This window comes from Endozoicomonas sp. 8E, from assembly GCF_032883915.1.
GTDB lineage: Bacteria > Pseudomonadota > Gammaproteobacteria > Pseudomonadales > Endozoicomonadaceae > Endozoicomonas_A.
In genome coordinates, this window is the sequence record NZ_CP120717.1 from 2,297,060 (window position 1) to 2,354,730 (window position 57,671).

A 57,671-nucleotide genomic window follows, 5' to 3' on the forward strand; every position below is an offset into this window, starting at 1 on the left:
GACGCGGCTTTACCCATTGGCATGGCCAGCCCGCCCACTTCAGAGATTTGTTCAATGCCACTGTGGTAGGCATATTGCCCGGTTCGGTCAAGATCAACACCTAAGCATTCCAGCCAGTGCTGGAAAGGTGTCAGCATCCTGTGCAGATAATCCCCCCTGTTGGTCAGGTCCAGCAGATAGAGGAACGACATGTTTGAGAGGGACAGGGCGCTAGCCTGCGAGAGGGTCTGAGTCGCCAGTAGCGGTTTGTAGCTGGAGTAATACCAGGTCACAGCCTGTACCAGGAAGGCGGAAGGTTTGACCCAGTAATCCGACAGCTGCCGTTCAACCGCTGCGGCGTGAGCCTGCATCAATGTGTCGTGGATAGCCTGGATCAGGTCTGATTCAGACAGACCGGCAGCATGGGCGTAAGGTGTCAGGGTTTCCTGAATATTGGCCAGAAATACTGCCGTTCTGCGGCCGTTGTCAAAGGCAATATCGTCAAGAACATAATTGGTGATGACCGCAGCTGCATACTCTTTCATGCCGACAACAGACTCTTTCATGCCCGCCGGGCCATTGGCAGACAGGGCCACAGGGTTAAAGGCCATCTGCATGAATTCCTCAGCACCTCTGTCGGACAGCATCTGGACAATGCTATTGAAGTGAGGCAAATTGACGCGGTGTTTGTAGCCAAGGAAATGTTCAAATTCATCCGCTGTCTGATAACCATCGACACCTCTGACGGCTTTCATGTAGTTCTCAAGTTCAACCTTGCTGATCAGACCTTCACGCAGCAGAGTGATGATCTTGTTTGCACTGGCATAACTGGCAGCCAGGTATTCCGGGAAGCTGTTCAGGTCTCCCGGTTCATAGTCGACGTAGTGAATGGCTGTTTTGGCCATGCCGTGGATTTCGTCGTCGTATTGTTTAGCTCCGCTTTGCAGCTCATCCCTGGCCCTGCTTACCAGTTGTCGGATTATTTTCAGGACATTCGAAGGCTGATTTTCTAAAGGCTCGAAAAGGGGGACCGGGAAAGTCTTCTTCAAACTCTTGAAAATTTTCACAATCCGATTGGCCTGATCAAACGTCAGAGCGTCTCCGGCCAATGCCCGCAGGTGAACCGGTGCCAACTCTTCGTCAAAATCGAAAGTCGTCAAGTCGGGTATGACTTCACCACTTTCCAGGGCTAATTCTGCCAGACTCATGGCGGCTTCCAGGGCTTGTTTCTTGAGTGAGTGCTGCTGTGTGAATGTGTGGATAGCGTCCAGAACTTCTGCCTGCTCCGGCGTGTACTGGAAGGGGCCGTCATCATTTTCGACGGCTTTCCCGGCTGCCCTGAGGGCATCCTTCATTCTCTCAATGTCTGCTTTCCTGACTTCAATCTCAGCTTTCAGACGGGCCTGTTCCCGGGTCTTGCTGCCAGTACTCTCATCGCCGTCTGGTTGTAACATTGCCTCCAGTTTTTGCTGAGCAATCTCCAGCTCACTTTCAGCTTCTTCTATTGTCCGGCTGGCTTTGGCTACCTCACGATCAAGAACGAATCGGGGTTTAGGTCCCAGGTGAGCCATGTGCTTGTCAAGCTCATCTTCTATGGCCGCGATACGCTCATTAACGGTAGGCTGACCGGCACTGTCAACTTCATCATTCAGCTCTCGGAGTTTTAGTCCAATCAGACTTTGCTGGTAAATGAGATCGGCATCTTCTTCATAACCCTCGATGTTGAGTGGACGAGCAATTTCATTGTTCATATCTTTTCTGAAACCATTGTCGTCATAGAAGCCTTCTACTTTTTTCCTTAATTCCAGAATTTTTTCTCTCAGGGCATTCTTCTGGTCATCCAGGCTGGTATCTTTTTTTAATTCCAGTTTCAGATCATCGGCCAGTTTAGCAACGAAATGCTTGCCTCTTTCTTTAGCAGCAGTGTTTTCCCTGATGTCGATGTTCAGCTTGTTCTCTACAGCTCTTAGTATCTCTTTTTGATTTTCTATGGCTCGCTCATCCACTTCTTCGACATAAAAGGCGAGAATCCCATCAATTCCCCCCCGTTTTACTCCTCTTATTTCGAACATAGCTACTTTCCAGGGGTAATAATCTGTACCTTCCAGCGCTTTTTCGTTTATGTCATCGTCCGTAAGCCCGGCACGAAGCCTATCAACTCTTTCTGTGTTGTCATCACCTTCATTGGTTTTTCTGTTGAGTGCTTCTTCTAACTCTTCCAGTATCTCCAGAGCCTCTTTCTCTGCCTCCGTAAGCCTTGCACGAAGCCTGACAACTCTTTCTGTGTTGTCATCACCTTCATTGGCTTTTATGTTGACTATTTCTTCTAACCCTTCCAGTGTTTCCAGGGCCTCTTTCTCTGCCGCCTGCCTGGCCTTTGTGATAGATGTCTGAATTGCCTTGGAAATGGCGTCACGACGGTAATAGACATCGGCCTTGCTATTGAGGTCATCCATCGCCAGGGCTTTTTCCACGGCAGCCAGTTTCTCAAGGACTAACGGCATGGCTTTGGGGTGGCCTGGTGTTCTGATGTCTTCCAGTTCCTGTTTCAAAGTTGCATAGCGAGCTTTTATTTCGGCTTCGTTTTCAGCACTTGTTCCGGTGCCCGGTTGCTGAAGGTGTTGCTGAATGGTCTGGTGGCGGGCTTTCAGATCAGCTTCGTTGACCGGGAGGAGCTGATTTTTAATCAAAGCCGCTCCGCAGATGCCATCCACTTTCTTTAAGAGGCGTCCGGCTTGCTCACCTGTTGGTTGGCTGTCATCCCAGTCATCTATGCCAAGTTGTGTTGCTATTTTAGAGTGCTGAGCCTTTATGACTTTTGAACTGGCATCATAAACTTGTTGTTCCAGCAGAGGGCATTGCCTGACCTCCTGCATAAGTGTCTTTACCAGAGTTTTCTGATCTTGCAGCTTAGCAAGAGTCCATGCATGTTTAGCCTTAACTTTCTGATAGATTTGTTGCAATTCCAGTTTTTTCTCATCACTGGCATCGGCTCTACCCGATTCAATCTCTAACTTGTGTTTGAACACGACGAGCTCGGCTTCCTCACTATATAGCTCATCCAGTTTGCTGAACACCTCAGCCATCTGCCTGGCCCTTTCACCCAGAACTTTGGACACAAACTGTTCGTCGTCGTATAAATCATCGGTCTTTAATTTGGCGATAACGGGTATATGATCGACAATATTCTGAACAAAATGCTGGTTAGTCAGAAGATCTCTGAGTGCGGGTTTGAAGCCGAAATGTTTTTCAAGTTGATTGTGCATCCAGATGGGTGTAATGAACGACGAAGCGACTCTGAGGTCTTCCAGTGTGACTTCAAACTCCCTTATGCTATGTATTTTATCTGGAGTGGCACTGACCAATGCCTGATCGAGAGATTCATAGAATGCAAGCGCACCCATCGCCCGTTTATCTTTGTTTGAAAGTGTCGTCGGTTGATCCTGGTTGACTCCCTGCCGCGCAACAAATTCCTCCAGCACTGTCATCTGCCTGCTTCGAATGACGTACTGGTAGGCTCTGACCTTATGGGTTTTAACTTTTGTTAATACTGCAGGGGAGGGTTGGGGACCCTCAGCTTCCTGCCATAGGTCATAGAGCTTTTCTACAAAAGCGACATCATCCGGATTCAGCCTCTGACTATGGAAAACAATCACCTCCCCCGGAGCTTCTGCTACTTCCAGCTTCGGATAACCCGCAGGCACAGGATAAACCTTTGAGCCATCCTTGACGTGTACAACGTAGCCAACGGGTTTGCTGTGTGCCAGCAGTTCATTAAGAGCTTGCTGTTGTAAGGCTTCTCCCAGGACATGAACCTGGATATAGGCAGAAGTCGCTGCTGCCAGGAGAGCATCATCATTGACAAAGAGTGACTGGCCCAGGCGCTCCGGTTCAGGTGGCCGATCACCCGCTGAGACAAGGCGCATGAAGGTACGCCCACCCACTTCAACCTTGTCTACTTCAATGCCAGCCAAGGTAACATAGTGATCACTTTTGCCCAGGTTTCCCGCTCTCTTCCCGGCACCTTCAAGCAGATCGAACAGTTGTGTGGGTCTGGCAATTTTCGTTAACGGTTCCAATGATTCCATGCCAGTCAATTGAGAACGGACAGCCGCAACTGAATCCGGATCGGTCATACCGCTTCTGACTTCAATGACCAGTTCTTTTTCTTCAAGATTATGGGTAAACCTGAAGATTTCCTCATCACCCAGCTTCAGGACTTTGATGTATTTCTGAGCAACGTCATTTTCGCCTGTTTCAAACAGATCAACACTGGAAACACCCCCACAGAAATGAGAAGCAACACCTATAAAACTTTTAGCCGGCATGGCATAGGCCGCACTGACATCAGTGTAATAACAGTAGGTGGTGGTAAAAGATCCGGGTATTGGCTGCTGGTCATCAGCTAACGTTGGCCGAACAATGATCTCACTCTGGGTAAACTCCACATGTTCATTGGTAATATCGACAGATTTTGTCTGCAGCCTGCGCTCGGCCAGTGCCTGGATACTAATGATGGAAGAGCTGATTGCAACGGCCACTGCAAGGCTTAATGCATTGGGACAAAATTTGCTCATTTTACTACCTCAGAGCTAAGAATTTTTATAATGGTGAGCTGTGATTGCCATTGCAGGCGAAGAGGCGACTTTTAATCGCTCGTGGCCATCAGAGGGCCATGGTTGCAGGTAGAAATATTTCTCTTAATGATCATGAACTTTCTGAACATCGCCCTTTTGCCACCCATAGAAGGCACCCAGAGTGTAGGAGTAAGTGACGCTTTCTGCATGGGAGAACGACCATTTAGGTACATTTTCCCTGAAGTATTTCTCCCAGCCATTGTCAAACAGTTTCATGGTGCGATCACGGCGTTCACGGAACTGCAGGTAACTTTCGTGCTGTGTCCAGCCAGGGATTGTGTTGCTGATTTCAACACGGCTGGCATAGGCTTCATCGGTTTCACTGAAGCGTTGAGGCATGGCAACAGCCGTACGTTTCACATAGTCATAGTTCGTTTCACCGACGCCCCGCCAGCGATTAATTTTGTCAAGACTACGTCCAAGAGGTCCACCCAGCCATTGAGTGAGCATCCTGTTGTCGTTCATAAAAAAGTCGAAAGTGAGACTCGACGCCAGTGCGAATCCGAAGGTTTGAGCGTAGGTGAATCCGGATATAAGACCGTGAGCGTATGCTCCAACAGTAGCTACCGGACCCAGCACGAGTCCGGCGGTGGCAGAAGCCAGTGTTTTCACTTTTTGTGGTGTCGCCCTGTGCAGCAGCGGTACCTGAATCCCTTGTCCGGAACCCATGGACTTCACTGTTTCGGGCACCAGCCGGAAAATGCTGCGATATCTCTGTGGGTTGGTGTTGTGCTGTCTGGCAAACAGCATAGAGCCGGTTTTCAGCAGAATGACTGAGGACGCGGCTTTACCCAATGGCATGGCCAGTCCGCCCACTTCCGAGATTTGTTCAATGCCACTGTGGTAGTCATATTGCCCGGTTCGGTCAAGATCAACACGGTAGCGTTCGAGCCAGTGCTGGAAAGGTGTGAGCATTCTGTGCAGATAATCCCCCCTGTTGGTCAGGTCCAGCAGATAGAGGTACGACATGTTCGAGAGGGACAGGGCGTTAGCCTGTGAGAGGGTGTGAGTCGCCAATAGCGGTTTGTAGCTCGCGAAGTACCAGGTGACAGCCTGTACCAGGAAGGCTGAAGGTTTGACCCAGTATTCCTTTAGCTGCCACTCAACCGCTGCGGCATGAGCCTGCATCAAGGTGTTATGGATAGCCTTGATCAGTTCTGTTTCAGATATTCCGGCAGCATTAGCATAAAGTGTCAGGGTATCCTGAACATTAATCAGGAAGGCTGCCGTCCTGCGACCGTTTTCAAAGGCAATATCGTCAAGAACATAGTTGGCGATGACTGCGGCTGCGTACTCCTTCATGCCGACAACCGACTCTTTCATACCCGCCGGACACGCTGCAGTCCCGATCACTGGAGCAAAGACAGTCTGCATGAATGCCTCGGCACTCTCATCGGACAGCATCTGGACAACCTTCCTGAACTCAGGCAACTTGACGCCATGTTTATAACCAAGAAAGTGCTCAAATTCAGCCACTGTCTGATAACCGTCGACACCTCTGACAGCCTTCATATAGTTTTCAAGTTCAGCCTTGCTGATCAGTCCTTCACGAAGCAAAGCCATGATCTTGTTAGCACTGGCAGAACGGGCAGCGAAGTATTCCGAGAAGCCTTTCAGGTCCTCCGGTTCATGCTCGACAAAGTGAATGGCTCTTTTTCCCATACCACGAATTTCGTCGTCGTATTGTTGAGCTCCTTTGCCGATCTCACTTCTGGCTCTGTACACCAGCTTCTGGATTTCTGTCAGGGCACTCTGAGGCCAATCTACTTTCGTCCTCAGGCTCTTGAAGACTGCCACAATCCGATTGGCCTGATTAAACGTCAGACTGTCTCCGGCCAGTGCCTGCAATCGAATCGGCGCAAATTCATCGGCAAAATCGAAAGTTTTAATGGAGCGTATAACCTTACCGCTTTTTGCTGCTGATTCTGCCAGAGCTATTGCGGCTTCCAGAGCTTGTTGCATGAAAGGGTGCTGCTGTATTAAGGCTTCCATAGCGGCCCGAACTTCTGCCTGTTCCGGCGTGTACTGGAAGGGACCGCCGTCATTTTCGACGGCTTTCTCTGCAGCCCTGAGGACTTCCTTCATTCTCTCAATGTCTGCTTTTCTGGTTTCAATCTCACCTTTCAGACGGGTCGATTCCTGAATCAGTTGCCGGATCCTGCCGCCAGTACCATCATTCCCGCCCAGTTCTACCTGTTTGTTTCTCAGGGCATTAACTCGTCGTTCATAGGTGTCAGAAGAGTCTGGTTTAAGATCCAGGGCTTCTTCAGTGGCCTCAAGGAGCGCCTTGTAATGCGTCAGGTCATCGATGTTTTCATAGTCGATAATCTCCCGTTCTTTATGATCCTGATTCGCTCGTGCAGCAGCCCCTTCAGGCATTGCATCGATTTCATCCATACCTTGCCTGTCGTGCTCACACAGGAATTCTGAGATCTGGATGTATTTTTTTCTGGCTAACGGCAGTTCACCCAATGCGTCATCGACTTCATTCCGACCATGGGTAGCCAGCTTGCGATAAACAGTCTCCAGCTCAGCCATAGCGTCTTCTATCTTACGTTTGGCAGTGGCTACCTCACGATCAAGAACGTATCGGGGTTTGGGACCCATTTGAGCCATTTGCCAGTCAAGCTCAATCTCAATGGCTGCAATGCGCTCATTAACGTCAGACAGACCTGCATTCATAACTGCTTCATCCAGCTGTCGGAGTTTTTTTTCAATCAGACTGTTTTGGTCGTCGATAATGGCATCTTCTTCATAATCCTCAATGTTGAGTTGATAAGCCATGTCATTGTTTCTGGCTCTTCTGATACCTTCGTCGTCGCAGGTCTGATATAGCTCTTCTATTAATGCCTCAATTTTTTCTCTTAGTGCATCACTCTGATCAGAAAGGTTGTCATCCTCTGCAAATGCTACATTCAGATCTCGGGCCAGTTTAGCAGTGAAACTCTTGCCTCTCTCTCTGGCAGCAAGGTTTCCACGAGGATGGATGCGCAGCTCTTTCTCTACAGCTTGAAGCAGACTTGTCTGTTGTTCTTTGACTTGTTTATCCAGGTACGAATCTTCGACTTTATAGTTAAGAATCGCACGAAGCTTCCTGATGTTGAGATCCCTCTTGTTCAGAGCTGTGCTTTCTTCATGCCACAGGGCCTGATCTATCTGATCCAGCAAGTGTTCAGGAGAATCTTCGCTGTCAAGTATTGCATGAACCCGTGCAAATCTTGCTATTTGGCCGTCCTCTTCATGGCTTTCGAGGTTGAGTGTTTTTTCTACGGCTTCCAGCAGGTCGGCCCGTTGTTTTTTGGCTGACTTATTCGGGTCAGGGTTTTCGGCTTTATAGTGAAGGTTCGCATGAAGCCTGATGAGTTTGAGGTCCTTCATGTGCATAGTTCTGCTCTCACGGGACAAGAGGATGGTATCTATCTCATACATTATCCTGTCCAGCATCCTGTTTGAGAGGTCACCGTTGTTAAGTACTTCAAAAACCCGGGTGAGTCTTGTTTTACTGTAGCCCTCTTCATTGGCTTTGATGTTGAGTTCTTTTTCAACCACTTCCAGCATGTCCCGGGCCTCTTTTTCTGCCCGCTGTCTGGCGTCTTTGATATATTTCTGGATGTCTTCAGAAATATACTGACGATGAAGATACACATCGTCGTTTTGATCAAAATCAGGCCTTTTCAGAGCTTTGTTTACGGCACTCAGTGTCTCAATTACTTCAGACCTGATCTTGGGATAGTCTGGTGTTCTGATGTCATCCAGTTCTTTTTCCAGAGCAACTTTTCTGGCCCTGATTCGAGAATCTACTAAATCGATTTGAGCATACGCTGCCTGAAGGCTGTGAATCCATTGTTCTTTTTGATCATTCAATGCCTTAAATTTCTGAAGCAGATACTTTTGCGGAGCATCAATATCATCATTGCTATCAAAATTCTCAATGTTTAAACATGAGGCAATGTTTGCAAATCGGGCTTTGCTTGCAACTTCTTTTTCAGTCACTTCGTCAAGCTGTCCTGTTACGGCCTTCGCCTGATTGGTGTCATGAATTTTTATATTGATGAGTCTGGCTTGTGCTGGTGGCTGGCTAGCATCCCGTTCATCAATACCAGACTGTTCTGCCAGTTTAGTGTTGCGAATGTCTGTTGCTTTTGGCCTGGCATCAGGGACTTGTCGTTCCAGCGATGGAATTCTGTCGACTTCCTGCTGAAGCATCAGATTCTGATTTTTCAGATCTTCCAGCTCGATAAGAGCCTGTGTCAGCTCATCTTCAACATGCTGTCTGATTTGCTTTGTTATCGGCCCTTCCTCATGACTATCAACGGCTTTTGCCATCACGCGAAGTAATTTTTCGTTTAGCTCGGCGAGTTGTGCCTCTTTTGCCTGTTGCTCTGCCTGTAAGTAGTAAATTTCAAGCCGCTGTCTGACCAACATGTCGTTGGTAACTTTCGAGGTAAACTGTTCGTCTTCACCGGGAATAGCGATCCGCGCCAGGTTTATTTTGCTGATAGTGGGGATCACTTTCTGAATATTCTGAACAAAGTGCGGATTACTCAGAAGATTTCTGAGTATGGGGTTGAAGCCGAAGTTTTTTACGAGTTGATCATACACCCAGAATGGCGTGATGACCGACGAAACGACTCTGACGTGTCCTAACGTTAATTCAAATTCATCGGCTTTATCCGGACTGACACTGATCAATGCCTGATGGAGAGATTCATAGTATGCAAGCGTCTCCAGTTGAATCTGCATCTGTGCTTCGTTAAATTCAGCGTCGGAATGTGCAGCCAAGGCCTCAAGCAGTTCCATCTGCCTGTTTCGAATGACATACTGGTAGCTTTTGACCTTGTCTTTTTTTACCTGTGTTAATACATCAGTGGCGGCATTACAATCAACTTTATACCATTGCTTGTAGAGTCCTTTCACAACTGCGATCTCGGTCGGATTCTCCTTCTGACCACGGAAAACAATCCTCTCCCCCGAAGCTTCAGTCACTTCCAGTTTTGGATAACCGGCAGGCACGGGGTAAACCTGCCTGTCATCCTCAACGTGTACGATATAGCCGACGGGTTTATGGTACGATAACAGTTTGTTGAGAGCTTTATGTTGTAAATTTTCCCCCAGAATATGAACCTGAGCATAAGCAGAAGTGGCTGCTGCCAAAAGCGCCTCATCATTGACAAAGAGCGATTGCCCCAGACGCTGGAGTTCAGGGGGCTGATCGCCCGAAACAATAAGACGCATGAAGGTGCGCCCGTTCACTGCAATTTTTTTTACTTCAATGGTGGCAAGGGAAACATAGTTATCGCTTGCGCCAAGGTTACCAGCTCTACCATGTGCAGCTCTCAGCACTTCGACCAATTGTTCGGGACTGGCGACTTTCATTAAGGGTTCTAGTGGTTGGATGGTGCCTGATTGAGAACGAACTGCCGCAATTGAATCCTGGTCGGTCATTCCGCCTCTGACTTCAATGACCAGTTCCTTTTCTTTAAGGTTATGGGTGAACCTGAAGATCCCTTCATCACCCACCTTCAGGATTTTGGTGTATTTCTGAGCAACGTCATTTTCGTCGGTTTCAAACAGATCAACACTGGAAACACCACCCTCAATGCCGGAAAGAACGTCCGTGAAGCCTTCAGAAGGAACTTCATAGCCCGCTCTGGCTTGAGTCTGATCGGGGTAAGTGGTTGTAAAGGATTTAGGTATTAGTTGCTGGTCTTGACCTAAAGTTGGCCGAACCATAACCTCACTCTGAGTAAACTCCTCATGACCGATGCTTGAAACATCGACAGATTTTGTCTGCAGCCTGCGATCGGCCAGCGCCTGTGTAGCAATGATGGAAGAGCTGATTGCAACGGCCACTGCCAGGCTAAATGCATTTAGGGGAGCAGTTGTCATGCCACTACCTCAGAGCTGAGTGTTTTTATTGCCGTGAAAAGAAGTTGCTTCACCAGGCGGGAAAGCAACTTTTAAAATCGCCCATGGCTGTTAATCACTCATGGCTGTTAATCGCTCATGGCTATTCCGGCAAGCTGAAATGTTCACCAGTATCATGGTGGTCTGCTGAGGTTGCAGGTGGAAAGCTTGATTGAGAGGCGTTTCTCTTATCATGACCGTGAACTTTTTGATCACCGCCCTTTTGCCATTCGTAAAGGGCTCCAAGAGTGTAGAAGTGAGGAATACTTTCTGCGTGGGAGAATGACCATTTAGGCACATTTTCCCTGAAGTATTTCTCCCAGCCATTCTCAAACAGCTTCATGGTGCGCTCACGGCGTTCACGGAACTGCAGATAATTTTCGTGTCGAGTCCAGCCATACATCGTGTTGTTTGCTTTAACACGACTAGCGTATTCTGCATCGGTTTCACTGAAGCCCTGGGGCGAAGCAATAGCAGTACGTTGCAAATACTCATCGTCCGTTTCACCCAGGCCGCGCCAGCGATTAATTTTGTCAAGACTACGTCCAAGAGGTCCACCCAGCCATTGAGTGAGCATCTTGTTGTCGTTCATAAAGAAGTCGAAAGTGAGACTCGACGCCAGAGCCAAGCCGAAGGTTTGAGCATAGGTAAACTCGGATATAAGACCGTGAGCGTACGTTCCAACAGTAGCTACCGGACCCAACACCAGGCCGGCGGTGGCAGAAGCCAGAGTTTTCACTTTTTGTGGCGTCGCCCTGTGCAGCAGCGGTACCTGAATCCCTTGCCCGGACCCCATGGACTTCACTATTTCGGGCACCACGCGGGAAATGCTGCGATACCTGTGTGGGTTGGCGTTGTGCTGTCTGGCAAACAGCGCAGAGCCGGTTTTCAACAGAATGACTGAGGACGCGGCTTTACCCAATGGCATCGCCAGTCCGCCCACTTCCGAGATTTGTTCAATGCCACTGTGGTAGGCATATTGCCCGGTTCGGTCAAGATCAACACGGAAGCGTTCCAGCCAGTGACGGAAAGGTGTGAGCATTCTGTGCAGATAATCCCCTCTGTTGGTCAGGTCCAGCAGATAGAGGTACGACATGTTCGAGAGGGACTGAGCGGTGGCCTGCGAGACGGTGTGAGTCGCCAGCAGCGGTTTGTAGCTGGAGAAGTACCAGGTGGCAGCCTGTACCAGAAAGGCTGAAGGTTTGACCCAGTATTCCTTTAGCTGCCACTCAACCGCTGCGGCATGAGCCTGCATCAGGGTGTCATGGATAGCCTTGATCAGGTCTGATTCAGACAGGCCGACAGCACTGGCATAAGGTGTCAGGGTGTCCTGAATATTAGTCAGGAAGGCTGCCGTCCTGCGGCCGTTTTCAAAGGCAATATCGTCAAGCACATAGTTGGCGATGACTGCGGCTGCATACTCCTTCATGCCGGCGACCGACTCTTTCATACCCGCCGGGCCTGATGCCGTTACGGTCACAGGAGCAAAGACACTGTGCATGAATGCCTCAGCACTCTCATCGGACAGCATCTGGACAGCCTTCCTGAACTCAGGCACCCTGACGCCGTGTTTGTAACCAAGGAAGTGCTCAAATTCAGCCACTGTCTGATAACCGTCGACACCTCTGACGGCTTTCATGTAGTTTTCAAGTTCAACCTTGCTGATCAGGCCATCACGGAGCAAAGCCATGATTTTGTTAGCACTGGCAGAATGGCTGGCGAAGTATTCCGGTAAGCTTTTCAGGTGCCATGGCTGATGCTCGGAAATGCCTGCCGTCCCGGTCACTGAAGCAAAGATATTCTTGATGAACGCCTCAGCCTCCTCATTGCTCAGCATCCGGACAACACGCCTGAATTCAAACACCCCTACGCCCAGTTTATAACCAAGGAAGTACTCAAATTTATCCGATATCTGATAACCTTTGACACCTCTGAGGGCCTTTATGTAGTTTTCAAGTTCAACATTTTTGATCAGGCCTTCACGCAGCATAGCTCTGATCTTTTCAGCACCGGCAAAACCGGTAGCGCAGAATTTCGAGAAGCTTTTCTGGTTCTCGGATACATGCTCGACAAAGAGAACGCCCGCTGAGCTTATGCCATGAATTTCGTCGTCGTATTGCTGAGATGCGGTTTTTATCTCATTCCTGGCCCTTTGCACCAGAATCTGAACTTTTTCAATGGCTTTCCGAAATTGATACTCCGCAGGCTTGAAGGGACGTTTCCGGAAGATCGTCTCCAGGCTCTTGAAAACTTCCACAATATGACTGGCCTGTTTAAACGTCAGTTGGTCTCCGGCCAATGCCTGCAAGCGAATCGGTGCAAATTCATCGTTAAAATCAAAAGTCTTGAGGCAGGGTATTGTGTTACCGCTTTCTACTGCTGATTCTGCCAGACCCATCGCTGCTTCCAGGGCTTGTTTTTTGAGGAGGTGCCGATCAGTGAATGTGTGTATAGCTTTCAGAACTTTTGCCTGTTTCGGTGTGTACTGGAAGGGTTCGCCAGAATTTTTGACGGCTTCTTCGGCAGCCTTCAGGACTTTTTCCGTTCTCTCAACCTCTGCTCTGGAGGCTGCAAGTTTTGCTATCCAGTCTGCATTTTCAGCTGCTTTTCGGGCTTCTTCCTGAATCAGTTGCCCGATTTTTCCGCCAGTGCCATCATTACCGCCCAGTTGTAACTGTTTGTCTCTCAGGGCATTAAGCCGTTGCCGTCGGGTGTCAGAAGTGCCTGGTTTAAGACCCAGGGATTTTTCAGTGGTTTCAAGAAGCGCGTCATGATCCTCCAGATCTTGTTTTGCATTTGATAGCGTTTCACTTTTATCATTCAGGTCTGAATTCAGCGGATCCATGTCGATCTTGTTTGAGGTTGCAGACTTCTCATTGATATCTCCTGATTCGAACAGCTCCTGTTCTTTACGAGCCAGATTCTCTCGTGCAATAACCTCTGCAGTCATCGCATTGGCTAAATCCGTAGCTTTCTTGTCGTGCTCACGCAGGAATTCCGTGACCTGACTGTACTTTTTACGGGTAAAAGGCAGTTGACCCCATGCTTTATCGTCTTCACCCGTTGCGTCCCGACCAAGCAATGGATAGGTTTGAATAGAATAAGTTGCTTCCCCCGAATCGGGGTAGCTTGATATCCAGACGTTCAGATTTGTTTTGGCTTTCAGTTCATTAATGATTTCAGCTCGTGCTTCTACACTGTATTTCAGCAGATTACGTGTGATGTCCGTCATTCGCTCTTGATCGGTTTGCTTGTCACCTGCAGACAGACCCAGGCAAATCTGAGATTGTTTCAATGCCAGATTGAGGGTCGTTCCTTCATCTGGATACCGCTGGTGAGAAAGGCTACGCACTTGTTTTTGAAAAATAGCTTCGTGCTCACTATTAGCTTCTTTTAGTGCTCGCCTGGCTGTGGCTACCTCACGATCAAGAACGTATCGGGGTTTGGGTCCCAGGCGAGCCATTTGCCTGTCAAGCTCATTCTCAATGGCTGAGACATGCTCATCAACGTCGGCCTCACCTGCTTTGAAAACTTCTTCATCCAGCTGTTGGAGTTTTTCCTGAATTAGAATGTTCTGGTCTTCTATACTGGCGTCATCTTTATAGTCCTCAATGTTGAGTTGATGAGCAATTTCATTGTTTCTGCCTCTTCTGACATCTTCGTTGCCATAGGCTTCCTCTAGTTCTTCCATTAATGCCAAAATTTTGTTGCCAATATCATACTTGTTGTCAGACAGGTGGGCGCCGTTTTTAAATTGCAACCCCAGATCATTGGCCAGTTTGGCAAGAAAAGCTTTGCCTCTCTCTTTAGCTGCATCGTTTACAATGGAGTAGATCTGCAGTTTATCCTCTATAGCTTTAAGCAGCTTTGCATGTTGTCTTATGGCTCGCCCAGCCGAATCTTCAACATAAACGGTAAGACGCCCCTCAAGCCTCCAGCGTTTTATGGCCCTGTCGCTTTCCGGTGTTATGTCTTCTTTCCAGAGGGTTTCTTCTATCGTATCGAATTTGGCTTCTGAGACGTCATTGCTGTCAAGTTTTGTGCGAACCCTTTCGAGTCTGGTTGCTTTATCATCACCTTCATTGAAATTGATATTGAGTATTTCTTCTATGGTTTTCAGAATAACCAGCGCTTCTTGCTCTGCCTGAAGTCTGGTGATGTATGTCTGCATTGCCACAGAAATGGCGTCACGACGGTAATACAGATCGTCCTCGCTATCGAGGTCATCCATGTTCAGGGCTTTTTCCACAGCAGTCAGTTTCTCGAGTACTTCAGGCAAGACTTTGGGGTGGCCTGGTGTTCTGATGTCTTTCAGTTCATTTTCCAGCTTTGAAAGATCGAAGAGTTTGTTATGTAGCATTGATTCCAGGTTGGTTGGGTCTTCCTGCATAGTCTCTTCCAGATCTATACCAAGAGTCTCAGCCAGAACGGCTTTTGTTGCCTTGATGAAAGCCTGCTGTATATCGAGCTGATCACCCATTGTCTTAATTTGTTGACGTTGAAGTGCTTGTTGAGCATGCATTGCCGAAAGTTTTTCAAGCAGGCATTTTTCTTGATCGTGAACATCTGCATTGATATCAAAATCCAGAATGTTCAAATGTAAGGCAATGTTTGCATAGCGGGCTTTCATGTATGCTGTTTTTTTGGCCTCTGAGCTGGTGCTTTGTGGCGATTCCTCCAGAGCTTGTTTTTGAAACTCTGCTGTTGCGGCGACCAGTCCGTAAATTTCATTAATTCTTTTGGTGATGAGTCTGGCTTGCTCTTCCAGAGGCTGGGCCTCATCCCAGTTATCAATACCAAGCTCTGCTGCTGTTTGAGTGTTGCGAGCTTTTGTGGCATCTGTTCTGGCATCATGAACTTGTTTTTTTAGCAATGGAATTTGATCAACTTCCCGTTGCAGCGTCTCTATCTGGTTTATCAGAGCATCTATCTTGCCATGAACCTCCGCAAGCTGATCCTCAACATACTGATTTAGTTCCTCCATTCTCAATTCACTTTGTTTTATCAGCACGGCCTCTATTGTCCTGAGCTTCTCCAGCTCGCTTTCCATCTCCAGCAGCTGCCCGATAAAGTCGCCAATGACTTTGGGTTCAAAGCCTTCGTCATGGCCAGAAGAGTCACTAAAAGGTTCAAAATAAGGAGCCTTATACCAACTTTTGGGAAAGAGTGAAGTTTCATGAATATCCTGAACAAAGTGCTGGTTAGTCAGAAGATTTCTAAGTACAGGTCTGAAGCCGAAGTGTCTTAACAGTTGAATATGCACCCAGGTTGGCGAGATGTACGTCGAAGTGAATTCAACGTGTTTTAATGCGAATTCAACTTCCTCTGCTCCATCTGAAGTAGCACTGGTCAATGCATGCAGAAGATTTTCTGAGTATGCAAGCTCGAACACCATATCATCGTACTCTTCACCGAAGTTGAGTCCGGCATCGTGCCTTGCAGCTAAATCCTCCAGCATTATCATCTGAACGTTTCGAATGGTGTGCTGGTAGCTTTTGACCTTGTCTTTTTTAACAGTTGTCTTGTCATCTTCACCGGCTCTCCTCCACCAGTCCATATAGAGGCCTCCCACAAGAGCCATATCGCTGGGGTTCTGTTTCTGACCATGGAAAACAACAACATCCCCCGGAGTCTCAGTCACTTCCAGTCTTGGATAACCAGCAGGTACAGGATAAACTTGTGTCTCATCCTCGACGTGTACAACATAGCCGATAGGTTTATGGTGTGACAGCAGATCTTCCAGGGCATCCTGTTGTATCTCTTTCCTGAGAACATGCACCTGGGTATAGGCAGAGGTGGCCGCTGCCAAAAGCACCTCATCATCGACAAAAAGCGATTGACCCAGACGCTGCAGCTCAGGAGGTCGGTCGCCTGCGGCGATAAGGCGCATGAAGGTGCGCCCGTCCACCTCCATCTTGTCTACTTCAAGGGTGGCAAGGACAACATAGTTATCGGCTTCGCCAGGGTTTCCTGCTCTTTCATTCGCACCCTTCAGTATCCCCACCAGATGATCGGGGCTGGCCATTCCGGTAAAAGGTTCCAATGCCCAGGCGACCCCTGATTGAGCGCGAACAGCACGAATTGAATCCTGATGGGTCATACTGTCGCTGACTTCGATGAGCAGTTTCTCTTCTGCAAGGTTATGGGTAAACCTGAAGACCCCCTTATTATCCACCTTCAGGACTTTGGTGTACTTCTGAGCAACGTCATTCTCGCCGGTCTCAAACTGATCAACAATGGCAACGCCACCCTCGATGCCAGAAAAAACGTCTGTGAAGCCTTCAGAAGGAATGTCATAGCCTGCTCTGACTTGAGTCTGATCTGGGTAGGTGGTGGTAAAGGATTTGGGTATTGGCTGCGAGTCATCATCCAATGTTGGCTTAACGATGACCTCGCTCTGGGTAAACTCCACCTGTTCACCGCCCGAAATATCAACAGATTTTGTCTGCAGCCTGCGATTGGCCAGTGCGTCTGTAGCAATGATGAAAGAGCTGATTGCAGCGGCCACGGCAAGGCTTAATGCATTGGGGCGGATGTTTCTCATTCTATTACCTCGAAGCTGAGTATTTTTATTACCGTAAAAAGTGATTGCTACGCCAAACGAAATGGCAACTTCCAATCGCTTATGGCTGTCAATCACTTATTCGAGTGGCTTCAAGGCTCTTTTATTTTAACGGAGAAATGTCTGTGGGCTGAGAAGGTAAGCTTACACGTCTCCATAACCGGTGTTTTGTCACTGGTGTGACAATGATGGTAGTTGTTTGTTGCGTAATTAATTCACCGGCGCTTTCTTATTATTGCCCTGTTGCTACTCGTAGAAGGCTCCAAGAGTGTAGAAGTAAGGAATACTTTCTGCATGGGAGAATGACCATTTGGGCAAATTTTCCCTGAAGTATTTCTCCCAGCCATTCTCAAACAGTTTCATGGTGCGATCCCGGCGTTCGCGGAACTGCAGGTAATTTTCGTGTCGCGTCCAGCCATACAGAGTGTTGTTTGCTTTAACACGGTTTGCATAGTCTGTATCGGTTTCATCGAAGCTTTGCGGCCTGGCAATAGCCGTACGTTTCAGATACTCATCGTCCGTTTCTCCCAAGCCTGTCCAGCGATTAATCTTGTCAAGACTACGTCCAAGAGGTCCACCCAGCCATTGAGTGAGCATCTTGTTGTCGTTCATAAAGAAGTCGAAAGTGAGGCTTGACGCCAGCGCGAATCCGAAGGTTTGGGCATAGGTAAATCCTGATAAAAGACCATGAGCGTATGTTCCGACAGTGGCTACCGGACCCAATACGAGACCGGCTGTGGCCGAGGCCAGTATTTTCACTTTTTGTGGTGTCACCCTGTGCAGCAGCGGTATCTGAACTCCCTGTCCGGAACCCATGGATTTCATTATTTCCGGCACCATACGGGAAATACTGCGATACCTCTGCGGGTTGGCGTTGTACTGTCTGGTAAACAGCGCAGAGCCGGTTTTCAACAGAATGACTGAGGACGCAGCTTTGCCCAATGGCATGGCCAGCCCGCCCACTTCAGAGATTTGTTCAATTCCACTGTGACAGGCATATTGGCTGGCACGGTCAAGATCAATACCATAACGTTCCAGCCAGTGCTGGAAAGGTGTCAGCATCCGGTGCAGGTAATCAGCCCTGTTGGTCAGATCCAGAAGATAGAGGAACGACATGTTTGAGAGAGACAGTTCGGCAGCCTGCAGGGTGGTGTGGGTCGCCAGCAGGGGTTTGTAGCTGGAGTAGTACCAGGTTACAGCCTGTAACAGGAAGGCTGAGGGTTTGATCCAGTAATCCAGCAGCTGTCGTTCAACCGCTGCGGCATGGGCCTGTATCAATGTGCCATGGATAATCTTGATGAAGTCTGATTCAGAGAGTCCGGCAACATTGGCATAAGGTGTCAGGGTATCCTGAACATGGGTCAGGAATGTTGCCGTCCTGCGGCCATTGTCAAAAGCAATATCATCAAGAACATAGTTGGCGATGACCGCAGCTGCGTACTCTTTCATGCCGGTAACAGACGCTTTCATACCTGCCTGCCTGTTTCTCAAGGCATTAATCCGTTGTTTATTGGTGTCAGAAACGTCTGATTTAAGTCCCACAGACTCTTCAGCAGCTGCTTTTTCAGGGTCTGTAATGGTTATCTGAAGGTGTCGTTGGACTAGAGCTTCCTGCTGTTCGAGGTGTTTCAGAATAGCCTTATGACGAGCCTCCGGGGCAGCTTCTTCGTCAGAGGTCAGGCCGAGCTCACTTTCCATGTTGTCCAGTCTCTGCGGAGCCTCCCCGTCGTCCAGTTCCATCTTATGCCTTATATGCTGTTGGACAGACTGGAAGCGGGCGACAAGATCATTCTCATTGTCCGCAGTAATACCGAACAGGTCTTCAAGGCCTTCCAGTTTTGCAGTGATAATTTCATAGTCAGGCTGTTCTGTTGCAGCAAGGGTTGTGGCCGACGCCCGCTTGATTTCCTGAATTTTCTTGCTGATGAGTCTGACTTGTTCTCTGGGCAGAAGGTTAGCCCAGTTATCAATACCAAGCTCTTCTGCCGTTACGCGAAGTAATTCTCTGTTCAGATTCTTGAGTTTGGTCTTTTTTGCCCGTTGCTGCTCCAGGTTGTTGTGTAACTCAAGCAGCTGTCTGGCCATGTCAATCATGACTTTGGAAGTAAACTCTTCGTCTTTTCCGGAATCGATTTGTGCTTCGTTGATATCGCCGATGACGGGTATCACTTTGCGAATATTCTGAAAAAACTGTGGGTTCTTCAGAAGATTTCCAAGTACGGGTTTGAAGTCAAAGTGTTTTGCGAGCTGCTTATACATTCGGGTTGGTGTGATGACTAATGAAGCGACTCTGATGTGTTCCAGTGTGAACTCAAATTCACTTCTTCCATATGGCTCATCCGGAGCAGCCAGTGCCAATGCCTGCTGCAGGGATTCGTAGTAGGCAAGCGAACGCGCCGCCAGTTTATCTTCGTGTGCAAGCATCGTCGGTTGAACTTTGTTAACGCCAGCATCGTGCCGCGCAACAAACTCCTCCAGCAGCGCCATCTGCCTGCTTCGAATGACGAACTCGTAGCTTTTGATCTTACTGCTTTGAAGCTCTGTGATCACTGCAGGGGCGGGGTTATTCCCCCCAGCTTGCACCCAGAGTTTATAGAGGTTTTCTACAAAAGCGACATCATGGGGATTCGTCATCTGACCATGAAAAACAATCTCCTCCCCCGGAGCTTCTGTTATTTCCAACTTTGGATAACCCGCAGGCACAGGATAAACCTGCGTGTCATCCTCGACATGCACAACATAGCCGACGGGTTTGTTGAGTGCCAATAGTTCGTTAAGCGCCTGCTGTTGTAAATCCTCTCCCAGGATATGAACCTGGATGTAGGCAGAGGCAGCCGCCGCCAGAAGAGCCTCATCATTAACAAAGAGTGATTGACCCAGACGGTGCAGCTCAGGGGGCTGGTCGCCGGAAGCGATAAGGCGCATGAAAGTGCGTCCATCCACTGCAACTTTTTCGACTTCAATGGTGGCAAGGGCAAGATAGTGATCACTTGAGCCGAGGATTCCTGCTCTGGTACTGACAGCTTCCAACATATCAGCCAGTTGCAGGGGGGTGGCGATTTTCGTTAAGGGTTCAAGTGATGGATTGAGATCTAAAAGTTCACGAATAAATTCAATTGAATCCTGCCTGGTCATTCCGCCTCTGACTTCAATGACCAGCTCCTCTTCTGCAAGGTTATGGGTGAACCTGAAGATCCCCTCACCATCTACCTTAAGGACTTTGGTATATTTCTGAGCAACGTCATTCTCGCCTGTTTCATACTGATCAACACTGGAAACGCCATCATTACCGATACCATAAAGAGCTTCTGTAAAACTTATACCAATAGTGGGAAGAGAATAGTCGTCATTTTCTGAAGGCGCATAAGGGTAGGTGGTGGTAAAAGATTTGGGTATCGGTTGCTGGTCATCACCCAGCGTTGGCTGAACCATGACCTCACTACGGGTATACTGAGAACCTCCATTGTCCAAAAGCCAGGCAGATTTTGTCTGCAGTTTGCGAGCGGCCAGTGCCTCTGTATTAATGATGCAAGAGCTGATTGCAACGGCCACTGCAAGGCTTAATACATTCTGACGGGTACTGCTCATTCTACCACCTTGGAGCTGAGTATTTTTATCAGCGGATCTTTCCTACTTGGCCCACTTCTCATCCGTTTCAAGCCGATCACCTGAGGCGGCAGTTCGAAAGCTTGATTGACGGGCATTTCTCTTCTCAGGAACAGGCACTTTTTTATTATTGCCCTGTTGCCACTTGTAGAAGGCTCCAAAAGTGTAGAAGTAAGGAATACTTTGTGCATGGGAGAATGACCATTTGGGTAAATTTTGCCTGAAGTATTTCTCCCAGCCATTCCCAAACAGTTTCATGGTGCGATCCCGGCGTTCGCGCAAATGCAGAAAATTTTCCTGTCGTGTCCAGCCATAAAGGGTGTTGTTTGCTTTAACGCGGTTGGCATAGGCTTTATCGGTTTCATCGAAGCGTTGAGGTGTGGCTATAGACGTACGTTTCGCATATTCATCTGTCGTTTCACCCACACCTGTCCAGCGATTAATCTTGTCAAGACTGCGGCCCAGAGGACCACCCAGCCATTGAGTGAGCATCTTGTTGTCATTCATAAAGAAGTCGAAAGTGAGACTCGACGCCAGAGCGAATCCGAAGGTTTGGGCATAGGTAAACCCTGATATAAGGCCATGGGCGTATGCCCCGACAGTGGCTACCGGGCCCAGTACCAGGCCGGTTGTGGCCGAGGCCAGGGTTTTTACTTTTTGAGGTGTCATCCTGTGCAGCAGCGGTATCTGAACTCCCTGGCCGGAACCCATGGATTTCACTATTTCCGGGACCAGACGGGAAGCGCTGCGATACATCTGCGGGTTGGCGTTATACTGTCTGGCAAAGAGCATGGAGCCGGTTTTCAGCAGAATGACTGAAGACGCGGCCTTGCCCAATGGCATGGCCAGCCCGCCCACTTCAGAGATTTGTTCGATTCTGCTGTGGCAGGCATATTGCCCGGTTCGGTCAGGATCAACACCTAAGCGTTCCAGCCAGTGCTGGAAAGGTGTCAGCACCCGGTGCAGGTAATCACCCCTGTTGGTCAGATCCAGAAAATAGAGGAACGACATGTTTAACAGGGACAGCGCGGTAGCCTGCCCGGCGGTATGGGTCGTCAGCAGGGGCTTGTAGCTGGAGAAGTACCAGGTGACAGCCTGTACCAGAAAGGCTGAAGGTTTGATCCAGTAATCCAGTAGCTGTCGTTCAACCGCAGCGGCATGGGCCTGCATTAATGTGCCATGAACAGCCTCAATCAGTTCTGATTCAGAGAGTCCGGCAGCATGGGCATAAGGTGTCAGGGCACCCTGAACATGGGTCAGGAATGCGGCTGTCCTGCGGCCATTGTCAAAGGCAATATCATCAAGAAGGTAGTTGGCGATGACCGCAGCTGCGTAGTCTTTCATGCCGGTAACAGACTCTTTTATACCTGCCGGGCCTGAGGCGGTAACGGGCACAGGAGTAAAGGCACTCTGCATGAATTCATCAGCACCCTTATCGGACAGCATCTGGACAACCTTCCTGAACTCAGGCAACTTGACGCCGTGTTTGTAGCCAAGGAAGTGTTCAAACTCAGCCACTGTCTGATAACCGTTGACACTTCTGACGGCTTTTATATAGTTCTCAAGTTCAACCTTGCTGATCAGGCCTTCACGCAGCAGACTTATGATCTTGTTACCACTGGCAGAATGGGTAGCGAAGTATTCCGGGAAGCTTTTCAGGTACCCCGATTGATGCCTGATGAAGTGAACGGCTGCTTTGCCCATGCTGCGAATTTCGTCGTCGTATTCCAGAGCCCCTTTTTGCATTTCATGCCTGGCCCTGCGAACAAGCCTGTAGACTTCTTTCAGGTCATTCCCGGGCAGATCTCCAACAGGCTGCAAAGAAGATTCCGGGAAGGCCTCCTTCAGGCTCTTGAAAACTTCCACAATCCCACTGGCCTGTTTAAACGTCAGTTTGTCTCCAACCAGTGCCTGCATGTGAATCGGTGCAAATTCATCGTCAAAATCGAAAGTCGGAAGGTGTGGTATTTTCTTACCGCTTTCTACTCCTAACTGTGCCAGACCCATTGTCGTTTCCAGAGCTTGCTTTTTGAGAGCGTGCTGTTCTGCGAAAGTGTCCATAGCGGTCCGAACTTTTACCTGTCCCGGTGAATACTGGAAGGGACCTCCGTCATTTTCGACGGCCTGCTCTGCAGTCTTCAGGACTTCTTTCAATCTCTCAATGTCTGCTTTTCTGATTTCAATTTCATCTTCCAGATGGGCCTGTTCCTGAACCAGATGCCGGATCTTGCCGACAGTACCATCATCCCCGCCCGTGACTTGAGTGGACTTTTTCCCGGTTAAAAGCTGTTCATCCTCAACTTCATGGGATTCGCTCCGACCATCGGCATTTGCGTAGTCTTGATTGCTACGAAGTGTATTCAGTCTGCGATGAAAAACTTCCAGCTCACTTTCAGCTTCTGCTAATAACCACCTGGCTCTGGCTGCATCACGGTCAAGCAGGTATCGTGGTTTAGTTCCCAGGCGAGCGATTTGCCTGTCAAGCTCATTATCAATGGCTGCAATACGCTCATTAACGTCAGGCTGACCCGCTTTGAAAACTTCTTCATCCAGCTGTTGGAGTTTTGCAGCAACCGATCTCTTGATTTCAAGAATTTTCTCTCTGATGGCACTGGCTTGTTTATCCAGGGGCCGGGTATCGTCCCGGTTATCAATACCAGGCTCTGCTGTCACTTGAGTGTTGATATTTGCTCTTTTTTCTGCTTCGGCATCACGAACGTTTTTGTTCATCGTTGGAGGTTGTTGTTGACTGATCTGAGTCAATTGCAGAAAAAGTTGCTCCAGAATGATCTTTTGACGGGCTTCGGGGTCATCATTGCTATTCGTAACCAAACCGAGTTGACCTTCAACGAAAGCCAGTTGATTCAGGAATATCTCACTGGACTGATCTGCCTGCTGCTGCAGATGATTCAGAATGGACTGAGAGCGGCCACCCAGATTGTTTTCATTGTCCGGAACAATGCCGAGCTGGCCTTCAATCGCTGCCAGTGTTGCTTTCATATCCTGTTCCCGGGGCAGTCCTGATGCAACATAGGCTGTGGCTGTCGATTGGCCGGTTTCATGAATTTTGTTTTCCAGAAGTCCGGCTTGTTCTTCTGGTGTCAGAGTATCGTCCCAGCCATCAATACCAAGCTTTGCTGCCGAATGGGCGCTGCGAACTTTTGCCAGATCTGCCAGGGCATCACTGACTTGTTTTTGCAGCTCAGGGATTCGTTTGAAATCATGCCGAAGCTGATCAATTATGTTTTTCGTCGTCACGAACTCTTGACGAAGCTCTTTAGACACATGCTCAAATGTCTGTTCGGATTGCTTCAGTTTCAGTTTATCCTTATCACTGGCAATGGCCATTGCCGTCAGCCTGTCTTCTAATTTTTTGACCGCCAGGGTGAGTTCGGTGCTACTTGCCTTCAGCTTTTCCTGCGTAGTTACTATCTCAAGCAACTGTCCGCCAAGGTTGACCACGACTTTAGAGGAAAAGGAAGAAAACTTTGTGTCTTTGGCATCAACAAAGAGATTCATCACTCTGTTGGCAAAAGATATAAAGTTGTGCAAATTCTGAAAAAAATTATAGTTAGTCAGAAGATTTTTAAGTACGGGTTTGAAGCTGAAGTTTTTTATGAGTTGCAACTGCATCCAGATTGGCGTGATGACCGATGTAGCGATTCTGATGTATGCTGTTGTGAACTCAAATTCATCGGTTCCATCCGGAGCAGCAGCGGTTAGAGCCTGCTGAAAAGCTTCATAGTAGGCAAGTCTGGACAGTTTATCTTCGTTAAGTTTGGCATCGTGCTGTGCAGTCAAATCAGCAGCAAACTCTTCCAGCAGCGCCATTTGCCTGCTTCTAATGACGTGCATGTAGCTTCTGATGCTGGCTTTTTTAACCTCGGCAGTGAGTTCTAGAAACTGATAATCTTCCCAGTGGGGAAGCTGGCTTTCCACAAAAGCGATATCGGTCGGATTCTGTTTCTGACCACGGAAAACAACCACCTCCTCCGAAGCCTGATCCACTTCCAGCCTTGGATAACCAGCAGGCACAGGATAAGCCTCTGTGTGATCCTCGGGGTGTACAACATAGCCGACGGGTTTATGGTACGACAACAGTTTGTCGAGAGCTTCCTGTTGTATATCTTCCCCCAGAACATGAACCTGGGCGTAGGCAGAGGTGGCAGCTGCCAGAAGAGCCTCATCGTTAATAAAGAGCGATTGACCCAGGCGCTGTATTTCAGGGGGCTGATCGCCCGAAACAATATGACGCATAAAGGAGCGCCCGTTCACGGCAACTTTGTCTACTTCAATAGTGGCAAGGGCAACATAGTGATCAGCTTCGCCAAGACTTCCTGCTCTTTCGTTGGCACCTCTGAGCACTCCGGTCAGTTGTTCGCGATTGGCAATTTTTGTTAAGGGTTCTAATGGTTGAATGTCACCTGATTGAGCACGAACAGCCGCAATTGAATTCTGATCGGTCATTCCTTTTCTGACTTCAATGACCAGTTCGTCCCCTGCAAGGTTGTGGGTGAACCTGAAGACACCCTCATTGCCGACCTTGAGCACTTTAGTGTACTTCTGGGCAACGTCATTCTCGTCGGTTTCAAACAGATCAACACTGGCAACGCCACCCTCGATGCCAGAGAGAACGTCTGTGAAGCCTTCAGAAGGAACGTCATAACCTGCTCTGACTTCAGTTTGATCAGGGTAGGTAGTGGTAAAGGATTTCGGGATTGGCTGCTGGTCACGACCTAAAGTTGGCTGAACCATGACCTCACTTTGGGTAAACTCCACCTGCTCCTTGCCCTGAATATCGACAGACTTCATTTGCAACCTGCGATCGGCCAGCGTCTGTGTAGCAATAATGGAGGAGCTGATCGCAACGGCCACTACAAGGCTTAATGCATCGGGGCGGGCATTTGTCATTCTACTACCTCAAAGTCGTGTACTTTTATTACCGTGAAAAATGATTGCAACGACAGGCGAGGAAGCAGCTTTTAGTTAGGGTAGTTTGCCGGGGCTGCAGGTAGAAAGTTTGATTGAGAGGCATTTTTATTATCATGACCGTGAACTTTCTGATCATCGCCCTTTTGCCGTTCGTAGAAGGCTCCAAGAGTGTAGAAGTAAGGAACACTTTCTGCATGGGAGAACGACCATTTAGGCACATTTTCCCTGAAGTATTTCTCCCAGCCATTCTCGAATAGCTTCATGGTGTGATCGCGGCGTTCTCGGAACTGCAGGTAATTTTCGTGTCGGGTCCAGCCATGCATCCTGTCACTGGCTTTAACTCGGTTTGCATACTCTTCATCGGTTTCCCTGAAGCCTTGAGGCGAAGCAATAGCCGTACGTTTCACATATTGATCCCGGGTTTCACCCACGCCTATCCAGCGATTAATCCTGTCAAGGCTTCGGCCCAGAGGTCCACCCAGCCATTGAGTGAGCATCTTGTTGTCGTTCATAAAGAAGTCAAAAGTGAGGCTAGACGTCAAGGCAAGTCCGAACGTCTGAGCGCAGGTAAACCCGGATATAAGACCATGGGCGTATGCTCCGGAAGTGGCAATCGGGCCCAGTACGAGGCCGGCTGTAGCAGAAGCCAGCGTTTTCACTTTTTGTGGTGTCACCCGGTTCAGCAGTGGCACCTGAACCCCTTGTCCGGAACCCATGGATTTCACTATTTCGGGCACCAGACGGGAAATACTGCGATAGCTGTGGGGGTTGGCATAGTGCTGTCTGGCAAACAGCATGGAACCGGTTCTTAACAGAATGGCTGAAGAAGCGGTCTTGCCCAGTGGCATGGCCAGCCCGCCTACTTCAGAGATTTTTTCAATTCCGCTGTGGTAGTTGTATTGGCCGCTTCGGTCAAGATCGACACCATAACGTTGCAACCAGTGCTGGAAAGGTGTGAGCATTCTGTGGGTGTAATCACCTCTGTTGGTCAGATCCAGCAAATAGAGGAACGACATGTTTGAGAGGGACAGCCCGGCAGCCTGCCAGCCGGTACGGGTCATCAATAGAGGTTTGTAGCTGGAGTAGTACCAGGTCACAGCCTGTACCAGAAAGGCTGAAGGTTTGACCCAGTAATCACTTAACTGATGCTCAACCGCTGCGGCATGGGCCTGCATTAATGTGTCATGGATAGCTTTGATCAGGTCTGATTCTGACAGGCCGGCAGCAGCGGCATAAGGTGTCAGGGTATCTTGAATATTGGCCAGAAACGCTGCTGTCCTGCGGCCATTTTCAAAGGCAATATCGTCAAGAACATAGTTGGCGATGATAGCAACTGCGTACTCTTTCATGCCGGCAACAGACACTTTCATACCTGCCGGGCCGGCTGCAGTCACGGTGACAGTATTAAAGGCACATTGCATGAATTCCTCAGCACCCTTGTCGGACAGCATCTGGACAACCTTCCTGAACTCAGGCACCTTGATACCCTGTTTGTAGCCAAGTAAGTGCTCAAATTCATCCACTGTATGGTAATCGTCGACCCCTCTGACGGCCTTTATGTAGTTCTCGAGTTCGTCCTTGCTGATCAGACCTTCACGCACTAGTGCTATGAACCTGTTACCACTGGCAGAACGGGCAGCGAAGTATTCCGAGAAACTTTTCAGGCTCCCCGGTTCATGCTCGACAAAGTGAATGGCTCTTTTGCTCATACCATGAATTTCGTCGTCGTATTGTTGAGCCCCTCTTCCCATCTCATTTCTGGCCCTGAGCACAAGTCTGTAGATTTCTTCCAGGACGTTCAGGGGCTGATCTTCTGACGCCTTGAAACCGGGTTCCGGGAAGCTCGTCTTCAGCCTTCTGAAGATTTCCACAATCCGACTGGCCTGATCAAAAGCCAGATTGTCTCCAACCATCGCCCGCAAACGAATGGGTGCCAATTCATCATCAAAATCGAAAGTCGTAATCCAGTGCATTGTCTTACTGCTTTCTACTGCTAATTCTGCCAGACCCATTGCGGCATTCAGTGCTTGTTGTTTCAGAGAGTGCTGCTGTGTGAAAGTATCCATAGTGGCCCGAGCTTTTGCCTGTTCCGGCGTGTACTGGAAGGGACCACCGTCATTTTCGGCAGCTTTCCTTGCGGCCTTCAGGACTTGCTTCATCCTCTTAATATCTGCTTCTCTGGCATCAATCTCAGCTCCCAGACGGGCCTGTTGAATCAATTGCCAGATCTTGCCGCCAGTACCATTATCACCGCCCAGTTTTACCCGTTTTTTTCTCAGGGCATTAATCCGGTCTTCATAGCTGTCAGATGTCTCTGGTTTGAGGCCTGCGGCTTCTTCAGTGGTATCAAGAGCCGTTCTATGATAATCCCTCAGAGCGTTTTCTGCTTTTGAGACAGCTTCACTTTTCTGCTTAAGAACCAGGTCCGGCAGATCGACGCCTCCAACATCGATCATCTTTTGTCTTTCTCGGTCCAGATCCTCTTGTGCCTTCGTCTCTTCAAGCCGGGCATTGGTGACTTCCATACTTCTCCTGTCGTGCTCATGCAGGAATTCCGTGACCTGAGTGTATTTTTTTCTGGTTAAAGACAGTTCATCCTCGACTTCATTGGTTTTGTCCCGGGCAAGAGCATTCGCATAGGCTGCAATGGCAATATAGTAATCATCGTCTTCCAGTAAACCGAGGTCACTTTTTATCCGAATGTTATGAGTTTTTGCGGCAGCTTGCAGTTTATCAAAGATTTCATTTCGTCTGTTTGCGCCTTCTCCCCGCAGGAAGTGTCTAATGTCGTCTATCCGCTCTCGAATGGTTTGCTCGCCATCTGCAGGCAGACCTAATTCGATCTGAATTTGTTTTATTGCCTGAATGAGAGGCTTTGCGTCTTCATTCGCGATAGCAAGGTCGAGTTCAGGACGAGTCAGAATTACCACTTTTTTTCGACAAAGAGCGCTCAGTTTGCTGCGAACGCCTGCCAGCACTCTTTCAGCTTGTTCTAATACCCTTCTGGCATTGGCAACATTACGATCAAGAACGTATCGGGGTTCAGGTCCCAGACGAGCCATTAGCTTGTCAAGCTCAACTTCAATGGCTTCAATACGCTCATCAACGTCAGGCTGGCCTGCATTGAAAACTTCGTTATCCAGCTGTTGGAGTTTTGCTGCAATCAGATTTTTCTGGTCGTCTATAGGGGTGTCTTCTTTATAATCCTTAATATCGAGTTGATGAGCCATTTCATTGTTTATGGCTCTTTTGATGCCTTCATCACAGACATTGTGTAGCTCATCCATTAATGACTGAATTTTGGTTCTTAGAGCATCCTTCTGATTTGACAGGTTATCATCCTCTGCAAATGCTACATTCAGGTCTTTGGCCAGTTTAGCAGTGAAAGCCCTGCCTCTTTTTTTGGCGGCAACGCTTTTATGAGGATGAATACCCAGCTCGAACTCTATAGCATTAAGCAGATTTATCTGATTTTCTTTGGCTTGTTCATCCAGGTACAAATCCTCAACATTATAGTTAAGACTCGCATGAAGCATCTTTAGTTTGAGGCCTCTATCGTCCAGGGTTGTCCTGGCTTCTTTCCAGAGGGATTGATGTATCTGATCCAGAGTCGATTCCGGGATATCATCGTCGTCAATGACTGTAAGAATCCAGGCAAGTCTTGTTGCTTTGTCATCCTCTCCATTGAACCTGATGTTGAGTATTTCTTCTATTGCTTCCAGCAGTTCTTGTTGTTGTTCTGTGGCTCGCTGATCCGGGCCCGATTCTCCGAATTTGTAGCGAAGATGTGCAATAAGCTTCATGAATTTGAGATCCTTCTCGTCCATAGCTTCGCTTTGATAGGTCCAGAGGGTATTATCTATCTCATCCAGGAGGCCATCGGAGAGATTATCGTCGTCAAGTATTCCAAGAATCCTGGTGAGTCTTGTTATTTTGTCATCCTCTTCACTGATGTTAATGTTGAGTGTTTCTTCTGTGACTTTCAGAAGGTCCAGAGCCGCTTCCTCTAACCGCTGTCTGGCGTTTCTGATGAAAGCATGCATGTCTTCAGAAATCTCCTGGCGACGGAGATAAGCATCGTTGTTTTCATCAAGGTCACTCATCTCAAGGGCTTTTTCCACGTCACTCAGTGTCTCAAGTACCTCCGGCATGGCTTTGGGGTGGCCTGGTGTTCTGATGTCATCCAGCTCTGTTTCCAGCTCTGCAAGTCTGAAGAGCCTGGTATGTAACGTTGATTCCAGGGCGAAGCGGTCTTCTGGTGTGTTCTCTTCACTCGGTTCAATACCAAGAGCCGCTGTCAGAACAGCTTTTGTGGCTCTGATGAAAGAACCCTCTGTTGCGAGCCTGGCCTCTTTTGTCTTCAGCTTTTCCAGCTCGCTTTCCATCTCAAGCAGCTCCCCGGCAAAATCGCCAATGAACCTGGAGGCAAATCTACCGCCTTTGTCAAAAGAATTGCTAGACGGATCATTACAAAAATAATTGCTATAGATTTTGTTGAAAGCGGGCATAACTTCGTGAGTATCCTGAACAAAATGCTGACTGGTCAGAAAATTTCTAAGCGCAGGTTTGAAGCTGAAGTGTTTAACGAATTGAATATGCATCCAGGTTGGCAAGATGTACAGTGAAGTGAATCCGACGTGTGGTATTGTTAATTCAAATTCATCTGCTGCAACTGAAGTAGCACTGGTCAGTGCCTGCTGAAGATTTTCGAAGAATGCAAGTGTCCCCAGTTTTTCATCGTATTCTTGACTCAAGCCAACTCCGGCATTGCGCCGTTCAGCAAACTCTTCCAGCATTGCCATCTGTCTGCTTCGAATAACGTACTGGTAACTTTTGGCCTTGTCTTTTATAACCCGTGCTGTTGTTTGAGGAGTGGGGGCCTTGCAGCCAGATTTATCCCAGATGTAATGGAGAGCTTCCACAAAAGCGACATCTGCCGGATTTTGCTTCTGACCACGAAAAACAATAATTGCCCCCGGAGTCTCACTTACTTCCAGTTTTGGATAACCAGCAGGCACAGGATAAAGCTGTGTCTCATCCTCGACGTGAACAACATAGCCGACGGGCTTCTGGTATGACAACAGAGCGTCCAGAGTATTCTGGTGTAATTCATTCCCAAGAACATGAACCTGGATATAAGCAGAGGTGGTAGCTGCTAAAAGCGCTTCATCATTGACAAAGAGCGATTGGCCCAGACGCTGCAGTTTGGGAAGCTGATTGCCGCCGGCGATAAGACGCATGAAGGTACGCCCGTTCACTTCAACTTCGCCTACTTCAATAGTGACGAGGTCACTATAGTTATCAGCTTCGCCAAGGTTTCCCGCTCTTTCATGTGCACCTCTCAGCACTCCGGCCAGTTGTTCGGGACTGGCGATTTTTGTTAAGGGTTCTAATTGCAGGTTGTCGCCTAATTGAGCACGAACCGCCACAATTGAATCCTGGTCGGTCATTCCTTTTCTGACTTCAATGATCAGTTTCTTTTCTGCAAGATTATGGGTGATCCTGAAGACCTCCTCATCAGAGACCTTCAGGACTTTGGTGTACTTCTGAGCAACGTCATTCTCGCCTGTTTCAAACAGATCAACACTGGAAACGCCACCATCAATACCAGAAAAAACGTCCGTGAAGCCTTCAGAGGGAACGTCATAACCCTCTCTGGCCCGAGTCTGATCAGGGTAGGTGGTTGTGAAGGATTTGGGTATTGGCTGCTGGTCATGACCTAAAGTTGGCTGAATCATGACCTCACTCTGGATAAACTCCACATGTCCATTGCTCAGAATATCGACAGATCTTGTCTGCAGTCTGCGATCAGCCACTGCGTCTGTAGTAATGATGGAAGAGCTGATTACAACGGCTACTGCAAGGCTTATTGCGTTGGGGCGGACATTTGTCATTCTACTACCTCAGCGCCGGTTACTTTTATTACCGGTAAAAGTATTTGCAACACTAGCAGCCTGTCGGACTTAAGCGTCCGTAGCGAGGATTGCAAGAAATTGAGGATAAAAATCTCTGTTTCTGAGGAGAATAGCGAGCTATTTGACGAAGAAACAGGGATTTTTAGACCAATTTATTGCAACCGCACGACTGCATGGATGCAGGAGCTAGAGCAACGCAGGAGCAGTTGCCGACGACTGCATGGATGCAGGAGCTAGAGCAACGCAGGAGCAGTTGCCGTGTAGGACAGTCTTAAGTCCGACAGGCTGCTAGGAGCCTGACCGAGAATAGACTGCCCTACTGCGGCGGCAGCAAATTGGTCTGAAAATCCGCTTTTGTTCGTCAAATAGCTCGCTATTCTCCTTACAAAACCGAATTTTCATCCTCAATTTTCTGCCGTCCTCGCTACGGGCGCTATTCTCGGTCAGGCTCCTAGGCAAGGAGGTAGCTTTTAATTAAGGCTGTCTGCTGGGGTTGCAGGTGGAAAGCTTGATTGAGAGGCACTTCTCTTGTCGTGACCGTGAATCTTCTGATTATCGCCCTTTTGCCATTCGTCAAAGGCTCCAAGAGTGTAGAAGTAAGGAATACTTTCTGCATGAGAGAATGACCATCCAGGCACATTTTCCCTGAAGTATTTCTCCCAGCCATTTTCAAACAGTTTCATGGTGCGATCCCGGCGTTCACGGAACTGCAGATAATTTTCGTGCCGGGTCCAGCCATGCATCATGTCACTTGCTTCAACACGGCCTGCATACTCTGCGTCGGTTTCATTGAAGCGTTGAGGTGTAGCAATAGACGTACGTTTCACATATTCATCGTCCGTTTCACCGACGCCTGCCCAGCGACTGATCTTGTCAAGAGTTCGGCCCAGAGGTCCACCCAGCCATTGAGTGAGCATCTTGCTGTCGTTCATAAAGAAGTCGTAAGTAAGACTCGACGCCAGAGCGAAGCCGAAGGTTTGAGCGTAGCTAAATCCGGATAGCAGACCGTGGGCGTATGCTCCAACAGTAGCAATCGGGCCCAGCGCGAGCGCGGCTGTGGCAGAAGTCAGCGTTTTCACTTTTTGTGGTGTTACCCGATGCAGCAGTGGTACCTGAACCCCTTGACCGGAACCCATGGACTTCACTATTTCGGGCACCAGACGCAGAATACTTTGGTACATAGGCGGGTTGGCGTTGTACTGTCTGGCAAACAACAGGGAGCCGGTTCTCAGCAGAATCACTGAGGAAGCGGCTTTACCCAATGGCATGGCCAGCCCGCCCACTTCAGAGACGCGTTCAATTCCAATGTGGTTTGCGTATTGGCTGGTTCGGTTAAGATCAACACCATAGCCTTCCAGCCAGTGCTGGAAAGGTGTGAGCATCCGGTGCAGGTAATCACCCCTGTTGGTTAGATCCAGAAGATAGAGGAATGACACGTTCGAGAGGGATAGCTCGACAGCCTGCCAGGTGCTGTGGGTCGCCAGCAGAGGGGTGTAGCTGGAGAAGTACCAGGTGACAGCCTGTACCAGAAAAGCTGAAGGTTTGACCCAGTACTCATTCAGCTGGTGCTCAATTGCTGCGGCATGAGCCTGCATCAGGGTGCTGTTGATAGCCTTGATCAGGTCTGATTCAGACAGGCCGACAGCATTGGCATAAGGTGTCAGGGTATCCTGAACTTTGGTCAGGAAGGCCGCCGTCCTGTGGCCGTTTTCAAAGGCAATATCGTCAAGAATATAGTTGGCTATGACCGCAGCAGCATACTCTTTCATGCCAGCAACAGACTCTTTTATACCCGCCGGGCCAGTCACAGTCACAGTCACAGTCACAGGAGTAAAGGCACTGTGCATGAATTCATCGACTCCCTCATCGGACAGCATCTGGATAGTGGCTCTGAAGCAAGGCAGGTTGACGCCGTGTTTGTAGCCAAGGAAGTGTTCAAATTCATTCACTGTCTGATAACCTTCAACACCTCTGACAGCCTTCATGTGGTTCTCAAGTTCAATCTTGCTGATCAGACCTTCACGCAGCAAAGCTATGATTTTGTTACCACTGGCAGAATGGGCAGTGAAGTATTTCGAAAAGTCTTTCATGTCTCCTGACATATGCTCGACATAGTGAATACCTGCCAAGCCTGAGCCGCGAATTTCGTCGTCGTATTCTTGTGCCCCTTTTTCTATCTCATACAATGCCTGGTGCGTCAGAATCTGGACTTCTTTGAAGGCATTCAGGGGTTGACCTTCTAGAGGCTCGGGAGAGGATTCCGGAAAGGTTGTCTTCAGGCTCTTGAAAACTTCCACAATCCGGCTGGCCTGTATAAACGTCAGTTTGTCTCCGGCCAGTGCCTGCAAGCGAATCGCTGCAAACTCATTGTCAAAATCGAAATTCGCAAGGGATGGTATTGCCTTACCACTTTCTTGCGCTGCTTTTGTCAGGCCAATGGCGGCTTCCAAAGCTTGTTTTTTGAGGGGATGCTGCTGCGTGAATTTGTGGATAGCATTCAGAACTTTTGCCTGCTTTGGCGTGTACTGGAAGGGGCTGCCGTCATTTTCGACGGTTTTCTCTGCCGCCTTCAGGACTCCCTTCATTCTCTCAATGTCTGCTTTCCTGGCTTTAATCTCATCTTCCAGACGGGTCTGATCCTGAGTCAGTTGCTGGATCCTGCCGCCGTTACCGTCATGTCCGCCCAGCTGTACCTTTTTGCTTCTCAGGGCATTAACCCGGTGTTCACTGGTGTCAGTGGGGTCTGGTTTAAGACCCACGGCTTTTTCTAGAGGGTCAAGAAACGCTTTATGGAAATCTATCAGGTCTTCTTCTGCTTTTGATAAGGCTTTACTTTTCCGCTCCAGGGCTAAATTCAGCAGGGCTATTTCGTTCTTATGGAGGGTTTCAGCGGACTCATCGGTGTTTGCGGGACGCTTAAGCTCCTCTTTTTTAAGGTCCAGCCTCTGTTGTGTATTCCTCTCTTCAAGCCGTGCATTGCTCACCTTCATGCTTTTTCTGTCGTGAATACGAAGAAATTGCAAAATCTGAGCGTACTTGTCCCAGGTTGAAGGCAGTTCACCCAATGCTTCATAAAGTTCATCGTTATTGTCCAGACTACCAGTATTTTTATTGTCTACAACGACAGTAGAGTAATCAGCTTCTGCCAGTAAACTGAGGTCATCTCCATCTGTCAGGGTTTTCAGTTGCTCAAGGATTTCATCTCGTTTTTCTTCGCTGTATTCCCGCAGGTAATGTTTGACATCCTCCATTCGCTCTTCGGGACGTTGTGCGTCACTTGCAGTCAGACCCAGGTCGGTCTGAAGTTGTTTCATTGCCTGATTGACAATCGTGTTGTCTTCATCAGGGACAGGTTGCAGCTCAGCACGGCTCCCTGCAAATACCACGCGTTTGCCACGAAGCCTGTTCAGTTTGCGATGAACATTTGTCAGCTCACTTTCAGCCTCTTTTAGTGCCCGTCTGGCCTTGGCTGCATCACGATCAAGAACGAATCGTGGCTTAGCTCCCAGACGAGCCATTTGCCTGTCAAGTTCATTATCAATGGCGGCGATACGCTCATTAACATCAGGCAGGCCGACATTGACAACTTCTTCGTCCAGCCGTTGGAGTTTTGTTTCAATCAGACTGTTCTGGTCTTCGAGGGTGGCATCATCTTTATAGTCCTCAATGTTGAGTCGATAAGCTATTTCATTGTTCCAGACTCTTCTGGCGGCTTCATCGTCGTAAAGTGCGTTTGATTTTGCGATTAATTCCTGAATTTTGGTTCTCAGGGTATCCTTTCGGTCAGACAGGTCGTCATCCATGTCAAATGCTATATCCAGATCTTTGGCCAGTTTGACAGTGAAAACCTGACCTCTTTTTTGAGCAGCAGAGTTTTCGCTAATGTCGATGTTTAGCTTGTCCTCTAAAGTTTTTAGCATAGAAGTCTGTTGTCTTATGGCTTGTTCATACGCATCTTCGAAAAAAAAGTTAAGACATCTTTGAAGCCTCCAGGGTCTTGTTTCTCTTTGTTCGTAAGCAGGTGAAATGTTTCCTTTCCAGTAAGGGGAGTCTATGTCGTCCAGCATTTTTTCGGTGATATCATCGTCCTCAAGTCTGGTAAGAATCCTGTCGAGTCTTTCCTGGTTGTCATCATCGTCAACGGCATCGATCTTGAGTATTTCTTCCAGGGTTTCCAGTACATCCAGTGCCTCTTCTTCTACCTGCTGCCTGACTTGTTTAATGTATGCCTGAATTTCCTTGGAAATGGCGTCACGACGATAATACACATCGTCCTCGCTACCCGGAATACTCATCGCCAGGGCGTTTTCCAGGGCAGTCAGTTTCCTGAGCACTTCAGGCATGGCTATGGGGTGGCCTGGTGTTCTGATGTCTTCCAGTTCTGTTTCCAAATCTGCGAGACTGTATAACCTGTTGCGTGTTGCTTCTATCTGTGTGTTGCGTTCTTCTATTGTGCTGCCTTCTTCCCAAGGGTCGTAAAAGCCAGTCACATAATCTCCGATGAGTTTGGCGTCAATGTCTTCTTCGCTGCTTTGAGCAGGCAGTGTCCGGATGCTCTGAAAGATAAATTCCTGGTGTTCATCGGGTGAATTATCCTGACTATGAAGTCTGTCAGGCAGGTCTGCTTGCCAAAGATTCAGTCTGTTAATCTTCCCCAGTTCAGTGTTCAGTGACTGAATTCTCCGAACCAGGCGTTTTTGTTGAACGGCGACATCTGCATTGCTATCAAAATCCTTAATATTTAAATGTACGGCAATGGTTTTATAATGAGCTTTGATTGCAGCTCTTTTTCCAGCCTCTGTGCTGGTCCTCTGAAGATGCTGTCGGAATAGAGTTCCCTGCTGATTAAGGTGCTTCATAATGGCTTGGTGACGGGCTTCCAGGCTGGCTTCACTGACCGGGACCAGACCGAGGTGACTTTCAACGACAGCCAGCCTGTGGCAGGCCTCGACATTAGCGGGTTCTGCATTTTCTTGTATATAACGTTGAATAGACTGAAAGCGTGCGCTCAGATCGTTTTCATTGACCGGAGTAATACCGAACGGGCCTTCCATCGCTGTCAGCTCTGCTTTTGCTGCTTCTTCGTCGAACTCTTCTGCTGCGGCCATCACCTGGTTGATTTCATCCAGTTTTATTGAGATGAGTTTGGCTTGTTCTTTTGATGGCCGGGTATCATCCCAGTCATCAATACCCAGTTTTTCTGCCAGTTGAGCGTTATAAGCTTTGTTGGCTTCTGCTCTGGCATCACGGGCCTGTCGTTCCAGGTAAGGGATTCGTCTGACTTCGTGTTGAAGTTTCCGAAGCAGGTTTTCCATTTCTTCCTGTCTGGCAGTAAATTGTGAAAGCTTATCCTCAAGTTGCCGGTGGAGATACAGTGCTCTCTGTCTTACCTTTTCACTGACGCTGAATTCTTCTGATACGAGTCTTAACAGGCTTTCAACCCGGGTGAGTTCGGCTACTGTTGCCAGATGATCTTCCAGTATGAGCTCCCTCTCAATCAGTTGTCTGGCCATATCGCTCAGGACTTTGGAAACATAAGGGTCGTCGTGAAAAATATCGGTCAGTGGTTCGGAGACACCGGTTATGAGATTTAGCATACTCTGAACAAAATGCTGTTTAGTCAGAAGCTCTCTCAGTTGGGGTCTGAAGCAGAAATGTTTTGTGAGTTGGATCTGCAGCCAGGTTGGTGTGATGGCCGTCGAAACGACTCTGATGTGTTCCAGCGTAAGTTCAAACTCATCGTTTCCGTAAATTCCATAGGGAGTAGCACTGGCTAATGCCTGCTGAAGAGATTCATAGTATGCAAGCGCTTGCATCGCCTGTTGATCTTCGTCTGCAAGCGTCCTCGGTTGATCTTTGTTAAGGGCGGCTACGTGTCTCGTAACAAACCCCTCCAGCACTGTCATCTGCATGCTACGAATGACGTACTGGTAGCTTTTGACCTTATATTTTTTAACCTTTGTTACCACTTCGAGGGAGGGGGGATTACCTTCAGCTTTTTTCCAGAGGTCATAGAGGTTTTCTACAAAAGCGATATCATGGGGGTTCAGCCTCTGACCATGAAAAACAATCACCTCCCCCCGAGCTTCTGTTACTTCCAGCTTTGGATAACCCGCAGGCACAGGGTAAACCTGTGTGTCGTCCTCGACGTGTACAACGTAGCCGACGGGTTTGCTGTGTGCCAACAGTTCATTAAGAGCCTTTTGTTGTAAATCCTCTTCCAGCACATGAACCTGGATATAGGCAGATGCAGCTGCTGCCAGGAGAACATCATCATTGACAAAGAGTGATTGTCCCAGACGTTGCAGATCAGGAGGCTGATCGCCTGCAGCGAGAAGACGCATGAAAGTACGCCCATTCACCTCAACTTCTTCTACTTGAATGGTGGCAAGGGGAACATAGTGATGATTTGCGCCGAGGTTTCCTGCCACGTAATTGACAGCTTTAAGTAAATTAGCCAGTTGTCCGGGGCTGGCGATTTTCGTTAACGGTTCTAATTCGCTGTTAACTAATTGGTAACGAACAGTCTCAACTGAATGCTGATCGGTCATTCCGCCTCTGACTTCGATGACCAGAACCTTTTCTTTAAGATTATGGGTGAACCTGAAGGCTGCCTCATTACCCACTTTAAGGACTTTGGTGTATTTTTTGGCAACGCCATTCTCGCCTGTTTCAAACAGATCAACACTGGAAACGCAGCCATCAACATCAGCAAGAACTTCTGTGAAGCCTTTAGAAGGAAAGGCATAGATGGCCCTGTAATCAGTCTTATCACGGTAGGTAGTTGTATAGGATTTGGGTATTGGCTGCTGGTCCTGACCCAGGGTTGGCCGAACCATGACCTCACTGTGGGTAAACTTCACATGTCCATTATTTATAATATCGGCGGACTTTGTCTGCAGCTTGCGATCGGCCAGTGCCTGTGTAGCAATGATGGAAGAACTGATTACAAAAGTCAGGGCAAAGCTTAACGTATTGGGGCGAGCTTTTGTCATTCTACTACCTCAGAGCTGAGTACTGTTTACCGTGAAAAGTGATTTTTTCCTCAAGTGGAGAAGCGGTTTCTAATCGCTCATGGCTGTTAATCGCTCATGGCTGTTTCGATGAGCCGTTGAGAGAATCTAGTTCACAGTTGCAAATCAGGTAAACTGTCGAGCGAATTTATACCAGTCGAACTTTCTAACTCCTTATTGCGCTGAAGATTTGAGTTGTTTTTTTACGAAAGGAAAAGATTCATTAACAGAGTTACAATTCGTTCCCACGCTCTGAGGGGGTCGAAAAACTCGTTCTCGTCATTCCCGCGAAGGCGGGTGTCGCAAAACCCTCTCCAGCGAGGGAACGAGTTGACTCCCGTCATTCCCGACTTCATTCTCGTCATTCCCGCGAAGGCGGGAATCCACACAGACTCACCACCAGAACCATACTGCCCGATGCCCCCTTGGCCTTGTCATCCCCGAGAAGGCAGAGATCCACCGTTGGCGCTGGATTCCCGCCTTCGCGGGAATGACGACCTCTGAGCATGGGAACAAGCTGTTGGAGTTTTGCGACACCCTCAGAGCGAGGGAACGAGTTGACTCCCGTCATTCCCGACTTCATTCTCGTCATTCCCGCGAAGGCGGGAATCCACACAGACTCACCACCAGAACCATACTGCCCGATGCCCCCTTGGCCTTGTCATCCCCGAGAAGGCAGAGATCCACCGTTGGCGCTGGATTCCCGCCTTCGCGGGAATGACGACCTCTGAGCATGGGAACGAACTGGTGGAGTTTTGCGACACCCTCAGAGCGAGGGAACGAGTTGACTCCCGTCATTCCCGACTTCATTCTCGTCATTCTCGACTTCATTCTCGTCATTCCCGACTTCATTCTCGTCATTCCCGCGAAGGCGGGAATCCACACAGACTCACCACCAGAACCATACTGCCCGATGCTCCCTTGGCCTTGTCATCCCCGAGAAGGCAGAGATCCACCGTTGGCGCTGGATTCCCGCCTTCGCGGGAATGACGACCTCTGAGCATGGGAACAAGCTGTTGGAGTTTTGCGACACCCTCAGAGCGAGGGAACGAGTTGACTCCCGTCATTCCCGACTTCATTCTCGTCATTCCCGACTTCATTCTCGTCATTCCCGCGAAGGCGGGAATCCACACAGACTCACCACCAGAACCATACTGCCCGATGCTCCCTTGGCCTTGTCATCCCCGAGAAGGCAGAGATCCACCGTTGGCACTGGATTCCCGCCTTCGCGGGAATGACGACCTCTGAGCATGGGAACAAGCTGTTGGAGTTTTGCGACACCCTCAGAGCGAGGGAACGAGTTGACTCCCGTCATTCCCGACTTCATTCTCGTCATTCCCGACTTCATTCTCGTCATTCCCGACTTCATTCTCGTCATTCCCGCGAAGGCGGGAATCCACACAGACTCACCACCAGAACCATACTGCCCGATGCTCCCTTGGCCTTGTCATCCCCGAGAAGGCAGAGATCCACCGTTGGCACTGGATTCCCGCCTTCGCGGGAATGACGACCTCTGAGCATGGGAACAAGCTGTTGGAGTTTTGCGACACCCTCAGAGCGAGGGAACGAGTTGACTCCCGTCATTCCCGACTTCATTCTCGTCATTCTCGACTTCATTCTCGTCATTCCCGCGAAGGCGGGAATCCACACAGACTCACCACCAGAACCATACTGCCCGATGCCCCCTTGGCCTTGTCATCCCCGAGAAGGCAGAGATCCACCGTTGGCGCTGGATTCCCGCCTTCGCGGGAATGACGACCTCTGAGCATGGGAACAAGCTGTTGGAGTTTTGCGACACCCTCAGAGCGAGGGAACGAGTTGACTCCCGTCATTCCCGACTTCATTCTCGTCATTCCCGCGAAGGCGGGAATCCACACAGACTCACCACCAGAACCATACTGCCCGGAGTCCCCCTGGCCTTGTCATCCCCGAGAAGGCAGAGACCAACTGTTGACCCTGGATTCCCGCCTTCGCGGGAATGACGACCTCAGAGCATGGGAACGAGCTGTTGGAGTTTTGCGACAGCCTCAGAGCGTGGGAATGAGTTGTTGGGCTTTTGCGACAGCCGCCTTCGCGGGAATGACGACCTCAGAGCGATGGAACGACTTGTTGGAGTTCTGCGACACCCTCAGAGCGTGGGAACGAGTTGATTCATGAACAGAGTTTAATCAATTGCCTGATCTGAAAGAAACCGGTAGGTATTCCCTTAAACCGGTTTCTTTTGCATGGCAGTGGAGGGATCATCCAATGGTTTCTGATATCAAAGTTCGTTGCGGGGGTTCTTGTCTTTATGATCAGTCAGTGCTGCTTTCCTCTCGTAGAAGGCGCCCAGAGTGTAAGAGTAAGGAATACTTTCTGCGTGGGAGAATGACCATTTAGGCACATTTTCCCTGAAGTATTTCTCCCAGCCATTCTCAAACAGCTTCATGGTGCGCTCACGGCGTTCACGGAACTGCAGATAATTTTCGTGTCGAGTCCATCCATACATCGTGTTGTTTGCTTTAACACGACTAGCGTATTCTTCATCGGTTTCACTGAAGCCCTGAGGCGAAGCAATAGCGGTGCGTTGTAAATACTCATCGTCTGTTTCACCCAGGCCGCGCCAGCGATTAATTTTGTCAAGACAACGTCCAAGAGGTCCACCCAGCCATTGAGTGAGTATCTTGTTGTCGTTCATAAAAAAGTCGAAAGTGAGACTCGACGCCAGAGCCAAGCCGAAGGTTTGAGCATAGGTGAACCCGGATATAAGACCGTGGGCGTACGCTCCGACAGTAGCTACCGGACCCAGCACCAGGCCGGCGGTGGCAGCAGCCAGAGTTTTCACTTTTTGTGGCGTCGCCCTGTGCAGCAGCGGTACCTGAATCCCTTGTCCGGACCCCATGGACTTCACTATTTCGGGCACCAGACGGAAAATGCTGCGATACCTCTGTGGGTTGGCGTTATGCTGTCTGGCAAACAGCGCAGAGCCTGTTTTCAACAGAATCACTGAGGACGCGGCTTTACCCAATGACATCGCCAGTCCACCCACTTCGGAGATTTGTTCAATGCCACTGTGGTAGGCATATTGCCCGGTTCGGTCAAGATCAACACGGTAGCGTTCCAGCCAGTGCTGGAAAGGTGTGAGCATTCTGTGCAGATAATCCCCCCTGTTGGTCAGGTCCAGCAGATAGAGAAGCGACATGTTTGAGAGGGACAGCGTGCTAGCCTGCGAGACGGTATGAGTCGTCAGTAGCGGTTTGTAGCTGGAGAGGTACCAGGTGACAGCCTGTACCAGGAAGGCTGAAGGTTTGACCCAGTATTCCTTTAGCTGCCACTCAACCGCTGCGGCATGAGCCTGCATCAAGGTGTCATGAATAGCCTTGATCAGGTCTGATTCAGACAGGCTGACAGCATTGGCATAAGGTGTCAGGGTATCCTGAACATTAATCAGGAAGGCAGCTGTCCTGCGGCCATTTTCAAAGGCAATATCGTCAAGAACGTAGTTGGCTATGACTGCGGCTGCGTAGTCTTTCATGCCGACAAGCGACTCTTTCATACCTGCCGGACCCATCAGAGTCCCGGTCACTGGATTAAAGACACTCTGCATGAATGCCTCGGCACTCTCATCGGACAGCATCTGGACAACCTTCCTGAACTCAGGCACCTTGACGCCGTGTTTATAACCAAGGAAGTGCTCAAATTCAGCCACTGTCTGATAACCGTCGACACCTCTGACGGCCTTCATGTAGTTTTCAAGTTCAACCTTACTGATCAGGCCTTCACGAAGCAAAGCCATGATTTTTTTACCACTGGCAGAATGGCTGGCAAAGTATTCCGGGAAGCTTTTCAGGTCCCCTGGTAGATGCTCGACAAAGTGAATGCCCGCTGAGCCTATGTCACGAATTTCGTCATCGTATTGTTGAGACGCGGTTTTTATCTCATTTCTGGCTCTTTGCACCAGAATCTGGGCTTCTCTAATGGCATTTCGAAATGGGTGCTCCGCAGGCTCGAAGGGATAATCCCGGAAGATCGTCTTCAGGCTCTTGAAAACTTCCACAATCCAACTGGCCTGTTTAAACGTCAGTTCGTCTCCGGCCAATGCCTGCAAGCGAATTGGTGCAAATTCATCATTAAAATCGAAAGTCTTGAGGCAGGGTATTGTCTTACCGCTTTCTACTGCAGATTCTGCCAAGCTCATCGCGGCTCCCAGAGCTTGTTTTTTGAGAAGGTGCTGCTGAGTGAATGTGTGTATAGCGTCCAGAACTTTTGCCTGTTTCGGTGTGTACTGGAAGGGACCACCATCATTTTTGACGGCTTCTTCGGCAGCCTTCAGGACTTTTTTCATTCTCTCAATATCTGCTCCAGAGGCTTCAATTTCAGCTTTCGGGTGGGCCTGTTTCTGAATCAGCTGTTGGATCTTGTCGCCAAATCCGGCATCGACTTGATCAGTTGCGTCCCGGGCATAAGTATCTGAATGGTCTTTAATAGCAATAACGTAATGGGCTGCTTCCAGCGATGCGGGGTCGCCATCTATCCGGATGTCCAGATTTGTTTTGGTTCTCAGTTCCTCAACGATTTCATCTCGTATTTCTACACTGCATTCCAGCAGGAAATTTATAATGTCCTCTACTCGCTCTTTATTGGTTTGCTCATCACCTGCAGACAGACCCAGCTCGGTCTGATATTGTTTCATTGCCTGATTGAGCGTCGTATCGTCTTTATCTGAAGTATCTTTGAATTCAGTATGGCTACCCAAAGAGACCAATTGTTTGCGACGAATAGCATCCAGATTGTGATTAGCAGTCTCTGGCTCACTTTCAGCTTCTTCTACTGCTCGCCTGGCTGTGGCTAACTCACGATCAAGAACGTATCGGGGTTTGGATCCCAGGCGAGCCATTTGCCTGTCAAGCTCATTCTCAATGGCTGCGATACGCTCATTGACATCAGGCTGACCCACTTTGAAAACTTCTTCATCCAGTTGTTCAAGCTTTTCTCTAATCAGACTCTTTTGTTCGTTTATGCCGGCATCATCTCTGTAGTCATTAATGTTGAGTTGATCAGCAATTTTATTGTTACTGACCCTTTTAACACCTTCATCGTCATAAGTTTCCTCTAGTTCTTCCATTAATTCCTGAAGTCTTTCTCTCAGGGTATCCTTCTGGTCAGACAGGTCGGCATCGTCTGCAAACCCTATATGCAGTTTACTGGCCAGTTTAGCGAAGAAAGTTTCTCCTCTTTCCTGAGCAGCAGGGTTTTCATGAGTGTCAATATTTAGCTTGTCCTCCAGAGCGATAAGATAATCTGCCTGTCGTTCTCTGGCCCGCTGATCCGATTCTTCGACTTTGAAGGTAATCCAATCACGAATACTGCGCAGTACCAAATCCATCTTAACCAGACTCCACTCCAGGTCTTTCTCCGGGTCTTCCATCAGATCAGGCCTTTTTCCTTCCCACCGGAGGATCTTGTCCATCTGATCCAGCTCGTGATTTGAGATATCACCGCCATCAAGCCTTGAAAGAACCCTTTTCAGTCTTGCTGCTTTGTCATCACCTTCATTGATGTTGATGCTGAGTATCCCTTCCATGGATTTCAGTACGGCCAGGGCCTCTTCGTCTGACTGCTGTCGGGCTTCTCTGATGTATATCCGGATAGCTTCAGAAATGACCTGACGATGGTAATACACATCGTTCTCTTCGCGGAGGTGCTCTTTCTCAAAAACGCTTTGCACGGCAAGAAGGGTCCTGAATACTTCAGGCATGACTTTGGGGTGGCCTGGTGTTCTGATGTCTTCCAGTTCGTTTTCCAGCTTTGAAAGCTCGAAGAGCTTGTCATGTACCATTAACTCGAGATTGACGCGGTCTTCCAGACTGCTGTCTTCATTCAGATCAATACCCAGAACTGCTGCCAGAGAAGCTTTTCTGAGTCCGGTGTAATAATCCTCCATATTGAGCTGCTCAACCATTTTCATAAGTGTTTGAATCAGATGTTCTTGCTGAACGTCAATATCTGCATTGCTATCAAAATCCTTGATGTTTAAATATGCGGCAATAGTCGTAAAGCGTTTTTTTATTTCTGCTGCTTTTTTAGCCTCTGAGCTGGTGATTTGTTGCTGAAAGGCTTGCTGACCAGCCTCCAGGTCGTCTTCATTAAGTGGGACAACAATAAGCCTGGCTCCAATAGTCGCCAGATTTTCCTCCAGAGCTTGTTTCTGTGACTGTGCTGTTGGGGCTACCAATCTGAAGATTTCAGTAATTTTTTTGCTGATCAGTCTGGCTTGCTCTTCCAGTGGTTGGGTATCATCCCAGTCCTCAATACCAAGCTCTGTTGCTGTTTGAGCGTTGCGAGCTTTTGTGGCATCTGTTCTGGCATCATGAACTTGTTTTTTTAGCAATGGAATTTGATCGGCTTCCCGTTGAAGCGTCTCTATCTGGTTTACCAGAGCATCTACCGTGCCATGAATCTTCGCAAGCTCATCCACAAGTTGCTGATTTAACTCCTCCATTCTCAAGTTTTGCCCGATACCTTGAGCGGCTGATGCGAATAAGCGACTGGTTAATTCACTTTGTTTTGCCAGCACGGCCTCTATTGTCCTGAGCTTCTCTAACTCGTTTTCCATCTCAAGCAGTTGCCCGACAAAGTCACCAATGACTCTGGCAGTAAAGTCTTCGCCAAGGCCAGAAGAATCATCAGAAGGATAAATATGAGAATCAACATACGAATTGGTGAGAAATAGTAAAGCTTTATGAATATCCTGAACAAATTGCCCGTTAGCCAGAAGATTTCTAAGTACAGGTTTGAAGCCGAAGTGTCTTAACAGTTGAATATGCACCCAGGTTGGCGTGGTCAACTCCGAAGTGAAATAGACGTGTTCTGATGTGAATTCAACTTCATCTGCTCCATCTGAAACAGCGCTGGCCAATGCCAGCTGAAGCCCTTCAAAGTAGGCAAGCTCGTACACCTTATCACCGTCTTCTTTAACGAAGTTGAGTCCGGTATGGCGCTTTGCGGCCAAATCCTCCAGTATTGTCATCTGCCTGCTTCGAATGATGTACCGGTAGCTTTTGACCTTGTCTTTTTTAACCTGTGCAGTGTCCTTGTTATCATAACCGGTACCCCAATTCGAGACGCCATAGAGATTTTGCACAAGGGCGATATCGGTTGGGCTCTGTTTCTGACCATGGAAGACAATAATCTCCCCCGGAGTCTCAGTCACTTCCAGTTTTGGATAACCAGCAGGGACAGGATAAGCCTGTGTCTCATCCTCGACGTGTACAACATAGCCGACGGGGTTATGGTATGACAGCAGATCTTCCAGGGCTCTCTGTTGTATATCTTTCCCCAGAACATGCACCTGGGTATAGGCAGAGGTGGCCGCTGCCAAAAGCACCTCATCATTGACAAAAAGTGACTGACCCAGACGCTGCAGCTCAGGGGGCTGATCGCCTGCGGCGACAAGGCGCATGAAGGTGCGCCCGTCCACCTCAACCTTATCTACTTCAAGGGTGGCAAGGGCAATATAGTTATCGGCTTCGCCAAGGTTTCCTGCTCTTTCATTCGCACCTTTCAGTACCCTCACCAGATGATCGGGGCTGGCCATTCCAGTAAACGGTTCCAATGTCCAGGCGTCCCCTGATTGAGCGCGAACAGCCCCAATTGAATCCTGATGGGTCATACTGTTTCTGACTTCGATAAGCAGTTTCTCTTCTGCAAGGTTATGGGTAAACCTGAAGACCCCCTCATTACCCACCTTCAGGACTTTGGTGTACTTCTGAGCAACGTTATTCTCGTCTGTCTCAAACTGATCAACACTGGAAACGCCACCCTCGATGCCAGAAAGAACGTCTGTGAAGCCTTCAGAAGGAATGTCATAGCCTGCTCTGATTTCAGTCTGATCAGGGTAGGTGGTGGTAAAGGATTTGGGTATTGGCTGCAAGTTATCATCCAAAGTTGGCGTAACGATGACCTCACTCTGGGTAAACTCCACCTGTTCACTGCCCGAAAAATCAACAGATTTTGTCTGCAGCCTGCGACTGGCCAGTGCGTCTGTAGCAATGATGAAAGAGCTGATTGCAACGGCCACGGCAAGGCTTAATGCATTGGGGCGGATATTTCTCATTCTACTACCTCGAAGCTGAGTATTTTTATTACTGCGAAAAGCGATTGCCACACCAGGCGAGGAAGCGACTTCTAATCGCTTATGGCTGTCAATCACTTATTCGAGTAGCTTCAAGGCTCTTTTACTTTAACGGAGAAATCTCAGTGGGCTCAGAAGGAAAGCTCACACATGGCGCCATCACCGGTGTTTTGTCACCGGTGTGGTTCTAATGGTAGTTGCTAGTCGCGTGATTAATTCACCGGCACTTTCTTATTGCCCCGTTGCTACTCGTAGAAGGCTCCAAGAGTGTAGAAGTAAGGAATACTTTCTGCATGGGAGAACGACCATTTGGGCACATTCTCCCTGAAGTATTTCTCCCAGCCATTCTCATACAGTTCCATGGTGCGATCCCGGCGTTCGCGGAACTGCAGGTAATTTTCATGTCGCGTCCAGCCATACAGGGTGCCGTTGGCTTTAACACGGTTTGTATAGTCTTTATCGGTTTCACTGAAGCGTTGAGGTGTAGCAACAGCCGTACGTTTCACATATTTATCTTGCGTTTCACCCACGCCCAGCCAGCGATTAATTTTGTCAAGACTGCGGCCCAGAGGTCCACCCAGCCATTGAGTGAGCATCCTGTTTTCGTTCATAAAGAAGTCATAAGTGAGGCTCGACGCCAGCGCGAATCCGAAGGTTTGGGCGTAGGTAAACCCGGATAAAAGGCCGTGGGCGTATGTTCCGAAGGTGGCTACCGGGCCCAGCATCAGACCGGCTGTGGCCGAGGCCAGGGTTTTCACTTTTTGTGGCGTCACCCTGTGCAGCAGCGGTATCTGAACTCCCTGTCCGGAACCCATGGATTTCACTATTTCCGGCACCAGACGGGAAATGCTGCGATACATCTGCGGGTTGGCGTTGTACTGTCTGGCAAACAGCATGGTTCCGGTTCTCAGCAGAATGACTGAAGACGCAGCTTTGCCCAATGGCATGGCCAGCCCACCTAATTCAGAGATTTGTTCAATTTCACTGTGGTAGGCATATTGCCCGGTTCGATCAAGATCAACACCATAACGTTCCAGCCAGTGCTGGAAAGGTGTCAGCATCCGATGCAGGTAATCACCCCTGTTGGTCAGATCCAGAAGATAGAGGAACGACATGTTTGAGAGGGACAGCTCAGCAGCCTGCCAGGTGCTGTGGCTGGCCAGCAGGGGTTTGTAGCTGGAGAAGTACCAGGTGACAGCCTGTACCAGAAAGGCTGAAGGCTTGACCCAGTAATCCAACAGCTGTCGTTCAACCGCTGCGGCATGGGCCTGCATTAATGTGCCATGAACAGTTTCGATCAGGTCTGACTCAGATATTCCGGCAGCGTGGGCATAAGGCGTCAGGGTATCCCGAACATTGCTCAGGAAGGCTGCCGTCCTGCGACCGTTTTCAAAGGCAATATCGTCAAGAACGTAGTTGGCGATGACCGCAGCTGCGTACTCTTTCATGCCGGCAACAGATTCTTTCATACCCGTCGGGCCAGTGGCTGTCAGAGCTACTGGGTCAAAGGCACTTTGCATGAATGCCTCAACAGCCTTGTCGGACAACATCCGGACAACCTTCTTGAAGTTGGGTACATGGACGTCGTGTTTGTAGCCAAGAAAGTGTTCAAATTCATCCACTGTCTGATAACCGTCGACACCTCTGACGGCCTTCATGTAGTTCTCAAGCTCGATTTTGCTGATCAGTCCTTCCCGCAGCAGGGCCATGATCTTGTTGCCACTGGCAGAATGGCTGGCAAAGTATTCCGAGAAGCCTTTCAGATCCTCTGGTTCATGTTCGACGAAGTAAATGGCTCTTTTGCCCATGCCGTGTATTCCATCGTCGTATTGTTGAGCCCCGGTTGTCATCTCATACCGGGCCCTGTCTGCCAGAGCCTGGACTTGTTCAATGACATTCTGAGGCTGATCTTCTGCGGGCTCGACAGGGGAGAGCGGGATGCTCGTCTTCAGGCTTTTGAAGACTTCCACCATCCGACTGGCCTGATTAAACGTCAGATCGTCACCGACCGCCTGCAGGCGAATCGTTGCAAATTCATCGTTAAAATCGAAAGTCGCAAGGCAGGGTATTGTTTTACCGTTTTTGACTGCCGATTCTGCCAGGCCCACTGCGGCATCCAGAGCCTGTTGCCTGAGAGGGTGCTGCTGTATGAAGGTGTCCATATCGGTCAGAACTTTTGCCTGTCTCGGCGTGAGCTGGTAGGGGCCGCCATTATTTTCGACGGCTTCTTCTGCTGCCTTCAGGACTTTCTCCATGCTCCCAATGTCTGCTTTCCTGGCTTCAATCTTAATTCTCAGGTCAGCCCATTCCTGGAGCAATTGATTGATCTTGCCGCCGCTACCATCATGCCCGCCCAGTTGTGTCTGTTTTTCTACCAGAGCATTAATCCGGTGTTCACAGGTGTCAGTGGGGTCTGGTTTGAGACCAGCAGCTTCTTCAGTGGCGTCAAGCGCCGCTTTATGATGATCTACCAGAGCTTTTTGTGCTTTTGATACAGCATCATTTGCCTGCTTCAATATTAAGCCCAGCCTGTCCATTTCGTTCATATGCAGGATTTTAGCTGTCTGATCGATGTCGCCGGGATCGATCATCTCCTTTTCTTTACGATCCAGCTTCTTTTTTGCACTCGACTCTTTAATCAGTGCATTCCCCAATTCAGAGCTTTTTATGAAGTGCTGCTCCAGGAATTTCATGATTTGAAGGTACTTTTTCCTGGTTAAAAGCAGTTCACCCAATGCTTCATTGTTTTCGTTCTGACCAAGAGAATCAGCAGAGGTTGCAATGGCAATAAAGTCATCAGCATCTGCCACTGAACCGGAGTCACCCTTTATCTGGATGACCAGACCTGTTTTGGTCTTCAGCTCATTAAGGATTTCACCCCGTCGTTCTCTACTGCATCCACACAGGAAGTCCCTGAAGTCCTTTAATCGCTCCTCGGTGGTTTGTTTGTCACCAGCAGTCAGATCCAACTCGATCTGAACTTGTTTCATTGCCTGATTGAGAGCCCTGTTCTCTTCATCCGAGAGATCCTGGATTTCAGTAGTGTGCCCCGCAAATAATATCCGTTTGCCACGAAGTGTCGTCAGCCTGCGATGAGCGGCTGCCAGTTCACTTTCAGTTTTTTGTATTGCCTGCCTGGCCCTGGCTAGCTCGCGATCAAGAACATATCGGGGTTTAGGCCCCAGCCGGGCCATTTGCCTGTCAAGCTCACGCTCAATGACTGTGATACGCTCATAAATGGTAGGCCGACCTGCTATGCAGAATCCTTCATCCATCTCCCGGAGTTTTTCTTTAATCAAGTTTTTCTGCTCATCCAGAGAAACAGTAACCTTATATTCATCAAAATTAAGTTGATGAGCCATTTCATTGTTTGCAGCCCTTGTGAAATCTTCACTGTCAAGGAAGTCGCCTACATTTACTCTCAATGCCTGAATTTTGTCTCTTAGTACATTCCTCTGGTCATTGAGGCTGACACCTTTTTCAAATTCAACTTTTAGATTCCTGGCACTTGCGGCAATATAATTCTTGAGTCTTTCTCTGGCAGAAGGGTTTTCACTCGTGTAGATGTTCAGCTCCTGCTCTACAGCTTCAAGCATCTCCCTCTGTTGGCCTGGGACACGGGCATCCACATCCGGGGTGTGGATATGAAAGGCAAGACGATCAAGAAGTTTCAAGATTCTGGTTGCACTGTTTTTACCTGCAGGCGAGATATCTTCTGTCCAGAGGGAATTTTCCATCTCATCCAGCATGGATTCTGAGAAGTCTCCGTTCTTTAGTTTTTCTGAAACCCTCCCAAACCTTGTTGCTTTGTGATCATCTTTGTTGACCTCGATTTTGAATATTTTTTCTACTGTTCCCAGTATTTTCAGAGCCTCTTTTTCTGCCTCCTGTCTTGCTTTTGTGATGTATGTCTGAATCTCCTCGGAAATGGCGTTACGACGGTAATACAGATCTTCCTCGCTATTGAGGTCATCCATCTTCAGGGCTTTTTCTACGGCAGTCAGTTTCTCAAGTACTATAGGCTCGGCACCGGTGTGGCCTGTTGTTCTGATGTGATGGATTTCTTTTTCCAGGTCTGCAAGCTTGTGGAGCTTGACATGTAATGCAAATTCCAGGTCGGTGACTATTTCTGGTGAGGTGTCATCACTCAGATCAATACCGAGCATTGTTGCCAGAACCTCTTTTTTGGCCCTGGTGTAAGAATTCTCTGTATCCTGCTGCTCACTGGTTGTCTGAACTCTCTGAAGCAGGAGTTCGTGTTGAGCAGTGATTGTTTTAAGTTGTTGTTGCAGGCGTTCATTCTGTTCATTCATTGTCTTCAGTTTTTGGAGCAGGTGTTCTTGTTGAACGTCAGCATCTGCGCTGGTGCTCTGTTGCTGAAGAAGTTGTTTATCAATCTCGGTTTGCTGTTGACTCAGGTGTTGCTGAATGGCCTGACGACGGACTTCCGGGTCCTTTGCGTTATCTGAGATCAGACCGAGCTGACTTTCAATGTCAGTCAGAAAATTCTGGATGACCACATTGTTCGGTTCTGCTTTTTTTTGCAGATGTCGTTGAGTGTGCTGATAGAAAGCATCCAGATCCTTGCCATTGTTCAGAGTAATACCGAATATGCTTTCAATGGCGGCCAGTTTTGCTTTTATAGCTTCTTCCCGTGACTGTCCTGTTGTGGCAACTGTTGCGTCATCTTCTGCAGCAACCGGTTTGTCCATTTCAAGAATTTTCTCTCTGATAATTCTGGCTTGTTTTTCCAGTGGCTGGGTATCGTCCCAGCCATCAATAACCAGCTCTGCTGCGAGCCTGGTATTGAAAGCGGCTCTTGCTTTTGCGACGGCATCACGAACCTGTTTGTCAATCATTGGCATTTGATCGATGAGGTGCTGAAAGTTCAGGATGGAGTTTTTCTGTGCTTCGAGCTTTTGTTGATGTTGACACTGAAATCTTTCTTGCAGAATGACCCCGGCAAACATCGTCCAAAGGTGTTTCCGGATGGTTTTTTGACGGTGTTCCGGAGTCTCTTCTTTATTTGGAACCAGACCGAGCTGACCTTCAACGCTAGCCAGTTTTTCCCGTAAAACCTCATCGGTCTGGTCTGCCTGTTGTCGGAGATGCAGCAGAATCAACTCAGAGCGTCCACCCAGATCGTTTTCATTGTATGTAGCAATGCCGAGCTTGCCTTCAATCGCTGCCAGTGTTTCTTTCAGAGTCTTTTCCCGAGACAGTCCTGTTGCGGTCACGGATTGGTGCAATTCATGAGTTTTTTCTCTGAGGAGTATGGCTTGTTCTTCCAGTGATCGGGTGTCATCCCATTCAGTAATACCAAGTACTGCTGCTGCGTGAGCGTAGCGTGCTTTTGTGGTATCGGCACCGGGATCGGATGTTTTCACTGTCTCGAGGAGTTCGGACTCTCTTGCTTTCAGCTTTTCCAGCGTACTTACCATCTCAAGCATCTGTTCGGCAATGTCGGCCATGACTTTGGAGGCAAACCCTGTGTCTTCGCCAACAGCAAAAGCCTTCACCGCATTGTGGAGTAAAAAATTCTCAATATTCTTAACAAAATTATGGTTGATCAGAAGATTTTTAAGTACAGGCTTGAAGTTGAAGTTTTTTATCAGTTGAAACTGCACCCAGATTGGCGTGATGACTGACGAAGCGTCTCTGATATGCGCCGTTGTGAACTCAAATTCATCGGTTTCATCTGGCGTGGCACTGGTTAATGCCTGCTGAAGAGATTCATAGTATCTAAGCTTCGACAGTGTATCTTCGTTCAGCTCAGCATCATTTTGTGCAGCCAACTCAGCAGCAAACTCCTCCAGCAGCTCCATTTGCCTGCTTCTGATAACGTACTGGTAGCTTTTAACCTTGTCTTTTTTAATCTGTGTACTCTGGTCTTTAAATTTATTCCAGAGATCATAGTGGCTTTCCACAAAAGCAATATCGGTGGGATTCTGTTTCTGACCACGGAAAACAATAATCTCCCCCGAAACCTGATCCACTTCCAGCTTTGGATAACCCGCAGGTATAGGATAGACCTGTGTGTCATCCTCGACGTGAACAACATAGCCGACGGGTTTATGGTAGAACAACAGATCATTCAGAGCTTCCTGTTGTAAATCGTCTTTCAGAACATGAACCTGCGTATAGGCAGAGGTGGCTGCTGCCAGAAGCGCTTCATCATTGATAAAGAGTGATTGACCAAGACGCTGCAACCCGGGAGGCTCATCGCCAGCAGCAACAAGACGCATGAAGGTGCGCCCATTGACTTCAACTTCGGTTACTCCAACGGTGGCCAGGGCGACATAGTTATCAGCTTCACCAAGGTTTCCTGCCCTTTCATTGGCACCCTTCAGCAATCCGGCCAGTTGTTCGGGAGTGGCGATTTTTGTTAACGGATCTAACGGCTGGATGTCACCTGATTGATTTCGAATAGCCTCAATGGAATCCTGATCGGTCATTCCGTCTCTGACTTCAATGACCAGTGTTTTTTCTGCAAGGTTATGGGTAAACCTGAAGATCCCTTCATTACCGACTTTCAGGACTTTGGTGTACTTCCGGGCAAAGTCATTGTTGTCGGTTTCAAACAGATCAACACTGGAAACGCCACCCTCGATGCCAGAAAGAATGTCTGTAAAGCCTTTCGAAGGAACCTCATGTTCTGCCTTGATTTCAGTCCGGTCAGGGTAGGTGGTTGTAAAGGATTTCGGTACTGGCTGCCGGTCATCACCTAAAGTTGGCTGAACCATGACCTCACCATGGGTAAACTCCACATGCTCATTGCCCCGAATATCGAAAGACTTTGTCTGCAGCCTGCGATCCGCCAGAGCCTGCGTAACAATGATGGAGGAGCTGATTGCAACAACCACAGCAAGGCTCAATGCATTGGGATGAGCATTTGTCATTCTGCTACCTCGCAGCTGAGTACTTTTATTACCCTGAAAAGTGATGGCCACGCCAGACGAGGAAGCAGCTTTTAATGGTTCATAGCTGTCAGTGGGTCATGGTTGCAGATAGAGATCCCGATTGAGGGGCATTGCTCTTGTCATGACCGTGAACTTTCTGATCATCGCCCTTTTGCCATCTGTAAAAGGCTCCAAGAGTGTAGAAGTAAGGAATACTTTCTGCATGGGAGAACGACCATTTAGGCATATTTTTCCTGAAGTATTTCTCCCAGCCATTCTCGAATAGCTTCATGGTGCGATCACGGCGTTCACGGAACTGCAGATAATTTTCCTGTCGAGTCCAGCCAGGCATCATGTCACTTGTTTTCACACGGTTTGCATATTCTTCATCGGTTTCACTGAAGCGTTGAGGCGAAGCAATAGCCGTACGTTGCACATAGTTATCCTGCGTTTCGCCCACGGCTATCCAGCGATTAATCTTGTCAAGACTGCGACCCAGAGGTCCACCCAGCCATTGAGTGAGCATCTTGTTGTCGTTCATAAAGAAGTCGAAAGTGAGACTCGATGCCAGCGCGAACCCGAAGGTTTGAGCGTAGGTAAACCCGGATATCAGACCGTGGGCGTATGCTCCGACAGTGGCTACCGGGCCCAGCACGAGGCCGGCGGTGGCCGAGGCCAGCGTTTTCACTTTTTGTGGTGTCGCCCGGTGCAGCAGCGGTACCTGAACCCCTTGTCCGGAACCCATGGATTTCACTAGTTCGGGCACCAGACGGGAAATGCTGCGATACATTTGAGGGTTGGCGTTGTGCTGCCTGGCAAAGAGCATGGCGCCGGTTCTCAGCAGAATGACTGAAGAAGCGGCCTTGCCCAATGGCATGGCCAGTCCGCCCAGTTCAGAAACTTTTTCAATTCCGCGGTGGTAGGCATATTGCCCGGTTCGGTCCGGATCAACACCGAGGCGTTCCAGCCAGTGCTGGAAAGGTATGAGCATCCGGTGCAGGTAATCACCCCGGTGGGTCAGATCCAGAAGATAGAGCAATGACATGTTCAAGAGAGACTGCTCGACAGCCTGCAGTGTGGTATGGGTTGCCAGTAGCGGTTTGTAGCCGGAGAAGTACCAGGTGACAGCCTGTACCAGAAAGGCGGAAGGTTTGCCCCAGTAATTATTGAGCTGATATTCAACCGCTACGGCATGAGCCTGCATCAAGGTGCCATGGATAGCCTCGATCAGTTCTGTTTCAGAGAGTCCGACAGCATTGGCATAGGGTGTCAGGGTGTCCTGAACATTGGCCAGAAAGGCCGCCGTCCTGCGGCCATTATCAAAGGCAATATCGTCAAGAACATAGTTGGCGATGACCGCTGCTGCATACTCTTTCATGCCGGCAATCGACTCTTTCATAGCTGCCGGGCCATTTGCACTCAGGGCCACTGGCATAAAAGCACTCTGCATGAATTTCTCAGCACTCTTGTCGGACAACATCCGGACAATGGCTTTGAAGTGAGGCACATTGACACCGTGTTTGTAGCCAAGGAAATGTTCAAATTCATCCACTGTCTGATAACCGTCGACACCTCTGACGGCCTTTATGTAGTTCCCAAGTTCAACCCTGCTGATCAGACCTTCACGCAGAAGAGCTATGATCTTGTTGCCACTGGCAGAATGGCTGGCAAAGTATTCGTGCAAACCTTTCAGATCTCCTGATTCATGCACGACGAAGTGAATGGCTCTTTTGCCCATGCCGCGTATTTCATCGTCGTATTGTTGAGCCCCGGTTTTCATCTCATGCCTGGCCCTGTCTGCCAGAGCCTGGACTTGTTCAATGACACTCTGGGGCTGATCTTCTACAGGCTCGAAAGGGGAGGGCGGGAAGCTCGTCTTCAGGTTTTTGAAGACTTCCACAATCCGACTGGCCTGGTTAAACGTCAGATCGTCTCCGACCAGTGTCTGCAGGCGAATCGGTGCAAATTCATCGTCAAAATCGAAAGTCGTCAGGCAGAGTATTGTCTTACCGCTGTTGGCGGCTGATTCTGCCAGACCCAGTGCGGCATCCAGAGCCTGTTGCTTGAGAGAGTGCTGCTGTGTGAAGGTCTCCATAGCGGCCAGAATATTGACCTGTTCCGGCGAGAACTGGAAGGGGCCGCCGTCATTTTCGACAGCTTTCTCCGCAGCTTTCAGGTCTTCCTTCATCCTCTCAAAGTCTGCTTCCCTGATTTCAATCTCCCTTTCCAGACGAACCCGCTCCTGAGTCAGTTGCTGGATTTTACCGCCGGTACCATCATGCCCACCCAATTGTACCTGTATTTTTCTCAGGGCATTAATCCGTTGTTCATGGGTGTCAGAAGAGTCTGGTTTGAGACCCACGGCTGCTTCGATGGCTTCAAGAATGGCTTTATCAGGATCTGCCAGAGTGTCCTCTGCCTCTGATACAGATTCATTCTGTTCCGTTACTGAACCTGACGTGGCTATTTCATTGTTCTGGGCGGTTTTAGCCTTCTCGTCGATGTGCCCTGAACGGGTAATCTCTTCTTTTTTAAGGTCCGGATTATCTTGCGTACTGATCTCTCCAATCAGTGCATGGTTCATTTTCCTGGTTTTTCTGTCGTGTTTACGCAAGAGTTCTGTGATCTGAATGTATTTTTTCCGGGTTAAAAGCAGTTCGCCCAAAGCTTCGTTGGCTTCTTTCTGACCATAGGAACCTGCATAGAGTGCAATGGCAATAGAGTGACCCGCTTCTGCCACTAAACCGAGGTCACCTGTTATCCGGATATTCAGATTTTCTTTGAACCCCGGTTCCTTAACGACTTTCTCCCGTTTTTCTGCACTGTATTCCCGCAGGAAATGTTGGATGTCCTCAAAACGCTCTCTGGGGGATTGTTCGTCACCGGCAGTCAGACCCCACTCGATCTGAACTTTTTTCATTGCCTGAGTGAGAGCATCGGTTCCTTCACCCGGGATATGTTGAAGGTCAGCACGTTCCCCCGCATATAACACGTGTTTGCCACGAAGATTGTTCAGCTTGCGATAAAGACCTGCCAGTTCACTTCCAGCTTCTTCCAGTAGTCGTCTGGCTCTGGCTACCTCACGATCAAGAACGTATCGGGGTTCAGGTCTCAGGCGAGCCATTTGCCTGTCAAGCTCATCCTCAGCTTGTTGCTTAAGCTGAAGTACTATGAACTTTTGCTTTTCACTGGTAGTGGCTTTCTCCAATGTGAGCTTCAAGTGGTTGTTAACCCGGATGAGTTTGCCTTCTCTTGCCATCAGCTCTGCCTGCTCGCTTTCGCTCTCGATCAGCCGTCTGGCCATGTCGCTCAGAACTTTGAAAGCAAGCAGGTCGTCGTTGCAAGAAGCATTGAGCTGTGATTCGTCGACAACGGGTATAAGACTCATAATACCCTGAACAAAATTCTGCTTATTCAGGAGGTCTCTCAGTACGGGTTTGAAGCTGAAGTATTGTGTCAGTTGAACCTGCAGCCAGGTTGGCGTGATAACAGACGAAGCGGCCCTGATGTGTTCCAGTGTGAATTCAAATTTTTTTTCCGGAGCTGTCTGGTCTGGAATGAAATTGGCCAATGCCTGCTGGAGATATTCGTAGAATGCAAGCGCATGTGTCGCCAGTTTATCTTCTTTTGCAGGCGTCGTCGGTTTATCTTCGCTAATTTCAGCGCCGTAGCGTGTAACAAACTCTTCCAGTATTGCCATTTGCCTGCTTCGAATGACGTGCAGGTAGTTGTTGACCTGATATTTATTAACTTGTGTTGTTACTGCAGGGGCAGGGTCACCACCCTCAGCTTCTTTCCAGAGGTTATGGAGGTTTTCTACAAAAGCGATATCATCCGGCTTCAGCTCCTGACCACGGAAAACAATTACCTCCCCCGGAGCTTCTGCTACTTCCAGCTTTGGATAACCTGAAGGCACAGGGTAATTCTGTGTGTCACCCTCGACGTGTACAACATAGCTGACAGGTTTGCTGACTGCCAGGAGTTCATTAAGAGCCTGCTGTTGTATATCCTCTCCCAGAACATGAACCTGCATATAGGCAGAGGTGGCGGCTGCCAGGAGAGCATCGTCATTGACAAAGAGTGATTGACCCAGACGATGCAGTTCAGG

17 protein-coding genes (2 of these 17 running past the window's edge) are annotated in these 57,671 nt (G+C 48.7%); 7 read left to right on the top strand and 10 right to left on the bottom strand.

Going from position 1 to position 57,671, the window contains the following annotated elements:
- From P6910_RS08055 to P6910_RS08085, 7 genes are all read right to left on the bottom strand, one after another.
- Window positions 1-4,556, bottom strand: the 5' portion of a protein-coding gene (locus P6910_RS08055; RefSeq protein WP_317145754.1) for a hypothetical protein. 808 nt of this gene lie to the left of the window's left edge; 4,556 of the gene's 5,364 nt are visible here — the first part of the coding sequence; the start codon lies at window positions 4,554-4,556; its stop codon lies off the left edge, out of view.
- A 123-nt stretch (window positions 4,557-4,679) separates the two neighbouring features.
- Complete coding sequence (locus P6910_RS08060; RefSeq protein WP_317145755.1) at window positions 4,680-10,505, bottom strand: hypothetical protein; 5,826 nt, start codon at window positions 10,503-10,505, stop codon at window positions 4,680-4,682.
- 121 nt (window positions 10,506-10,626) lie between these two features.
- The gene (locus P6910_RS08065) at window positions 10,627-17,067 is read right to left on the bottom strand and encodes a hypothetical protein (RefSeq protein ID WP_317145756.1); all 6,441 of its coding nucleotides are present in this window, start codon (window positions 17,065-17,067) and stop codon (window positions 10,627-10,629) included.
- A 264-nt stretch (window positions 17,068-17,331) separates the two neighbouring features.
- Window positions 17,332-20,673 carry a hypothetical protein gene (locus P6910_RS08070; protein WP_317145757.1) on the bottom strand — a complete coding sequence of 1,114 codons (3,342 nt, stop codon included), beginning with the start codon at window positions 20,671-20,673 and terminating at the stop codon, window positions 17,332-17,334.
- Window positions 20,674-20,715: 42 nt separating this feature from the next.
- The gene (locus P6910_RS08075; RefSeq protein ID WP_317145758.1) at window positions 20,716-25,602 is read right to left on the bottom strand and encodes a hypothetical protein; all 4,887 of its coding nucleotides are present in this window, start codon (window positions 25,600-25,602) and stop codon (window positions 20,716-20,718) included.
- A 71-nt stretch (window positions 25,603-25,673) separates the two neighbouring features.
- On the bottom strand, window positions 25,674-31,517 hold the full coding sequence (locus P6910_RS08080; protein ID WP_317145759.1) for a hypothetical protein: 5,844 nt from the start codon (window positions 31,515-31,517) through the stop codon (window positions 25,674-25,676).
- A gap of 491 nt (window positions 31,518-32,008) precedes the next feature.
- Entirely contained in the window at window positions 32,009-38,533 is a 6,525-nt protein-coding gene (locus P6910_RS08085) for a hypothetical protein (RefSeq protein WP_317145760.1), read from the bottom strand.
- Window positions 38,534-38,848: 315 nt separating this feature from the next.
- On the opposite strand from P6910_RS08085, the gene P6910_RS08090 reads away from it, so the two are divergent.
- From P6910_RS08090 to P6910_RS08120, 7 genes are read left to right on the top strand one after another with little or no spacing between them, the layout of a single operon-like run.
- A complete protein-coding gene (locus P6910_RS08090; RefSeq protein WP_317145761.1) occupies window positions 38,849-39,055 on the top strand; it encodes a hypothetical protein in 207 nt (68 codons plus the stop codon).
- A gap of 2 nt (window positions 39,056-39,057) precedes the next feature.
- Window positions 39,058-39,282, top strand: coding sequence for a hypothetical protein (locus tag P6910_RS08095; RefSeq protein ID WP_317145762.1), 225 nt, complete (start codon window positions 39,058-39,060; stop codon window positions 39,280-39,282).
- Between the two features lie 2 nt (window positions 39,283-39,284).
- Entirely contained in the window at window positions 39,285-39,551 is a 267-nt protein-coding gene (locus tag P6910_RS08100) for a hypothetical protein (RefSeq protein ID WP_317145763.1), read from the top strand.
- Window positions 39,552-39,553: 2 nt separating this feature from the next.
- On the top strand, window positions 39,554-39,799 hold the full coding sequence (locus tag P6910_RS08105; protein ID WP_317145764.1) for a hypothetical protein: 246 nt from the start codon (window positions 39,554-39,556) through the stop codon (window positions 39,797-39,799).
- Window positions 39,800-39,801: 2 nt separating this feature from the next.
- The gene (locus P6910_RS08110) at window positions 39,802-40,068 is read left to right on the top strand and encodes a hypothetical protein (protein WP_317145765.1); all 267 of its coding nucleotides are present in this window, start codon (window positions 39,802-39,804) and stop codon (window positions 40,066-40,068) included.
- Between the two features lie 2 nt (window positions 40,069-40,070).
- A complete protein-coding gene (locus tag P6910_RS08115; RefSeq protein WP_317145766.1) occupies window positions 40,071-40,316 on the top strand; it encodes a hypothetical protein in 246 nt (81 codons plus the stop codon).
- A gap of 2 nt (window positions 40,317-40,318) precedes the next feature.
- Window positions 40,319-40,708 (top strand): hypothetical protein, encoded by a 390-nt coding sequence (locus P6910_RS08120; RefSeq protein WP_317145767.1) that lies wholly within the window; start codon window positions 40,319-40,321, stop codon window positions 40,706-40,708.
- A gap of 103 nt (window positions 40,709-40,811) precedes the next feature.
- Here the strand turns inward: P6910_RS08120 and P6910_RS08125 are convergent, their stop codons facing one another.
- The 3 genes from P6910_RS08125 to P6910_RS08135 form a co-directional block, all read right to left on the bottom strand.
- Entirely contained in the window at window positions 40,812-46,646 is a 5,835-nt protein-coding gene (locus P6910_RS08125) for a hypothetical protein (protein WP_317145768.1), read from the bottom strand.
- A gap of 263 nt (window positions 46,647-46,909) precedes the next feature.
- Complete coding sequence (locus tag P6910_RS08130; protein WP_317145769.1) at window positions 46,910-53,563, bottom strand: hypothetical protein; 6,654 nt, start codon at window positions 53,561-53,563, stop codon at window positions 46,910-46,912.
- Window positions 53,564-53,651: 88 nt separating this feature from the next.
- Window positions 53,652-57,671 carry the 3' portion of a hypothetical protein gene (locus tag P6910_RS08135; RefSeq protein WP_317145770.1) on the bottom strand. It continues 696 nt past the right edge of the window, so the window shows 4,020 of its 4,716 coding nt (coding positions 697-4,716); the start codon falls outside the window, past its right edge; it ends in the stop codon at window positions 53,652-53,654.

What these genes read in the sequence shown, in the direction of transcription:
- P6910_RS08060 (WP_317145755.1), bottom strand. Translation starts at nt 10,505, where the DNA reads ATGACAACTGCTCCCCTAAATGCATTTAGCCTGGCAGTGGCCGTTGCA.
- P6910_RS08100 (WP_317145763.1), top strand. Translation starts at nt 39,285, where the DNA reads ATGGGAACGAACTGGTGGAGTTTTGCGACACCCTCAGAGCGAGGGAAC.
- P6910_RS08105 (WP_317145764.1), top strand. Translation starts at nt 39,554, where the DNA reads ATGGGAACAAGCTGTTGGAGTTTTGCGACACCCTCAGAGCGAGGGAAC.
- P6910_RS08115 (WP_317145766.1), top strand. Translation starts at nt 40,071, where the DNA reads ATGGGAACAAGCTGTTGGAGTTTTGCGACACCCTCAGAGCGAGGGAAC.
- P6910_RS08070 (WP_317145757.1), bottom strand. Translation starts at nt 20,673, where the DNA reads ATGAGCAGTACCCGTCAGAATGTATTAAGCCTTGCAGTGGCCGTTGCA.
- P6910_RS08075 (WP_317145758.1), bottom strand. Translation starts at nt 25,602, where the DNA reads ATGACAAATGCCCGCCCCGATGCATTAAGCCTTGTAGTGGCCGTTGCG.
- P6910_RS08095 (WP_317145762.1), top strand. Translation starts at nt 39,058, where the DNA reads ATGGGAACAAGCTGTTGGAGTTTTGCGACACCCTCAGAGCGAGGGAAC.
- P6910_RS08080 (WP_317145759.1), bottom strand. Translation starts at nt 31,517, where the DNA reads ATGACAAATGTCCGCCCCAACGCAATAAGCCTTGCAGTAGCCGTTGTA.
- P6910_RS08110 (WP_317145765.1), top strand. Translation starts at nt 39,802, where the DNA reads ATGGGAACAAGCTGTTGGAGTTTTGCGACACCCTCAGAGCGAGGGAAC.
- P6910_RS08130 (WP_317145769.1), bottom strand. Translation starts at nt 53,563, where the DNA reads ATGACAAATGCTCATCCCAATGCATTGAGCCTTGCTGTGGTTGTTGCA.
- P6910_RS08085 (WP_317145760.1), bottom strand. Translation starts at nt 38,533, where the DNA reads ATGACAAAAGCTCGCCCCAATACGTTAAGCTTTGCCCTGACTTTTGTA.
- P6910_RS08125 (WP_317145768.1), bottom strand. Translation starts at nt 46,646, where the DNA reads ATGAGAAATATCCGCCCCAATGCATTAAGCCTTGCCGTGGCCGTTGCA.
- P6910_RS08065 (WP_317145756.1), bottom strand. Translation starts at nt 17,067, where the DNA reads ATGAGAAACATCCGCCCCAATGCATTAAGCCTTGCCGTGGCCGCTGCA.
- P6910_RS08120 (WP_317145767.1), top strand. Translation starts at nt 40,319, where the DNA reads ATGGGAACAAGCTGTTGGAGTTTTGCGACACCCTCAGAGCGAGGGAAC.